We start from the raw sequence: 56,970 nt of genomic DNA on the forward strand, positions 1-56,970 counted from the left end.
TACCGCACCGGCGTGAAGGTCGCCGTCGTCGATGCCACCGGCAAGGTGGTCGACACCACCGCGATCTATCCGCACGAGCCGCAGCGGCAGTGGAACGAGTCGCTGGCGACGCTCGGCCGGCTCGCGCTGAAGCATCGCGTCGAGCTGATCGCGATTGGCAACGGCACCGCCTCGCGCGAGACCGACAAGCTCGCGACCGAGCTGGTGAAGGGGCTGCCTGAGCTGAAGATGAACAAGATCGTGGTGTCGGAAGCCGGCGCCTCGGTCTATTCGGCCTCGGCCTTTGCCTCGGAGGAGTTGCCCGGCCTCGATGTCACGCTGCGCGGCGCGGTCTCGATCGCGCGTCGCCTGCAGGATCCGCTCGCCGAGCTCGTCAAGATCGAGCCCAAGGCGATCGGCGTCGGCCAGTATCAGCACGACCTCGGCCAGGCCAAGCTCGCCAAATCGCTCGATGCCGTGGTCGAGGATTGCGTGAATGCCGTCGGCGTCGACGTCAACACCGCCTCCGCGCCGCTGCTGGCACGCGTGTCGGGCGTCGGCTCCGGCCTTGCCCAGAGCATCGTGGCGCATCGCGACGCCAACGGCCCGTTCAAGTCGCGCAAGGCGCTCAAGGACGTGCCACGGCTCGGGCCGAAGGCGTTCGAGCAGTGCGCGGGCTTCTTGCGCATCCTCGGCGGCGAGGACCCGCTCGATGCCTCCGGCGTGCATCCCGAAGCCTATCCCGTGGTGCGCCGGATTCTCGAAGCGACCAAGAGCGACATCAAGGCATTGATCGGCAACAGCGACGTCGTTCGCACGCTGAAGCCGAAGGATTTCGTCGACGAGACGTTTGGATTGCCGACCGTGACCGACATCCTGCGCGAATTGGAAAAGCCCGGCCGCGACCCGCGACCGGCGTTCAAGGCTGCCGTGTTCAAGGAGGGCGTCGAGGAGATCAAGGACCTGAAGAAGGGCATGATCCTCGAGGGTACCGTGACCAACGTCGCTGCCTTCGGTGCCTTCGTCGACATCGGCGTGCACCAGGACGGCCTCGTGCACATCTCGGCGATGTCCAGGAACTACATCAAGGATCCGCGCGAGGTGGTGAAGCCCGGCGACATCGTCAAGGTTAAGGTGCTGGATTTCGAGGTCGCCCGCAAGCGCATCTCGCTGACGCTGCGCCTCGACGACGAGGTCGGCGCCAAGAAGGACGCCCCCGGCATGCAGCGCGACAACGGCTCGCGCAACGCGAGCCGTATGACCTCGTCGGCGCCGCGCAAGCAGGAGTCCTCCGGCGGCGGCGCGCTCGCGGAGGCGCTGCGCAGGGCTGCGGAGAAGAGCGGCGGTAAGCGGGCGTGACTTCTGCCTCTCCCCGCTCTTTGCGGAGAGAGGTCGGCTACTCGCCGTACGGCAAACTCTCGCCACATCGTCATTGCGAGCGCAGCGAAGCCATCCAGAACCCTTTCGCGGCGGGACTCTGGATTTTGCTTCGTTGCAAGGGCTCCTCGCAATGACGGGGAGAGAGCCTGCCCTCCCTAACACCGGCGTCAGAAACTGGCGCATTTGTAAGTTGATAGGGACAGCCCATTCGCATCTCCTGATCCCCTTCGTGCAGCGGGACTAGCGCTGCACTGCAAGGAGGATATTCCGATGAAGAACAGGCTTCTCACAGGGCTCGTCGCGGCGACAGTTGCTGCGACGCTGGCGGCTGCGGCGCCCGCTCTCGCGCGCGGTGGTTTTGGCGGCGGCGGCCATGGTGGCTTTGGCGGCGGGCATTTCGGTGGTGGCGGCATGCACGTCGGCGGAATGGGCGGGGGCATGCGGGTGGGCGGCATGGGCGGCGCTCATTTCGGTGGCGCCCGCTTCGCCGGTTCCCCGATGGCCGCTCACGCGGCGATCGGGCCGCGCTTTGCCGGTGCGCCGTTCGCGACCCGCGCCGCCTTCGGACCGCGGTTTGCCGGCACGGCATTCCACAGGCCCTTCATTGGCCGACATGCCTTCTTCTTCCGGCATCATCGCTTCCACCGCTTCGCCTTCTTCGGCGCGCCTTTCATCTATGCCAGTTACTATGACGGCTGCTGGCGCAGGAGCTGGACGCCCTACGGATGGCAATGGGTCAATGTGTGCGGGTACGATTGGTACTAGCATCGCCGGACCGCACCATTGTCGCGATCGCCACCGGGCAGTTCCGCTCAGCCCCGGAACGGGATAGTCTGGTGGCGACCGTCGCGCGGAGTCTTGCATGACCGGAGGTCACCGCCGCATCCTGGTCGTCGAGGACGATCCGGAAACCGCAGGCCAGCTCGTCGAGGAACTGACGACCTCGGGCTATGACGTCGATCTCGCCGCCACCGGGCGCGAAGCGCTGAGCCATGGTTCGGCGCGCGACTATGCCGTGATCACAATCGACCGCATGCTACCCGATATCGACGGGATCAGCGTGATGCGCCAGCTGCGCGATGACGGCGTCGCCTCACCCTTTCTGATCATCTCCGCACTCGGCGAAGTCGACGACCGCGTGCGCGGCCTGCGCGCCGGCGGCGACGATTATCTCGTCAAGCCATTTTCCTTCACCGAATTGCTGGCGCGGCTGGAGGCGCTCGGCCGCCGCAGCGAGACCATCGCCAAGGAAACGCTGCTGCGCGTCGGCGATCTCGCCATCGACCTGATCGCGCGTAGCGCGAGCCGCCGCGGCCGCAAGATTCCGCTGCTGCCGCGTGAATTCCAGCTGCTCGAATATCTCGTCCGCAACGAGGGCCGCGTCGTCTCCCGCGCGATGCTCCTGCAGCATGTCTGGGACCTGCATTTCGATCCCTCCACCAACATCATCGACGTCTATGTCGGGCGCGTCCGCCGCAAGGTCGACGACGCCCAGGCTTATCCGCTGATCCACACCATCCGCGGCATCGGATACTGTCTCCGTGCTCCTGGCTAAGACCCTCCGCTCCTCGACCTTCCGCCTGGCGCTGATCGCGATCGCGACATTCGGGCTGATCGTGGCGGCGATCATGGCCTATGTCTATTTCGGCACGCTCGCCTATGTCGAGCGCCGGGTCGGCACTGTCGTCGATCATGACGGTTTCACCGGCATGATCGAGCTCGCGATGGCTGCCGTCGCTGCGCTGCTGCTGGTGCTCGCCGGGCTCGCAGCCGTGCTGGTGACGCGACGCACGGTCGGACGGATCGAACAGATCAACGCCACCAGCCGCGCCATCATGCTCTCCGGCCTCGACCAGCGTATTCCCCTGCGGGGCAGCAATGACGAGTGGGATCGCGTCGCCGAAAATCTCAACCAGATGCTCGACCGCATCGAGACGCTGATGGGCGAGGTCAAGCAGGTCAGCGACAATGTCGCGCATGATCTGCGCACGCCGTTGACACGCATGCGCGGCCGGCTGGAGAAGGCCTTCCACGCGCCGCGCAACAGCGAAGCCGACGCGGCGCTGATCGGCGACACCATCGCCGATCTCGATGCCGTGCTCGGCATGTTCGCCTCCATCACGCGGATCTCCGAGATCGAGACGCGGGCCCGCACCGGTGCCTTCCGCGCGCTTGATCTCGCCGAGATCGCCGGCGAGGTCGTCGAGCTCTACGATGCCGCCGCCGAGCAGGTCGCCACGCGCCTCAGCCTCGATGGTGACCGCGCGGTGGCGATCACCGGCGACCGCGATCTGCTGTTCGACGCCATCGCCAATCTCGTCGACAACGCGATCAAGCACGGCCGCAAGGGCGGGCAGGTGACCGTGAGCTGCCGCAGAGCCGATGGCGGTGCGTTGATATCCATTGCCGACGACGGTCCCGGCATTCCCGCCGAGCAGCGCGATCACGTCTTCAAGCGCTTCTATCGACTCGAGCAGAGCCGCTACACGCCGGGCAATGGTCTCGGCCTCAGCCTCGTCGCCGCGGTCGCGCGCCTTCATGGCGCCGAGGTTGCGCTGCAAGACAATGCGCCGGGCCTGAAGGTCGAGCTCCGCTTCCGGGCGACGTCGGCGCCGTGACGCCCGGCGGTGTCAAAGCTCGATCACGCCACGCCGCGCCGCATGCGCGACCGCATCGGTGCGTCCGGTGGCATCCAGCTTGTCGAGCAGCGAGCCGACGTGGAATTTCACGGTGTGCACGGAGATGCCGAGCTGTCGGGCGATCATCTTGTTGGAGGCGCCTTCGGCCATCAGCGCCAGCACGTCGAGCTCGCGCTGGGTCAGCGCGATGTCTTCGGGCCTGATGCGCGGATCGCGGGCGACAACCGTCACTGAGGCCGCTTCGCCGGGCGCGGCGAGGCGTAACCCTGTGACGTTGCCCAGCAGCTTCGCCAGGCGATCGGCGAGAGCGGGATCGTCGATCTCCAGCGACAGCACGATCTCGGGCGCGTTGTCCTCGCTCACGCCTCAGGCCTCTCGCCGACCGTGACCTTGAAGCTGACCGGCTCGCCGCCGCGGCGGGCGGCGACTTCGACCACCGCGCCGACGCTCGAAGGTCCGAGCGTCCGCGACAAGGCGCGCACGCCGGACAGCTTCTGGTCGTTGACCGCGACGATCACGTCGCCCTGGCGGATGCCGGCCGCGGCCGAGGGGCCGGCCTTGTCGACACTCATCACCATCGCCCCGACGCCATCGTCGAGCCGCACCGGCTGGAGCCCGAGGCCGAGATATCCGCGTGCGATGCGGCCACGTGCCTCAAGCTGCGGCGCGACACGTTCGATCGTCGCCGTCGGAATGACGAGGACGCGCCGCGGCCCGAGCACCGCCATGCCGAAGGCATCGCCCGATGCGTCGAGCGCGAGACCGCCCTGCTGGCTATCGCGCAGGCGAACGTCGAGCTCGATCCGGGCGTCGATGTCGCCTCCGCGCAAGGAGCGCCAGCCCTTGCCGGACGCCGATACCATTCCAAGCGCGGCGCTCGGCGTCTCGCGATGGGTGGCGACCACGATCGACAGCCCGCCGAGGGGCGGGACCGTGGAGGCGAGTTTGACCGGTGCGACAGAGGCCTCAGTGCGCAGCAGCGCGATGTCGGTCGTGTGGTCGCGGCCGGCGATCGTGGCCGCGACCCGGCTGCCGTCAGCGAGGCCGATCTCGACCTCGCCCTCGTCGGCCAGCGCCTCATCGGCAGTGACGATCAGACCGGGCTTCCAGGCAAAGCCGGTTGCGCGGGCGCGATGCGAATGCACGGAGACGACGGAGGGCGCGGTGCGCGCGACCACGTCCGCGAGCGCGGACGACAGCAAGGTCAGAGGAGTTGAATCGGTCATGGCAGGCTCCTGTAGCTGCCCTCAATCTGGGATGCCGCGCACGATTGCGAAACTGGCCGGGTGGCCAGGACCAGAGCAGGGACAGGGCAGTCCGCTGCAGGACCACGGCCGACGAACATGTGATTGGGAGCGCCTCACGGGAACGTGTAGCAATCCCGAAAGTGCGCCCTTTGGCCCCAAGGATTTCAGCGAGCCCTGACTGATGACCATCGATCTCACCCGCCGCACCCTGCTTCAACTGGCCGGCGCCACCTCGCTTGCGATGGCCGCCGCAGCGGCGGCGCGCGCCGAGGGCACACCGCAGGGCGGCGGCCCGACCTATGCCAGCCGCACGCCGATGCGGGTCGGCATGGTGACGCTCCGGGTGAAGAATCTCGAGAAGATCGCGGACTACTACCGCGACGTGATCGGTCTCACCGTGATGGAGCGTTCGGCAACCGGCGCGAAGCTCGGCACGGCTGGCATCAAGCTGCTCGCGCTGGAAGCTCGTCCCGATGCGGCGATCGAGCCGCGCAACGCCGCCGGCCTCTATCACACCGCTTTCCTGATGCCGACCCGCAAGGATCTGGCGCGCTGGCTGGTTCACGCGGCCTCGCATCGCGTGCCGCTGTCGGGCTTTGCCGATCACCTCGTCTCTGAATCCATCTATCTCGACGATCCCGAGGGCAACGGCATCGAGGTCTATGCCGACCGCGACCCTTCGCAATGGCAATGGAGCGAGGGGAGCGTGAAGATGGCGACCGACGAGCTCAACATCCCCGACCTGCTGTCGCTGACCAATACGCGCGTTGCCGACTATGCCAAAGCGCCGGACGGAATGCGCGTCGGCCACATGCATCTTCGCGTCGGCGATCTCGCGCAGGCCGAGAGCTTCTATCATGGCACGGTTGGTCTCGACCCGACCCGCCGCCGCGACGGCGCGGCGTTCCTGTCGTCGGGCCGCTACCACCATCACCTTGGCATGAACGTCTGGCAGAGCCAGGGCGCCGGCCAACGCGATGAGCAGACGACGGGACTTGCCTGGTTTTCTCTGATGATGGCGAAGCCGGAGCTGCTCGCCGCCCAGGAGGAGCGCCTGCGCAAGAACGGTGTGAAGGTCACGGCGCTTGCCGACGGCCTGGAAGCGATCGATCCCTGGGGCACGCGGGTACGCTTGCTCAAGGTTTGATCGCTGGAGCTGGCGTTGGTAATACCGTCGGGTGCCAGCTGCTCTCCGGGAGCCCGACATGTCCGAATTCCACGGCGTCTTTCCCTACCTCGTATCTCCCGTTGATGCCGACGGCACGGTGCGGACGAACGTCCTTGCGAAGCTATGTGAGGACCTGATCGCTGCCGGCGTCCACGGGCTGACGCCGCTGGGCTCGACCGGCGAATTCGCCTATCTCAATGCAGCGCAACGCACCTCTGTCGTACGGACCACGATCGAGGCGGCGAGGGGCCGCGTGCCGGTCGTAGCCGGCGTTGTCTCCACTTCGACGGCGGATGCGGTGGCGCAGGCGAGAGCCTATCAGGCCCTCGGCGCCGACGGCATCCTGGCGATCCTGGAGGCTTATTTCCCGCTCTCGGATGTCCAGGTGGAGTCCTACTTCCGCGCCATGGCCGATGCCGTGGACATTCCCGTCGTCATCTACACCAATCCGCAATTCCAGCGCTCCGATCTCACCCTCGACGTCATAGCGCGCCTCGCCGAGCATCCGCGCATCGGCTACATCAAGGACGCCTCGACCAACACCGGCCGGCTGCTCTCGATCATGAACCGCTGCGGGGACGCCTTGCGCGTGTTCTCCGCCTCCGCCCACATTCCGGCGGCGGTGATGCTGATCGGCGGCCGCGGCTGGATGGCGGGACCTGCCTGCATCATCCCGCGCCAGAGCGTGATGCTCTACGACCTCTGCAGGGCCGGCCGCTGGGACGAGGCCATGTCGCTCCAGCGCCGGCTGTGGCGCATCAACGAAGCCTTCGCCCGCTTCAACCTCGCCGCCTGCATCAAGGCCGGCCTTTCGATCCAGGGCTACGACGTCGGCGACCCCGTCCCGCCGCAGGCCGCGCTGACAGTCGAGCAGCGCAGGATCGTCGAAGCCGCGCTGAGGGAGTTGGCATAGCCGATTGTCACGCGGCAATATGTCCTCGGACGCCTGCCAAGAGCCAAGCCGTTCCCCATCTGCCTGACCGGGAAACTTCCATCCGCTTGGGACGTTGCTGCGTGAGCGAGGTCCGCCAGCTTATGTATCTGCATTCCGAGCATGGTCTTCAGCACACGCAGTGATCACCCATGAATCGTCGCTACGGAATTGCCGCGGCAGTTTTGGCCGCTCTGCTCGTCGTGGTCACCGCCGCGAAGATCCAGCATGTGCCGTGGACCACGCCTGCCGCGCGAGCCATCGAGCAGCGCGGGCCGTTGTCCGAGGCCGAAAAGGCCACCATCGACATCTTCGAACGCGTGTCTCCCTCGGTCGTCCAGGTGGCGGCGAAATCGGCGGCCAATCCGCTGATCGGCGAGGAAGCCCAGGGCGGCGCTTCCGGCACGGGATTCGTCTGGGACCGTGAGGGCCATCTCGTGACGAACAATCATGTCGTGGCCAATGGCGAGGAAATCGCCGTGCGTTTTGCGTCGGGAGAGGTGGCCCAGGTCGATCTGGTCGGCACGGCACCCAATTACGATCTTGCGGTGCTGCGGATCCGCAGTGTGCGCGAACTGCCTCCGCCGGTGGCGCTCGGCAGCTCGAGCGACCTGAAGGTCGGGCAATCCGCCTTTGCGATCGGTAACCCCTTCGGGCTGGATCAATCGATGACCAGCGGCATCATCAGCGCGCTCAAGCGCAGGCTCCCGACTCATGGCGGCCGGGAGATTGCCAATGTCATCCAGACGGACGCCGCGATCAATCCGGGCAATTCAGGCGGACCGCTGCTGGATTCTGCCGGCCGGCTGATCGGCGTCACGACCGCGATCATATCGCCGTCGGGTTCCAACGCCGGCATCGGCTTCGCGGTGCCGGTCGATATCGTGAACCGGATCGTGCCCGAGCTCATCCGCAACGGCCGGGTGCCGACACCCGGTATCGGCATCGTGGCCGCCAGCGAGGATGTGTCGACGCGGCTTGGTGTCGAAGGGGTGATCGTGGTCCGGACCGCTCCCGGCAGTCCTGCCGAGCGCGCGGGAATTCGTGGTGTCAACTTTTCGACCGGAGCGGTCGGAGACATCATCACCGCGGCCGACGGCAAGCCGGTGCGACGCCTCTCCGACCTGACCGATGCGCTTGAGCTGTCCGGGGCCGGAAAGACCGTTCGGCTCACGGTCAAGCGCGGCTCGGATACCCGTGATGTGAACGTAAGCATCATCGATATCGACAGGTCTTAGCGGGCCAATCCGCGCCTGCAAGGGGCTCTGACGCGCATTGCAGATGCGCCGGGGCTCGGTTGTCTGACCCGCAAAATCGGTTAAAACCGCCGCGGTCGTTTTCCGGATTTCGAGGACATAACGGAATGAACATTCTTCCCGGCAATTTGCGTTTCGGAGCGGGGCAACCCGTCAAGCGTTTGGAAGACCTCAGGCTGCTCACCGGGAAGGGACAGTTCATCGACGACAAGCCGGAAGACGGCGCGCTGTGGTTGCACGTGCTGCGTTCGCCGCATGCCCACGCCAAGATCGTCTCGATCGACACCAGCGCCGCGGCCGCAATGCCCGGCGTCACCGCGATCTACACCGGCGCGGACCTCGTCAAGGACGACATCGGCAGCATCCCGACGTTGAACATCTTCAAGCGCCCCGATGGCAAGCCGATGACAGTGCCGCCGCGCCGGCTGCTCGCCCACGAGGTCGTGCGCCATGCCGGCGAGGCCGTGGCCGCGGTGGTGGCTTCATCGCGCGTGGAGGCGCAGAGCGCCGCCGAGGCGATCGTGGTCGAATACGACGTGCAGCCCGCGGTGGTCGATCCCGTCGAAGCCGTGAAGCCCGGCGCGCCCGTGGTGTGGCCGGAGGCACCCGACAACATCGTCGGCGCGATGAGCTATGGCGACGCCGCCAGGGTCGACGAGGCCTTTGCCAAGGCCGCGCACACGGTCGAGCTCGACATCGTCAGCCAGCGCCTCGTTCCTTCCGCGATGGAGCCGCGCTCGACCATTGCCGAGATCGACAGGAAGTCCGGCCGTCTCCTCCTGCACGTGCAGTCGCAGACCCCGGCCTCGACCCGCGACGTGCTGGCGGAAGCCGTGCTCAAGCGTCCCAAGGACAGCGTGCGCGTGCTGGTCGGCGACATCGGCGGCGGCTTTGGCCAGAAGACCAACCTCTATCCGGAAGACGGCATCGTCGCCTATGCCGCGACCAAGTTGAACAAGAAGATCCGCTGGCGCGGCGATCGCACCGACGAGTTTGTCGGCGGCACCCATGGCCGCGATCTCACCTCGACGGCCTCGTTCGCGCTGGACGAGAAAGGCAAAGTGCTGGCCTATCGTGTCAAGTCGATCGGCTGTACCGGCGCCTATTCCTCGGGCGCGGCCAACATCATTCCGCTGGTGCTCGGGCCCTTCGTGCAGACCGGCGTCTACGATCTGCCGCTGGTGCATTTCGAAGTGAAGACGGTGATGACCCACACCGCGCCGGTCGGTGCCTATCGCGGCGCCGGCCGACCCGAAGCCGTCTTCATCGTCGAGCGCCTGTTTGACGCGGCCGCACGAAAAATCGGCATGGATCCGCGCGCGATCCGGAAAGCGAACTACATCAAGCCGGCGCAGCTGCCCTACACCAATGCCGCCGGCCAGGTCTACGATTCCGGCGCCTTCGCCCACATGCTCGACCGTGCCGTCAAGCTCGCCGACTGGGACGGCTTTGCCGCGCGCAAGAAGGCGGCGAAGAAGAAGGGCCTGCTCTACGGCCGCGGGCTCACCTCCTACATCGAGTGGACCGGCGGCCGCGCCCACACCGAGAAGGTCAGCCTGCACGCGACCTCTCAGGGGCGCGTCGTGCTGCATTCCGGCACCATGGCGATGGGGCAGGGGCTGCAGACCACCTACACCCAGATGATCTCCGACTCGCTCGGCATTCCCATGGACAAGATCGACGTCGTCCAGGGTGACACCGATCTCGCCATGGGCTTCGGCAGTGTCGGCTCGCGCTCGCTGTTCGTCGGCGGCACGGCGGTCGCGGTCTCCTCCAACGACCTGATCCAGAAGGCGCGCGAGAAAGCGGCCAACGTGCTGGAGACCTCGGTCGAGGACATCGAATATCAGGGCGGCATGCTCACCGTGGTCGGCACCGACCGCCGCATCAGCCTGTTCGATCTCGCCGAGAAGGAGCGCGGCGCCAAGCTCAGCGTCGATTCCGAAGGCGAGGTCGATGGTCCGAGCTGGCCCAACGGCACGCATATCTGCGAGGTCGAGATCGATCCCGAGACCGGCGTCTCCAAGGTCGTGCGCTACACCACGGTCGATGACGTCGGTATCGCCGTGAACCCGATGCTGGTCACCGGCCAGATCCATGGCGGCGTCGCGCAAGGGATCGGCCAGGCGCTGTATGAAGGCGTGTCCTACGACGCCGACGGCCAGCTCCTCACCGCGAGCTACCAGGATTACTGCATCCCGCGCGCCGACGACGTTCCGCCGATCGTGGTGACGCTCGACGATTCGGCGCCCTGCCGCACCAATCCGCTCGGCGCCAAGGGCTGCGGCGAATCCGGCGCGATCGGCGGCCCTCCTTGCGTCACCAACGGCGTGATGGACGCGCTCGCCGATCTCGGCATCACCCAGCTCAACACGCCCCTGACGCCGCAGAAGATCTGGCAGGCGATCCGGGATGCGAAGGCGGCGGGGTAAGCCTTCAAGGGCACCGTCATTGCGAGCGCAGCGAAGATTCCATGGGGAGTGGATAGCGACCAGGTCTGAGGCCAGACTGAGGGTTGCTGAATCCATTCAACCTGGAGACGACGATGTTGCTCGATCATCCTTCCGACGGACTGGCCGCTATCCGCACGCAGTTTGGCGCAATTTTTGTGTCATTGGAACTGAGCCGTTCGACATGGCTGGTCACTTCGCTGTCGCCCTGCAAGGGCGAGAAGATGTCCAAACGCAGCATGAAGGCCGGCGAGCTTTCGGAACTGTTGAAGCTGTTTGCGGAGCTGAAGCGCAAGGCGCAGGCGCGAACGGGTGAGAGCTATCCGCTCATCACGATCCAGGAGGCGGGGCTGGACGGGTTCTGGCTTCACCGCGCCCTGCAGCAGGAAGGCATCGAGAGCCACGTAGTCGATCCGGCCTCGATTGCGACGCCGCGCCGGCGCCGGCGGGCCAAGACGGACCGGCTGGATGGCGAGACGCTGTTGCGGACGCTGCTGGCCTACAAGCGCGGCGAGGTACGGGTCTGCGCCATGGTCGTTGCGCCCTCTCCGGCAGAGGAGGACCGCCGTAGGCTGTGCCGCGAGCGAGAGACCTTGATCGCGGAGCGGATCGAGCATGTGAACCGGATCAAGGGTCTTCTGTTCGCGCAAGGGATCTTCGACTACGCGCCGCTGCGGCGAGACCGGCGGAAGCGGCTGGAGGCCTTGCGGACGGGCGACGGGCGCGCCTTGCTGGCGCATCTGAAGGCGCAGATCAGCCGCGAACTCGACCGGCTCGAACTGCTGCTCGACCAGATCACGGCGGTGGAGCGCGAGCAGGATGCGTTGCTGGCCGCGAGCAAGGCGGCGGGGGAGAAGACCGTATCGAACCCGGTGGCAATGCTGCTCGAACTGAAGAGCCTGGGCCCGAACTTCACGGCCGTTCTCTGGTCGGAGGCCTTTTACCGGCAGTTCGCCAACCGCCGCCAGATTGCATCCTATGCCGGCCTTGCAGCCACGCCATGGCGCAGTGGCGGCATCGAGCGCGAGCAAGGCGTGTCGAAGGCTGGCAATCCGCGCCTGAGAACCACGATGATCCAGCTCGCCTGGCTCTGGGTACGCCACCAGCCTCAATCGGCTTTGACCCAGTGGTTCAAGGTGCACAGCCAACGCGGCCGCAAGCGCGCGATCGTGGCGCTCGCGCGCAAGCTGCTCGTGGCCCTCTGGAAGTACGTGACCGCGGGCGTGGTGATCGAGGGAGCCGAGATAAAGGCCGCCGCCTGACACCACGCTCCTCAGCCTCAAAGCCAATCCGCCGAGATTGATCAGCCTCGGCCGATCCGGGTGGACGAACCGATGGATTGCATGGCTTCAAACGCCGTAACGAAGAATGGTCTCGTCCTCTCGAGCCTGCCCGCCGCAAGCGGAATGTTGGTGCAGCCGCCGCCGCGCAGCGACCGAATGTGAGTTTGATCTGGCAAGCAAACCAGATTGCAAAAACCGGCTCGACCCTTGGATCGCCTGACGAAAAGGAGTTATCCGCCCGCTGCCCCGACTGCCAAAGCCTGATGGCGTGCTCGCTCGAGTCAAGGCCAAGTCGCTTCGCGACGGCCCTACGGGCCGACCTTGACTCGATCTGCGCGCGCCATCCTACGTGCTCCACGGTCGGGACGAAGAGCTGGCCTGCAATCGAACAAAGAGCTGAACAAACCGCCTTGACACACCAAATCCCCATGTGAGCAATCCAGGATCTTTCCGCAGCGGCAGTTCTGGATTGCTTCGAAGGGCTCCTCGCAATGACGGTGGAGAGGGCCGCAGCCATCAAATCCCGAGCATCATCTTCGCAATAATATCGCGCTGGATTTCCGAGGTGCCGCCGAAGATCGTGTAGGCGCGGCCGTTGAGATATTCAGGCATCACCGTCAGCATTTCCTCAGGTGTCGCCGGCTCGTGGTTGAGCTTGTAGAGCGGGCGCATCGGCTCGACTGCGAGCGCATCGTGGCCGATCACGTCGGCGCCCAGCCGCGTCACGGCCTGGCGGATCTCGCTGTTGCGCAGCTTCAGGATCGACGACACCGCGCCGGGATTTTGCCCGGTCTGCAGCGCCGAGAGCACGCGCAACTCGGTCATTTCCAGCGCGTCGATATCGACCTCCACCTCGGAGATCCGCGTCGCGATGTCGGGACTGTCGATTGCGCGGCCCGTGAGGTCGGAGCAGGCGAGATCCGCGATCGCCTTCAGGCCCTCGCGCAGCTTGGCGGAGGCGATGCCGGCGCCGCGCTCGAACTCAAGCAGATATTTGCCGTAGGTCCAGCCCTTGCCTTCCTCGCCGACGCGATTGGCGACGGGCACGCGGACGTCGTCGAAGAACACCTGGTTGACCTCGTGGTCGCCGCCGATGGTGAGGATGGGGCGCGTCGTGATGCCCGGCGTCTTCATGTCGATCAGGATGAAGCTGATGCCGTCCTGCTGCCGCGGCCCGTCGCTGGTGCGCACCAGTGCGAACATGCGGTTGGCGTGATGGGCATGCGTGGTCCAGATCTTGGTGCCGTTGATGATGTAGTCGTCGCCGTCGCGGACCGCGCGCGTCTTCAGCGAGGACAGATCGGAGCCGGAGCCCGGCTCGGAATAACCCTGGCACCAATAATCCTCGCCGGAGAGAATCCGCGGCAGGTATAAGTTCTTCTGCTCGGGGCTGCCGAAGCCGATGATGACGGGCCCGACCATCTTCACGCCCATCACGTTGACGTTCGGCACGCCGGCCCACGCGCATTCGGTCTCGAAGATCCAGCGCTGTGCCGGCGTCCAATTGGGACCGCCATATTCGACCGGCCAGCCCGGCGCGCCCCAGCCCTGCCGGTGCAGCGCGCGCTGCCAGGCCATGCCGATATCAGGATCGGAGAACACCGACGGCGTCAGCGCGGTCGCGCGCTTCATCTCCTCGGTGAGATTCTTTGCAATGAAGCCGCGCACCTCGTCCTGGAAGGCACGCTCCTCGACATTGAACGACAGGTCCATGAGGCTCTCCCGGTGTCAGGCCCTGCGGCCAAGTTCGGCGTGGCGGGCATAATGATGCGCGCTGCCGCCGAACAGCGTGTCGAATGCGACCAGCCGCTTGAAATAGGCGCCGACCTCGAGCTCCTCGGTGACGCCCATGCCACCGTGAAGCTGGATCGACTGCTCACCGACGAAGCGCGCGCATTTGCCGATCTTGGCTTTCGCGCCCGACGCCGCCCGGGCACGCTCGATCGGCGCAGCATCCACCTTCAACGCGGCCCGCAGCGCCATCGAGCGTGCCTCGTCCACCTGCATCGCCATGTCGGCGAGACGGTGGCGGATCACCTGGTTGGCCGAGAGCGGCCGGCCGAATTGCTTTCGAATCTTGGTGTATTCGAGCGTGGTGTCGAGCAGCGTCTGCATGATGCCGACAGCTTCGGCACCCAGCGCGGCCATGGCACGATCGACTGCCCATTCGATCGCCGGCAGCGCATCGCTGCCGTCGCCGAGCAGGGCATCCTCCGGCAGATGCGCGTCGAACAGCTCGATGTTGCAGGCACGTCCGCCGCCAAGACGCGGATAATCGTTGATGACGAGGCCCGGCGTCGTCGCCTGCACGAGGAACAGGCCGATCCGCCCCGACGGCCCCCGGTGATCGTGGATATGGGCGGAGACGATGATCTCGTCGGCGGCATGTCCGTCGAGCACGGCGATCTTGCTGCCGGCGAGGCGCCAGCCTTGCGACGTCTTGGTGGCGCTGGTCGTGACCTTGGCAAGATCGAACCGGGCCGCGCGCTCGGAATGCGCCAAGGCGAGCTTCAATGATCCGTCCGCTATCTTGGGCAGGCTCGCCTGCTTTTGCTTCGTGGTGCCGCATCTGGCGATCAGCGCGGCCCCGAGCACCACGGTCGCTACATAGGGCTCCGACACGAGCCCGCGGCCAAAGGCTTCCATCAGAATACCGATCTCGACCGCGCCGCCGCCGAGACCGCCGAATTCTTCGGGAAGGGGCAACGCCAGCCAGCCGAGGTCGGCGAACTGTTTCCACACCAAAGGGCTGAAGCCGAGCGGATCATTCGCGATTCTGCGGCGGTGATCGGCATCGTAGCTTTCGGCCACGAACCGCTCCACGCTCCCGCGCAGCAATTTCTGCTCGTCGCTGAGATTCAGGTCCATTGCGTCTACTCCGCGGCCGTCGGCGGCTTGCGCACGGAGGGATGCAGGCCGGAGGGATCGACGATCATGCCGAACTCCTGGAGATTATGCGCGTGACAGAGCTGATGCAGCGCGAAGGCCTGGTCGATCGCGGCGGGCTGGCCCATCACGTCGACCGAGCGGTTGACCGCCTCCTTGGTCAGTTTCAGCGCGAAGGAGGGCTTTGTCGCGATCCGGCGCGCCAGCTCCAGCACCCGCGATGACAGCTCGGCGCGCGGCACGACCTGGTTGACCATACCGAGCTGATGCGCGTCCTGCGCGCTCCAGCTGTCGGCGGTGAACAGGAACTCCTTGGCCTTGCGCGGCCCGAGCTCCCAGGGATGCACGAACCACTCGACGCCGCAGACGCCCATGGTGACGACGGGATCGCAGAACTGCGCATCGTCGCTGGCGACGATGAGGTCGCAGGCCCAGGCCAGCATGAGACCGCCGGCGATGCACTTGCCGTGCACCTCGGCAATGGTCGGCTTGGCGAGGTTGCGCCAGCGCCGCGTGATCTGGAGATATATTTCCTGCTCGCGCGCGAAGCGGCCATGCGCGTTGGGTTCGGCGAAGCCGCCCCAATTTCCGATCGGCGGGAAATCGACGCCTGCGGCGTTCTTGCCGCCCGGACGCAGGTCATGGCCGGACGAGAAGTGCGGACCCGCACCGGCGAGGATGATCACCTTGACCGCGTCGTCCTGCACCGCTGCATCGAAAGCGGCGTTGAGGTCGTAGGTCATCTGCAGGTTCTGGGCGTTGCGCGCCTCGGGCCGGTTCATCACGACACGGACGATGGCCGGCTCCGGCCGCTCCACGAGAATGGTCTCGAACGAGGACATCGCGCTCCTCCTGGCGTTTCCGCTTTTGTTTTGCCGGAGTTGACTATGACCGCCTGCGATAGGCAAGGGGCTTGCGTCAGTCGGCTGGGGTGCCCCATTCGCCGCAGTCATTCCGGGATGGTCCGGAGGACCAGACCCGGAATCTCGAGATTCCGGGTTCGCTTCGCGCCCCGGAATGACGCGGGAAGCTGGCATCGTGTGATCGCTATCTGATATTGAATCACAGGATTCCACCGGGAGAAATTTGATGCGCAAGATCCTGACCGTGCTGGCGGCGCTGGCCTCGCTCAGCCTGACCAATTGCGGCTACAACGCGATCCAGACCGAGGACGAGCAGATCAAAGCCAACTGGTCCGAGGTCGTGAACCAGTATCAGCGCCGCGCCGATCTCGTGCCCAATCTCGTCAACTCGGTGAAGGGCTTTGCGCAGCAGGAGAAGGACGTGCTGCTCGGTGTCACCAATGCCCGGGCCAAGGTCGGCAGCATCCAGGCAACGCCGGAGGTGCTGAATGATCCCGCCGCCTTCCAGAAATTCCAGGCCGCCCAGGGCGAGCTCTCCAGCGCGCTGTCGCGTCTCCTGGTCGTCACCGAGAACTATCCGCAGCTGAAGTCCGATGCCTTGTTCAGGGACCTGATGTCCCAGTTGGAGGGCACAGAGAACCGCATCACGGTGGCGCGCAACCGCTACATCAAGGCAGTGCAGGAGTATAACGTCACCATCCGCTCCTTCCCGACCAACCTCACCGCGCTGGCGTTCGGTTACAAGGAGAAGCCGAACTTCTCGGTCGAGAACGAGAAGGCGATCTCGACCGCGCCGAAGGTGGATTTCAATCCGTCACCAGCGCCGTCGAAGTAGCTGCGTTCGGCTTCCGATGCGGGCCCCACACTCCACTGTCATTCCCCGCGAAAGCGGGGAATCCAGTACGCCGCGGCTTCACGGCTCGAGCAGCGCGGCCTCTGGAATACTGGATCGCCCGCCTGCGCGGGCGATGACAGCGCGAATGTGGCGGGCGTATTCGTTGGTCGCCGCACTGGTCCTCGCCATCGCACTGCTTCTCACCCTCGCATTCCCCACCCGCGCCGACGTCGCCGTCCCCCAACTCACCGGCCGCGTCGTCGATCAGACCGGCACGCTCTCCAGCAGCGACATCGCCTCGTTGTCGCAAAAATTGCGCGAGTTCGAGAACCGCAAGGGCAGCCAGATCGCCGTCCTGATCGTGCCGACGACGGAGCCGGAAACGATCGAGCAATTCTCGATCCGCGTCGCGGAGGTCTGGAAGATCGGGCGCAAGAAGGTCGATGACGGCGCGATCCTCGTCGTCGCCAAGAACGACCGGCATTTGCGCATCGAGGTCGGCTACGGCCTCGAAGGCGCGCTCACCGATGTCACCTCGCGGCGCATCATCGACGAGGACATCACGCCGAAATTTCGCAGCGGCGATTTTTCAGGTGGCATCTCGGCGGGCGTCGATCGCATGATCCGCGTGATCGACGGCGAGCCGCTGCCGACGCCCTCGCGCAGCGTGAATTTCGGCAGCTGGAACGACATCGAGCCGCTGTTTTACTTCGTATTGTTCGGCCCCCTCGTCGTGGGCGGATTTCTGCGCGCCATGTTCGGGCGTCTGTTGGGTTCGGTGGTGGCCGGAGTCATCGTCGGCGTCCTCGCCTGGTTCGTGCTGGAGTCTGCCGTGATTGGCCTCGGCGCCGGTGTGCTCGGCGCCATCCTGACCTTCATCGCGGATCTGTTGGGGGTGGGATCGGCGACAGGCCGCTCGCGCGGCGGCTCCTGGTCGAGCGGCTCCTCGTCCGGCGGCTGGAGCAGCGGATCATCGTCGAGCGACGGTGGCGGTTTCAGCGGCGGAGGCGGCAGCTTCGGCGGCGGCGGCGCCTCGGGGAGCTGGTAGCAGTCATGAGCATCAAGCGCATTGCCCGACATCTCGTGCAGCATCATTGGCGGGCGAAGCAGATTTTTCCGCGAACCGTGCTCGAACGCATCGAGCAGGCGATCGAGCGCGGCGAAGCCTCCCATTCCGGCCAGATCCGCTTCGTGGTCGAAGGCGCGCTCGACGGCGGCCCCCTGTTCCGCAACCAGCCGGCGCGCGAGCGTGCGCTCGACGTGTTCTCGCACTTGCGCATCTGGGACACCGCGCACAACAACGGCGTCCTCATCTATCTCCTGCTCGCCGACCGCGACGTCGAGATCATCGCCGACCGCGGCATCGACGCGAAGGTTGGCGCCGAGGGCTGGGAGACCATCTGCCAGGCGATGGAGGCCGATTTCAGATCGGGCCAGTTCGAACGCGGTGTGATCGCCGGCATCGAGGCGGTGTCGCGCGAACTGGCGCGCCATTTCCCGCCGGGCGGCCCGCATCCGAACGAGCTGCCGGATGCGCCGGTGGTGATGTGAATGCCGGCTGACGCCCCACACGCAATGACGATGTGGACGCAGCGGACGCGTTAACTCTCTCGCCGTCGCACTGAAGCGCCCGCTTCTTCAGCGCGCCGCGAACGCGACGGCCCGGCCGTTGCGCCGCCATTCATCTTGCCCCGATTACAAACTGTTTCACGCCCGCCACACCGGTTCCATTTTCCCGGCCTAATTCGGCCCCGGATGAGTTCCTAAAATTTCGGTAAGCGGATCCGAAGGTAAGGATTTCGCAAGCAATGAAAGTTACCAAAAGGTCAACCGAGACTGGAGTATTTGAGCCGTGAGCGAACCATTGCCCGAGCAGGCTGCCCAGGATTCCGGTGCTGTCGACGCCGCAGCGCCGCAGGCCGTCGAGGCTGCCGCCGGTATCGAGGCCCCCTCGATTGCCCCCGACCACGAGGCGCCGCCCAAGCCGGATCCGGTCAAGGCGGAAGCCCCGAAGGTGGAGCCGCCGCGGATCGAGGTGCCGAAGTTCGAAGCTAAGACCGAAGCCAATCCCGAGCCGAAGCTCGGCAAGCTCATCGTCATGTCGCCTGCCGACCGCACCTGGGAGCGCGAGGAGTTCGCTCCGCATGTGAAGGCGGACGAGCCGCGCGAAACCGGTAGCAAGCGCCGCCTCTCGGCCATGGCTGCCGCGGTGGCGATTGCCGCCGGCGTCGGCGCGATCAGCGGTGCGCTCGCGACCGCCGGCATGATGCATTTCGCATCCCCGGCCCAGGCGCCAGTACAGGTCGCCGATACCAGCGCGCTGGATGCGTCCGTCGCCCGGATCGATGCCGATCTCGTCGCACTGAAGGCCAATGTCGAGCAGAGCTCGAAGACCGGAGTCAGCCAGTTGAGCCGGACCAACGAGCGCCTCGACAAGCTCGAAAAGGCGCAGGCCGAGCCGCTGGCCAAGATCGCCAAGCTGTCTGAGACCGTCGACAAGCTCCGCGCGACTCCGCCCGCCGCACCTGCGCAAGCCACGGCCGCACCGGCCAAGGAGACCACCGGCTCGATCGCGCCGACCCAGCTCGCGACTGCTGCGGCCGCACCGGCTCCCGCTCCCGCCGCGCCCAAGACCGAGATTGGACGTCTCCCGACGGTCGAGGGCTGGCGGCTGCGCAACGCCGGCAACGGCGGTGCGCTGATCGAGGGCCGCTACGGCATCTACGAGGTCTATCCCGGCGACCCCATACCCGGGGTCGGCCGCGTCGATGCAATTCGCCGCCAGGACGGCCGCTGGGTGGTCGTCACCAGCAGGGGCCTGATCGTCGCGCGCTGAACATTCGATATTCGACCGTCGCAGAGGCGCTTCACCACCCTGTGAGGCGCCTTTTTTGCTTGAATAGGCGTCCCTGCGCGGTGTTACCTGAGGCATGAGCCGCGCGCTGCGAATTCTCGTTGCTGCCGTCGCATTGCTGGGCGGTGTCGTTTCGCTCTTCGCAGCGGAGAACACTGCGCTGACGCGCGGCATCGCGATCACCGATCCCGATCTCCTGCGCAAGCTCGACCAGAACAATACGCTGACGATCCCACGTCTGCTATCGCCGGAGCGGAACGCGGACGTCCCGCTCACGACTGAGCTGATGTTCGTGTCTCTGCCGCAGCTGAAGGAGATCGTGCCGGCTATCGATGCGGAGTTCGAGCGCTACATCGCGCGGTACAAGGCGACATATCCGGGCGAGACCATCGGCGTCGGCGAGGGTTTTGATGCGCAACTGTTCGACCTCGCCAATCTGAGATCGCACGACACGCGCTTCGTGCTGGCCGGGATCGTCAATCGCATGGACCGTGCCTATGTCTCTGAAGGGTCCTGCGGCGAGATCCGGCTGATCTATCGTCTTACGCGTTTCGACAGCGGGCCGGATGGCGGCAAGACCGCAACGCGCCTGCCGATGACGTTCAACCTCGTGATGAAGGCGCGCGATGTGCGCCAGACGGACGGGAACGGCAAGTCGATCAGCTGCGCCGATGTCGCGCGGCGCTGGCTCGACAATGCCGACTGGCAAGATTTGATCGGCAGCCGCCTCCCGCCTCACGACGCCATGCTCGACCGCATCGAGACCAACATTCAGGTCTCGGTCGCACCGAAATCGACGCTGCACGATTTCCGCTCCGACTATCTGCTCAAGGTGTTCAAGTACGACGCTGCCGGCAAGACCTTCGAGGAATCGACACTGGAGAACCAGATCGACCGCGACCGGATTCTTGCTGACGACGTGCTGCGGCGCGACTTCAAGACCTGGCTGCTCGCGCCCGATCATCTTCGCGAGTTCGATCGTGGCACCGTGCTGATCCCGGAGAAATTCCTGGCCAAGGCTGCGGTGGTACCGACCCCCGCCGGCCTCGATGCCTCGGCCTTGCAGCCGGAGTTCGGCATGATGCAAGGAGAGGGCAAAGGCGATGGCGTCTTCACCGACAATGACGTGGTCAGCGCGCTGAAGCAGGCGGCGGCACGCGGCGTCGACATGCAGAATGTCCGCTCGGTCGCAGGCTTCCAGCGCCGTCTCAACGACGTCACCTGCGCCGGCTGCCATCAGACCCGCGGCATCGGCGGATTCCATTTTCCGGGCGTCGATTGGCTTGCTGACAAGCCATCGAATTCCACCATCGTGCCGGCCTCGCCGCATTTCTTCGGCGATCAGCTCCGCCGCCGCGACATCCTGACCGCGTTCGCGGCCGGAAAACACCCCGATTTCTCACGCGGATTTGCCAGCCGGCCGCAGACCCGCGGCGGAAGCGAGCTCGCCGGCACCGAATATCAGGACGGCTGGGGCGCGCATTGTTCCCTGCAAGACGCGGGATCGGGAACGCGGGATGAGAGTTTTACGTCATGGAGCTGTGCTAACGGTCTCACCTGTCAGGCTGCCGCGGCCTCGCGCCGCATCGGCATGTGCTTCATCAAGACGCGTTAGCGCGTGATCCGACCCGGAGGCCAGCGCAAAGTGTGTAGCGGTTTTCCGAAAAGATCACGCGCAAGATAGAACTAGAAGCGATTCGGATGGTTCATGGCGGATACGAGGCAAGCCAACAAGGAGCGCAATCGCGAGATTGCGCGGAATGAAGAAGCCAAGCAGATCACCGGCAGCATCCGCGTCAGCACCTGGGCGGTTGCGGTGGCCGTCATCGTCGGCGGGATCCTGTTCACGCTCGGCTGGCTGTCGCTGAGGTAGCTTTTCTTCGCCTCTGCCCGCATGCGGGGAGAGGGAAAAGAAGAAGCCTCACTTCGCGTAATTCGTCATCCGTTTGCCCGGCAATAGCTCATAGGCCGGCTTCCAGCCTGGCAGCGCGGCCATGCGGCCGAGCCAGGCATGAACGGCCGGATGGCTCTGCGCGAAATCAAAGCCGTGCTCGTCGCTCGGATAGTGCAGATAGGCCATCATCGAGATGTCGGCGACCGTCGGCTTCGCACCGATCGCGAATTCATTGTGCTGGAGGTGCCCGTCGAGGATGCCGAGGAAATCCTCGAGTCGCCGGCGAAAATGCTTCAGCACCTGAGAATCGCTCTTTTCGGTGAAGGCGCGCATGAAGCGATAGGTCGCCATGTAGCCGGTGAGCTTGTGGTTGTCCCAGAACAGCCAGCGCAGCAGCTCGAACTTCTCGTCCTCCGTCTCGGCGGCGAAGCGGCCGTATTGCTCGGCCAGTCTCAGCAGCAGCGGCGCGGTCTGCGTCATCTTCGCGCCGTCGATCTCGAGCACGGGAATCTCGCCCATCTCGTTCACGTTCCGGCGCCACTCCGCCGTGCGCGTAACGCCGCCGGCGAAATCGGTCCAGACCGGCTCGAACGTCTCGCCGCAAAGCGTGAGCATCAGCGCCAGCTTGTAGCTGTTGCCGGATTCAGGGAAGTAGTGCAGGCGGTAGCTGGGCATGGGACCTCGCGGCATCGGTGTGTTGCCGATTGTTATAGCGAGATAGTCCCTCACCGTCATTGCGAGCACAGCGAAGCAAATCCAGCAATGCGTCCGCGGAGACACTCTGGATTTGCTTCGCTGCGCTCGCAATGACGGGGTTGGAGCGACGCGCTCCTAACCAACCGCCCCCGACGACCTCAGCGTCTTGATCGTCGCCTCGTCGTATCCCGCCTCGCGCAAGATCTCGTCACTGTGCTCGCCGACGGCGGGCGGCTTGCGCGGCTGCACCTTCTTGGCGCCGTCGATCCAGATCGGGCTGTTGATGGTCAGCATGGTGTCGTTCTCGAACGGCACCAGCACCTCGTTGTCGAGCATCTGCTTGTCGTTCGGGATGTCGTCCAGAATGGCGACGACACCGAACACGAGGCCATTGCCGTCGAGAATCTTGCGCCATTCGGCGAGATCCCTGGTGGCGAAGGTCTCGTCCAGGATCTTGATCAGCTCGACCGAGCGGGCGTGGCGGTCGGCCTTGGTGGCGAAGCGGGGATCGTCGATCAGATCCTCGCGCCCGAGGCAGCGCGCCAGCGTCGGAAACTGCTTCTCCTCGTTCAGCAGCGACAGGATCAGCCAGCGGCCGTCCTTGCACTGATAGTGATTGGCGACCGCATTGAGCGCGCGCTCGCGCGGTCGTCGCTCGCCGAACTTGGAGCCGCAGAGCTTTGCCTGGGCCAGCACGCTTGCCGCCCACACCCCGTTCGCCATCAGGTTGGAGGCGACGTGTGAACCCTTGCCGGTCTTCTCGCGCTGATAGAGCGCAGTGACGATGGCCCCGTAGAACGCCATGGCGCAGGGATGATCGCCCATGCCGGCGACCGAGCGCGCCGGCGTGGTGTCGGTGTCGGCGCGGACGAGGTCCATCAGGCCGGAGCGCGCCCAATAGGCGTTGCTGTCGAAGCCGGGCTTGTTGGCTTCCTCGCCCTTCTCGCCATAGCCGGTGAAGGAGGCATAGATCAGCCGATCGTTGAGATGGGCGAGATGGTCGTAGGTGATGCCGAGCTTGGCGCGCACCGGCGGCGGCATGTTGGTGATGAAGACGTCGGCTTCCGCCACCAGCTTGTAGAGCACGGCCTGCGCCTGGGGTTTTGCGAGGTCGAGCGCGATGCTCTTCTTGTTGCGAGCCTCCAAGAGCCAGGCGAAATTGTGCTCGCCGGTCGGATAACCCGGCAGGTTGGGCAGATTGCGGTAGGGGTCGCCGGTGCCGGGCGGCTCGATCTTGATGACATCGGCGCCGAAATCCGACAGCACGGTCGCGGCCGCGGGCGCTGCGATGAAGCTCGCGCAGTCCAGAACCTTCAGCCCCGCAAAAATGCCCTTGTCCATCGCGGCGTTGCTCCCTCGCTCCTGTTGTTTCCCGCGCGCTGGAATTGGCGCAGGCCAGTGATGGGAGCATTAGACCGATGTTTCGACGGGATGCAACGGCGCCGGGCGCAGGGCCTCACTCCTCCCCCGCAAGCAGTGCCGCATTGCCGCCCGCTGCAGCCGTGTTGATCGTCACCGTCTGCTCGGTGGCGAAGCGCGCGAGGTAGTGCGGGCCGCCGGCCTTGGGGCCGGTTCCGGACAGTCCGTTGCCGCCGAACGGCTGCACGCCGACCACGGCGCCGATCATGTTGCGGTTGACGTAGATGTTGCCGACGTGGACGCGGTCGATGATGGCCTCGACCGTATCGTCGATGCGGGAGTGCACGCCGAGGGTGAGCCCGTAGCCGGTGCGCTCGATGGCCTGCAACACGCGCGCGAGGTTCTCGGCGCGATAGCGCACGACATGCAGGATCGGCCCGAAGACCTCCTCGGTGAGCTGACCGGCCTCCTTGAGCTCGAAGATGTGCGGCGCGACGAAGCAGCCCTCCGGCGCCTGGCCTGCAAAGTGCAGCCGCGCCTCGCGCTTCATCCGCGCGATATGCGCATCGAGGCGCTGCTTTGCCTCCGTGTCGATCACCGGCCCGACATGCGTCGCGACGTCAGAGGGATCGCCGATCTTGAGCTCGCGCGCGGCGCCCGCGATCATCTCGATCATGCGGTCGGCGACATCCTCCTGCACGAACAAGAGCCGCAGCGCCGAGCAGCGCTGGCCGGCGGAGCGGAACGCGGAGGTGACGACATCGTCGGCGACCTGCTCGGGCAGTGCGGTCGCGTCCGCGATCATGGCGTTGATGCCGCCGGTCTCTGCGATCAGCGGCACGATCGGCCCGTCCTTGCCCGCGAGCGTCCGATTGATGCTGCGGGCGACCTCGGTCGAACCGGTGAAGACGACGCCGGCGATGTCCTGGTGTGCGGTCAGCACCGCCCCGATACGGCCGTCGCCGGTGACGAGATGCAGCGCGCTCCTGGGGATGCCGGCCTCGTGCAGCAGCGCGACGGCCTCATGTGCGATGCGCGGGGTCTGCTCGGCGGGTTTTGCGACCACGCTGTTGCCGGCCATCAGCGCCGCCGTGACCTGGCCGAGGAAGATCGCCAGTGGAAAGTTCCACGGCGAGATCGCCACGAACACGCCGCGGCCGCGCAGGCTAAGCGCGTTGCTCTCGCCGGTCGGGCCCGGCATGGCGGCATCGTTCCCGAACAGCTTGCGGCCCTGCGCGGCGTAGTAGCGGCAGAAGTCCGCGGCCTCGCGCAGCTCCGACAGCGCGTCGTCCAGCGTCTTGCCGCCCTCGCTTTGCAACAGCGTGATGAAACGGGCACCCCGGCACTCCAACAGATGCGCGGCCTGCTCCAGCGCTGCCGCGCGTGCGCCCGCCGGCGCCCGGCTCCAACTGGCGAAGCCCGCGCGCGCAGCGGCTACCGCCGCGTTGGCCTGATCCGGCGTCGCGTTGGTGACGGACTTGAGATCGGCTGCTTCCGCCTTGACGTCGGCCAGCAGCCGGTCGAGCGCGGCACGCTCACCGAATTCGATGCCGCGCGAATTGCGCCGCTCCGGCGCGAACAGATCTGCCGGCAACGGAATCCTGGGATGAGCGGCCTGTTGCGGTCGGCCGACGGCATCCGCCGGGCGCTGCAGCAGCGCCGAAACCGGCACGCGATAATCGGCGGCCTGCGCCACGAACGAGGAGTTGGCGCCGTTCTCCAGCAGCCGTCGCACCAGATAGGCGAGCAGGTCGCGATGGCTGCCCACGGGCGCATAGGTGCGGTAGGCGATGTCTGGGTGATCCTCGGCAAGCTGCTCGTAGAGCGCTTCGCCCATGCCGTGCAGGCGCTGGAATTCGAATCCGCCGCTGTCAGCGGCAAGCTCCAGCACGGTCGCGACCGTCAGCGCATTGTGGGTGGCGAATTGCGGGAAGATGCGCGGCCGCAGGCTCAAGAGTTTCGAGGCGCAGGCGACGTAGTTGAGATCCGTCATCGCCTTGCGCGTGAACACGGGATAGCCGTCGAGGCCGCGCTCCTGCGCGCGCTTGATCTCGGTATCCCAATAGGCGCCCTTGACCAGCCGGACCATCAGCTTGCGGTCATGCGCACGCGCCAGCGCATCGACATAGTCGATCATCGCGCTGGCGCGCTTCTGATAGGCTTGGATCGCCAGGCCAAATCCGTCCCAGCCGGCAAGTGAGGCATCGGCGAGCGTCGCTGCGATCACGTCGAGCGACAGCTCCAGCCGGTCGGCCTCCTCAGCGTCGACGGTGAAGTTGAGGTCGTGGGCTTTGGCGCGCTGCGCGAGGTCCAGCAGTTGCGGCACCAGTTCGGCCATTACGCGCGCGCGGCTGATCGCCTCGAAGCGCGGATGCAGCGCCGAAAGTTTTACCGAGATCCCGGGTCGGTCGGGCAGGGGATGGTTGCCAGCCGCTTTGCCGATCGTCTCGATGGCACTGGCATAGGCGTCGAAATAGCGCCTGGCGTCCGCCGCCGTGCGCGCGCCTTCGCCAAGCATGTCGAAGGAATAGCGCGGCTTCTGGCCCGAGCGCGGCCGGGCCCGCTCCAGCGCCTGCTCGATGGTTTCGCCCAGCACGAAATGATTGCCCATCAGCCGCATCGCCTGGCGCGTGGCGGTGCGCACCGCCGGTGCGCCCAGACGCTTCACCAGCCGGCCTATGGTGCCGTCGGGCGTCTCGCCGGGCTGGATCACCCGCGCCGACAGGCCGAGCGCCCAGGCCGAGGCGTTGACCAGGAACGCGGTGGACTTGGTCTCGTGGTGGATGAAGTCGCCCTCGCCGAGCTTGTCCTCGATGAACTGGTCGGCGGTCCGGGCATCGGGCACGCGCAGCAGCGCTTCCGCCAGCACCATCAGCGCGAGCCCCTCCTTGGTCGAGAGCGCGAACTCCCGCAGCATATCCTCGATCCCGCCGAGGCGGTCGTCGCGCTTGCGGATCGCCTCGATCAACCGCGTCGCGGCGCGGTCGATCCGCGCATCCTGCGGAGGGCTCAGATGGGCCGATGGCAACAGGCGCGCAGCAATGTCGGCGTCGTCAGGGGCGTAGGGAGCAGTGAAGGGCGGCGGGATGTTCGGCATGGCGTGTCCTGTGGCTGAAATTCAGGATAAAGCCCGCATGACCGTAGTTCGATAGACAATTTAGCCGATTTGCCTTAGAAAATGAAGATCATTCACCATTAAGCCTCGTAAGATATGGAACTTGATCGCATCGACCGGAGAATCCTCTCGATTTTGCAAGAGGACGGGCGCATCGCCAATGTCGAGCTCGCCGAGCGCATTGGCCTCTCGCCGACCTCGATCGGCGAGCGGCTGAAGCGCTTGCAGCGCGAGGGGTTCGTCGAGGGCTATGGCGCGCGGCTCAATCCGCACCGGCTCGGCCTCGGCTTGCTCGTGTTCGTCGAGGTGCTGCTCGACAAGACCACACCCGACAATTTCGAGCGCTTTGCGCGCGCGGTGAAGCTCGCGCCCGAGGTGCTGGAGTGTCACATGGTTGCCGGCGGCTTCGACTATCTTGTGAAGGCGCGGCTTGCGGACATGACCGCCTATCGACGCTTTCTCGGCGAGACCCTGCTGTCGATGCCGGGCGTGCGCGAGACGCGGACCTATGCGGTGATGGAGGAGATCAAGCGCGACGCACCATTGCCGGTGGGTTAGCGCAGTGCTGTCGCGATTGTCATTGCTGTAGTCGGAAAGGCGGTCTTTGCAGGAAAAATAGTTATCCTCGTGCAATCGCAACGCCTGTCGTCGAATGCACCGGCCGTCTTCTTAAATTTTTTGGCCCGCTCCCGGACAGATCCGGGAGGCAGCAAAGGCTGCGCGGGCTTATACTTTGAGGTTCTCCGCGGAGGTCTTGCCCCGGTTTGCGATCTCTTCGTATTCCACCGTCTGTCCCTCGTTGAGGGTGGACAGACCGGCTTTCTGCACCGCCGAGATATGCACGAACACATCCTTGCCACCCGACGCAGGCTGGATAAATCCATAACCCTTCGTCGGGTTGAACCACTTGACCGTACCTTTAGCCATCACGACTTCTCCGCGGGTCTTCCTCCGAGATCTCGAACCGCCAGTCCCCGCCAACCAGCCGGTTCGGTCATAGCAGGATACGCGGAATGTGGCAGGCTTGGTAGCTCAAACCACATCGGCATTTCGCCGAATTCCGCTCAACTTCGCGGCGTTTTTGCCGGTTTTGCCCGTTTCGCGGTCAAATGGCCCAGACGCGTCTCACCAACCGTCAATACGTCGCTGCCAGATAATCGACGATCTTGCCGACATCGGCATCGTCGATCGGTGCGCCATAGACCTTGATCATCTTGGTCACCTCGGCCTGCCAGAAGCCCTTCTTGTCCTTCATCGGCGGCTGCGTGGCGATGTAGTCGGACGAGTGGCAGGCGCTGCAATTGCCCTGCACGACCTCGAGATTGGGCCCCGGCTTGAACGCCGCGATCTCGTCGGGGGTCTTGTAATTGACCGGCGCGGCAAACGTTGAACCCACTGCCGCGGCGAGGGTGAGCGCGATGGCGAGGAGAACGGTGCGCTGCATGATCAGTCTCCTTCAGGCCACCGTCACGCGGACGGTTTCGACGACATTGCGCAAATAACCCGCCGGGTTCCAGCGCGGCGTATCCGGCTGTGTCTCGCCGCCATTGCCGGTGGCGCGGACCTTGAGCTCATGGCTGCCTGCCGCGAGCTTCACCGGCAGCTTCCATTCGCGGAAGGCGTACTTGCCGAGGTCCCTGCCGAGCTTTGCGCTCACCCAAGTCTGCCCGCCGTCGGTGGAGACCTGGACCTCCTTGATGCCCTTGCCGCCGTCGAAGGCGATGCCGCGCAGGGTGGTCGCTCCCGCCTTCAGCTTGGCGCCATCGGGGACGCTGGTGATGAAGGAGCGGATGGTGAAGCGGTTGATCGGGATCGTTGCCTTCGGCGCGGTGCCCGGCTCGACCGCGTTGTTGGGCGTGTCAGGGATGCGATAGGCCGACTTCATCCAGAAGCCGTCATAGACGTTGTCGATGACGGTGATCTCGTTGAGGTGCTTGACCCAGTAGGTGCCGTAATAACCGGGCACGATCAGGCGCAGCGGGAAGCCGTTGAGGAACGGCAGGTCCTCGCCGTTCATGCCATAGGCCAGCATCACCTCGCCGTCGGTGGCGTGATCGATGTCGAGGGCCTTGATGAAGTCCGGCGTCTTGTCGTTGACCGGCCCGTCCATGCCGTTGAACGTCACCTGCTTGGCGCCGGTCTGAACGCCCGCCAACTCCAGCACCGCCTTCAGCGGCACGCCGCGCCAGCGCGCACAGCCCATCGCGCCATTGGCGAGCTGGCCGCCGGCGACGCGCGGCTCGAAGAAGCCGCGGCTGTTGCCCGAGCACTGGTTGACGGCGACGATCTCCGTCGCCTTCATCTTCCTGATGTCTTTCAGCGACAATTTCAGCGGCTTGTCGACCTTGCCCTTGACCTCGAGCGTGAACTTGTCGGGGTCGAGATTGTAGGGCAGGTCGGAGAGGTGATAGCGCACGAAGAACGCGTTGTTCGGCGTGATCGGGCCGTCATTGAACACCGCAAACGGCGTCTCGAGCTGTGGCGGCCGGCTGGTGAGGCCGATCATTGGCCGCTTCTGCGGATATTTCACCAGCGGCCGTTCGCCATTGGCGAAGGGCAGGGTGACGGTGTCGAGTGCCAGCGCCTTGGTGGAATTCAGTGTGGCCGCAAGCGCGGCAAGCCCCGCTCCTTTGAGCAGGTCGCGTCGATCGAACATTCTGGTCTCCTCCCGGAGCTTTTCGTTGGACCAGCGGTCATCACCGTAAGACCCGTGCTCATCTGTCGCAACGATTTGGATGATGTCAATTCGTGCTTTCGCAGCAAGCCCATGCCGCTGCGTTGCAGCAGGCCGGTGTTACGCGGCGCGAGGAGAGAGTGGCGAGTCGTGGCGGTAGCGGCGGTGCGCTCGCCCTCTTCTGCTTGCGGGAGAGGTCGGCGCAAAGCGCCGGGTGAGGGCTCTTTCCTCTAGGGGATTGTCCCGTCGCGGAGAGACCCTCTCCCCAACCTTCCCCCGCAAGCGGGGGACAGAGCGCACCTGTCGCTTGGCTCGCGCCTCACGCCGCAACGCGCTCGCGTCCATCGACCAGCGCCCCCAGCTCCCTCACATCAGCGATCACGCGGACGGCCATCGGCTCGTCGCGGCCGCGGATTGCGACCTCCTGCTGCGGCAGGGCGTCCCCTGCAAGGTCCGCGGTGCGGCGGACCTCCTCCGAGACGATGGCCTCGCAGGCCAGCGTCTTGGTCATGTCCTGCAGGCGGGCGGCGACGTTGACGGCATCGCCGAGCGCGGTGAAGACGATGTGATCGCGATAGCCGATGTCGCCGATGATGACCTCGCCGCCATGGATGCCGATGCCGAAGCGGATCGGCTGGCGCAGATCGTGGCTCAAGAGCGCGTTGAGCTCGTCGATATGCATCGCGATGCTGCTGGCAGCCTTCAGCGCCTGCCGGCAGGCGGTCGGCGGATCGGCCGACAGCCCGAAAAGCGCCAGCATGCCGTCGCCGACGAACTGGTTCGGCTGCCCGCCGCTCTCTATCACGGCCTGCGAGACCGCGCCGAGGAAGCGGTTGACGATGAAGACCGTGTCGAACGGCAGCCGCTTCTCGGCGAGCTGCGTCGAGCCGCGCATGTCCACGAACAGGCTGACGAGATAGCGTTCCTGGCCGATGCGCGCCGGCGTCGAGGCCTGTCCATCCGCCGCATGCGTGTGGGGCGTGAAGAGCTGGAAGAAAGAGAGGTCGCAGTCCGGACGCAGCTGGCACGCAAGTCGGATCGACGGATCGGCGGTGCCGACGCGAGCGAGCACGAAGGCCTCGCGCTGCGATGGCTGGGGCAGGGCGCCATGGTCGCCGATGATGCGGATGCGGCAGGTCGAGCAACGGGCGCGGCCGCCGCAGACGCTGGCATGTGGCACGTTGTGGCGCAGACTCGCCTCCAGCACGGAGAGACCCTTTGGCACGCGCACCGTCTTGCCATTGCCGTAGGACAGGACAATCGTGCCACCGCGCCGTTCGCGCCAGGCGCGCACGCCGCGCGCCGCCAGCGCCAGTCCCAGCAACCCGAAATATCCGACGGTGAGGCCGCCGGTGATGCGGTCGAGCGTGTCGGCCTCCGCGACGCTGCCGACCTGGCGACGTGCGAGGTTGTGCGTGCGCCATTCGCCGTCGTCGGCCTCGAGTTCGACGCTACGGCCGCCCTGGTAGATGCCGAGCAACGACAACGTCGGGATCAGCACGGCGGCCGCGAGCAGATAGGGCGCCGCGCGCGTGAAGAACGGCTTGAGGCGAAGCCAGAAATAGATGCCGATGCAGCCGTGCACCCAGGCGATGAGAAGCAGGATCGTCATCTGCCAGAGCCGGCCCGGCGCCGCGACGAAGAACAGGTAGAGCTCCTGCGGATAGAGCTTCTGGTGTCCGTACAGCGTCTGGCCGAGGCGCACGCCGATCACATGCGCCATCACGAGAGCCGGAATGCTCAGTCCCAGCACGAGCTGCAGCGGCTCGATCGTCCGCCAGCGGAACTGCCGGCGCTGATACAGCGCGTAAATCCCGAGCCCCATATGGGTCAGCGCGGCCGTGTAGAACACGATCGCGACCGGCAGGAACTGCCAGAACAGGGTGTGGTAGTAGACCCCGATCTCCATGGCATCGACCGAGATGTTGCCGAGCGCATGGTTGAGGAAATGGCTGACCACATAACAGAACAGGATGATGCCGCAGATGAGCCGCACCTGCCGCGCGCTGGTCGCGCGGACGAGTTCGGGCATATGGACGGGAGCGGTGGCCATGATTCGGTTGTATCAGTTCATCGAGAAGAACAGCCAGCGTAGCGTTTAATTCCCCCCGCGGACAGCTCGCCCGATCACATGCGCGGCAAGCCGCCACCGTCGTCCCGGACAAGAGGGCCCCAGGCGCGTGCCGACCCAGGACCCATAACCACAGGATCGGCTTGCGCGCGAGCTGGCAACCGCGAGCCTTCGCCAAACTCCTCGCTGTGGTTATGGGGCCCGGATAAGCGCTCGCTCCGCGCGCTTGTCCGGGACGACAGCGCGAATGGGCTCCCCGCATTGACTCCCCCTCCCAGGTTGGCGAAAAGCGCGGCCGTGACGACAGCCTCTGACATCATCAAGCCCCTCCGCGGCGGCGCGCGCCGACCTCTAGTCATGGCGGCAGTGATCATCGCCGCGATGACCGTGCTCCGCATCGTCTATGCCTGCGCGATCGAGCTGCGCACCGATGAAGCCTATTACTGGACCTGGTCAAAGGAGGCTGCGCTCAGCTTCCTCGATCATCCCCCGGGAATCGCCTGGCTGATCCGTTTCGGAACCGCGATCTTTGGCGACACCACTCTCGGCGTTCGCTTCGGCGGCATCGTCGCGATGCTGGTGATGCAGCTGCTGCTCGGCGACCTCGTCCGCCGCCTCACGCATGATACGCGTGCGATTGTGGTCGCCGTGCTGATGCCGGAGGCTGCGCTCTATTACGGCCTGTTGATGGCCAAGGTCGCGCCCGATGTTGCGATGATTCCGTGTGCAATGGCGATGGTTTGGTCGCTGGTGCGGCTGGCGCAGAGCGGCGATGGCCGCTGGTGGCTCGCGGCCGGCCTGTTCGCGGGCCTCTCGGTGCTGTCGAAATTCACCGCGATCATGTTCGCACCCGCAGTGGCTGCCTTCCTGCTGGTGCCGGACTGGCGCTGGCGTTGGTTGCGCAGTCCCTACCCTTACCTCGCCATGCTGGTCGCGATCGCCGCGTTCTCGCCGGTGCTGATCTGGAACGCACAGCACGACTGGGCCTCGTTCCGTTTCCAGGGCGTGCGCGCCACCGCCAGTTACGGCATCTCGCTGCGCACGATCGGCGACTACATCGGCCTGCAATTCGGCCTGGTCGGCTTTGTCATGCTGCCGGTGGTGCTGACGGGCCTGGTGTTGACGGCGCGGCGCGGCTATCGCATGCACGAGCCGGTCGCGATCCTCTTGTCCACCGCGGTGCTGGTGCCGTTTCTCTATTTCCTCGTGAAATCGCTGACACTTCGCGTCGGCGACACCTGGCCGATGTTCATGTGGCCGGTGGGCTTTGCGGCCGCCGCGGTGAACCTCGCCACGATGACGAAAGAGGGCTGGTCGGCCCGAATGCTCAAATCGACACTGGTCTGGGTCAACACGGCGATCGTCTCGGGCATCGCTTTCGTCGTTCTCGTGTTTCTCTATTACGTCGTCGCGCCCTGGAATCTGCTCGGCAAGATTGATCCGATCGGCGCCGAGGCCGGCTACGAGCAGGTCGCCGCGCGCGCGCAGGCTGCACTCGACGAGACCGGCGCCACCTGGATCGCGACCACCGACTATCGCACCTATGCCATGATGCGCTGGTTGTTCCGGGGCCGTGTGCCCGTGATCGAGCTCAACGAGCGCGGCCGCTTCCAGGATTTCCGCGATCCCGGCATGGACAAGATCAGGGGACATGCGGGGATCTATGTCGGGCGCGAACCGGACGATCGTTCGTCGCTGTGGGAGCGTATCCCGGCGAAACGCGAGCAACTTGGCGAGGTCGAGCGCCGTTGGCGCGGCCTCGTGATGGACACTTATGTGCTGGAGAAGCTGACCGGCTGGACCCCGGAGCTCTCGCCGCCGAAGGACTCGCCGCTATTCCAGTGGAAGGTGCTGGCGGGAGAAACCGAAAAGCGGGAGCGCGCCTAAAGCGCGATGAGATTTGGATGAATCGTCATCGCGCTTTAGCTTGTTGTTTACGCATGATCTTTCCGGAAAACCGCTTCGCACTTTTCCGGATCATGCTTTAGCGCGGCATGCTCCGAACTTCCTTCTCCTCTTGCAAGGGGAGAGGGTGCAGCCAGCACGTGCCGCGAAGAAACTACTCTTCCCCGTCCTTCTTCCGCAAGAGATCCGTTGCCAGATCCGACAGTTTCGGCGGCGGCAAGGCCGCGAACGGCAGCGGCCGCGTCACGTCGATCGCGGCCAATCCCAGCCGCGCCGTCAGCAGCCCGTTCAGCACGCCTTCACCCAGTCGCTGCGACAGCTTCGCCGCGATGCCGTGGCCGAGCATCTGCTGCACCAGGCTGTCGCTCGCGGCCATGCCGCCGGTGATGGCGAGATGGGCGATGACGTGGCGGAGCAGGCGGATCATGCCGAGTGCGCCGGGACGACCGCCATAGAGATAGGCGAGTTGGCGGATCAGGCGCAGCGCGGCGACGAACACGAACAGCACGTCGATCGCGGCGCGGGGCGAGACCGCCGTGACGATCGAGACCTTTTGTGCCGCTGACGAGACCAGCCGCCGCGCCTCGGCATCCAGCGATGACATCAACTCGCGCTCCGCGAGGCGGATCATGTCGGCGCCGTCGATGATCTCGCCGGCATGGCTTTCCAGCGTGGCGCGGGCGCGCGCCAGCTGCGGGTTCTGGTGCGCGATCTTGAGCAGGTCCTGCACGATGACGCGGCTCTCTTTCCGGTCGTCGCTGGCCAGCACCGCGGCGGCGCGCTGATGCAGCTTCTCGATGGTCGCGAGGCGGGCCAGCCCGAACGCCTCGCGCCCGATCACTACGGCGAGCGCCAGCGCAGTGACGAAGGCGAAGGCAAGGCCGATGAAGCCGAGGCTTTCGCTGCGCGCAAACAGATCCTCGATCAGACGGATCACGCCAAGCCCGGTGCCGAGCAACGTCAGCCCTGCGAGGCCGGACCAGAACAGCGTGCCCCAGGGAACGCCGCGCCGCGCCGGCAGCGCAGCTTCAACCGGCACCGGCAGCGCCATGAGATCTGGTTCCGGCGTGATCTGGATCGTGTCGCGACCGATCCGTCCCGCTTCATCGGCCTCGGTGACGAGGACGCCGGGATCGTCGAGCCGGAACGTCGCCGGCCGCCGCGGCTGGGATCGGTCGTTCATGCGAGCTTGTCTCCGATCAGGAACTGCAAGGCACGGTCGAGGCGGATGTGTGGCAACACGGGCTCGTCGTTGCCCGCGCGTTCGAGCTTCGGCGGGCGGAAGCGCAGGAAACGGAAATCGCTCCTCTCGGCGGCCTCTGTCGCGAGCCCGCGGAACGCATCGGTGCCGCGGAACAGCGGCTCGGGATCGTCGGGCAGATCACCCGGAAAGGTCGCAACCTCCGTGTTGCCGTCGAAGAACTCGCCGCCGGCACTTTCGCCCGCGGCCGGCGTTCCCAGGATCGACGGCAGTTTATCCCGGCCACGCGCCACCTGCGCCTCGCGCGTGGCACGCACGGCGGCGAGCGCCACCACGTCGATCGCCGCGCCGGTGTTTTCCGCCCGCGCAACGGCACGGGTGACCGCGCGGCGCAGCACGGCCTCGAGCCGGTCGTGACTGGAATGATGCAGATGATCAGCCTTGGTCGCCGCGAACAGGATGCGGTCGATGCGCGGCCGGAACAGGCTGGAGAGCAAGGTGCTGCGGCCGATGTTGAAGCAGTCGAGAATGCCGGCGAGCGCGGCCTCGAGGTCGTGCAGCGCCTCGGGGCCGGAGTTGAAGGCGGCGAGCGCGTCGGCCAGCACGATCTGGCGATCGAGCCGCGCGAAATGATCGCGGAAGAACGGCCGCACCACGACGTCCTTGTAGGCTTCGAAGCGCCGCACCATCATCGCCCATAGCGATCCCTCAGGCGCCTGCCCGCCGGCGGGCGCATCGAGCGGCGCAAAGGTCAGCGCGGGTGAGCCTGCGAGATTGCCGGGCATCAGGAAGCGGCCGGGCGGCAACAGGCTCATCGCAAACCGCTCGTCGCGGCAGGCGCGCAGATAATCGGTGAAGAGCTTTGCGGCCGTCAGCGTCGCCTGCTCGTCCTCGCGCGCTTGGGGCTTGAGCGTTGCGAGATGGGTGTGCCATTCGGTCGCGAGATGCGCGCGCGGCGCTTCGCGCGACAGCGCCAGGCTTTCGGCGGACCATTGCTCGTAGCTCTTCTGGAGCAGCGGCAGGTCCAGCAGCCATTCGCCGGGATAGTCGACGATGTCGAGCGTCAGCGTGCGATCGGCGCCGGTCGGGCGCTGGTAGTTGATAACGAGCCTGAGCTCGCTGATGTCCACGGTCGAGTTCGGCCAGCGCCGTTCCTCGACCAGCGCGCGCAGATGGTTCTCATAGGCAAAGCGCGGCACGGCATCATCAGGCTGCGGCGCCAGATGCGCCCGCGCGATCCGACCCGAGTCATAGGCTTCGAACACCGGAAACCGGCCGCCGCGCGTCAGCCCATGGATCAGCGCGGTGATGAATACGGTCTTACCGGCGCGCGACAGGCCGGTGACACCAAGCCGCACCGTCGGATTGAAGAAGTGCTCGCCATAGTCGATCAGCGCCCGCGCCGACAGCCGCGCCTCCTCGACCATATCCTGGAAACTGAATGCCATATGAACGTGAGGGGATCTCGGGCGAGGGATACGCAGAACGGATTAGTCACAAAAGTGGCAATTGCCTGAGGAAAATCAAGCTTTCATACTTCCACCGCCTTTGTCGGCAAATCAGCCGTTTGAACGATACGCCGATCCCGAAAGACCCATGCAAGAGGGCATTGCCACGCTTTGCGGATTGCCATGACCGTCTTCCAAATGAAACAGTTCGCGTCCGATTCTGTCCACGCTGCAGCCGACGCGATCGGCTGGAACTACGACCGCGCCGAGCTGATCGCCGACGGCATCATCCATGCGATCGGCGTGCTCTCCGGCATCATCGCCGCGACCGTCCTGGTGGTGCTGGCGGCGGTCTATTCCGATGTCACCGACATCGTCGGCGTGTCGATCTATGTCGCTGGTCTGCTCTCGATGCTGGTGCTGTCGGCGACCTATAATCTCTGGCCGGTGTCGCCGGCCAAGTGGCTGCTGCGGCGGTTCGACCATTCCGCGATCTACCTGCTGATCGCGGCGACCTACACGCCATTCATCCTGGAGCTCAAGGACAGCGCGTTCGCGCTGGTGCTGCTCGCCGGCGTCTGGTGCGCGGCGATATCAGGGATCGTGCTGAAGCTGCGCTATCCCGGCCGGTTCGACCGAGTCGCGGTCGGCATCTACCTCGCGATGGGCTGGAGCGGCATCATGCTCTACGACGCCGTGGTCAGGGCTCTCCCTGCGCTGGCGCTCGGCTTCATCTTTGCGGGCGGCCTGCTCTACAGCTTTGGCGTGATCTTCCACGCCTGGCGCCGGCTGCGCTTCCAGAATGCGATCTGGCACGGCTTTGTCTTGGCCGGCGCGGCATGCCATTATACCGCGGTGCTCGACCTCGTGTTGAGCTGACGAGGACCCGCGACGCGGAATGAGCGGCGCGATACAAAGCGGTACAAGACAAGAGGAGACGTCGCATGCAGGTGACCGGCAAGGTCGTGGTCGTCACGGGCGGCGCAAATGGCATCGGCAAGGCGCTGTGCGAGGCCTTTCACAATGCGGGCGCGGCCAAGGTCGTCGTCGCAGACATGGACGCCGCCAATGCGAGGGCGGTCGCGGCCATGGTCGATGGCGCCGCCTTCAAATGCGACGTCGCGCAGGAAAAGGACATCGCCCACGTCATCGAGGAGACCGAGCGGCAGTTCGGCCCGATCGAACTGTTCTGCTCCAACGCCGGCATCGGCGGCGGCTTCGATCCGATGTCGGAAAATGCCGGGGGCGCCTCGGATGAACCCTGGCAGCGCAGCTGGGCGATCCACGTCATGGCGCATGTCTATGCGGCGCGGCATCTCGTCCCCCGTATGAGGGCCCGCGGCGGCGGCTATTTCCTCAATACCATCTCGGCCGCGGGCCTCTTGTCGCAGGTCGGCAGCCCGGCTTACTCGACGACCAAGCATGCCGCGGTCGGCTTTGCCGAGAATCTCGCGATCTCGCACAAGGCCCACAACATCAAGGTCTCGATCCTCTGCCCGCAGGGCGTCGACACCAACATGCTGCGCTCCATCCCCAAGGGCCCGCAATCCGGCGACGGCGATCTCACGCCCGAGCAAGTGGCGAAAGACGTGCTCGCCGGGCTCGAGCAGGAGACATTCCTGATCCTGCCGCACCCTCAGGTGCTCGGCTACATGCGCAAGAAGACCGAGAACTACGACCGCTGGATCGGCGGCATGGCCAAGATCCAGGCCAAGATGCGAGAGGAATTCGGCAAGTGACCGCCACACCTGACGTTGTCATGCTCCGCGACCCGGCTACGCCAAGGCTTCGCCGGCGTTGAGGCCCAGGGGCGCCGAAGCTTTAGCGAAGGCGGCAAGGGGGCCATCCAGTACGCCGCGACCTATCGATTGAAACGTTGACGCCTCGGAGTACGAGATCGCCCGGAAGCCGGGCGATGGCACGGAGAGTGTGGCTAGCCCACGACCTCATCCTCCATCCGGCTCGCCCGCAGCGCCCGCGCATAGAGCATCATGCCTTCGCGCACGGTGCGCTGCTCGGCTGGCGTCAGCGCCGCCAGTGCGCCGCGCACCTGCTGACGGCCGAAGGCGTGCAGCGCCTCCAGCGTGCGACGGCCCTTCGCCGTCAGCGATAGCAGCTTGCTGCGGGCATCAAGCTCATTTGTGGTCTCCCGCAGCTCGCCGCAATCGATCAGCTTGCGCACCAGGCGGCTGACGCTGGATTTCTCCAGGCGCAGGCAGTCGCCGAGTTCGCCCGAAGTCATCGGGCCGCGGATGCCGAGCTCCAGGATGGTGTGGACCGCCGAGGGCGGATAGTCCGATGCCGCCACCGTCGCGTCCATGAAACCGAGCTCGCGCACCATCAGGCGCGAGGCGGTGCGGATGTCGTCGATCAGCGAAAGCTCGGCCATCCCTTGACTCCCGGCATATAGTTGTATCATACAACTATATGCGCGCAACGCCGCGCGCAAGCGTTTTGGAGTGGACGATGAGCGGAACGTTGCCAACCGGGATGCGGATGACAGGCAAGGTCTGCCTGGTCACGGGCGGCGGCAGCGGCATCGGCCGCGCCACGGCGCTCAGGATGGCGGCCGAGGGAGCCGAAGCGATTTTCGTCGCCGGCCGGCGCGAAGCCGAGATCGACGCCACCGCCTCAGCATGCCGCGAGCGCGGCGTGGAGGCCGTCCCGGTCAAGACCGATATCACGCAGGAGGATGACGTCGCACGGCTGGTGCGCGCGGCCGTCGAGCGCTGCGGCCGGCTCGACGTCGCCTTCAACAATGCCGGGTTCCAGGAGCGCCGCGCGCCGCTGGAAGAGCAGGGGACCGATATCTACGACAGCGTGTTCGACACCAATGTCCGCGCGCTGTTCCTGTGCTTGCGGCATCAATTGCCGGCGATGCTGGCGAAAGGCCGAGGCAGCATCGTCGTCAACGCCTCGGTCAGCGGCATGCGCAATCCCAATCCCGGCTTCTCGCTCTATTCGGCCTCCAAGGCCGCTGCGATCTCGCTGACGCGTTCGGCCGCGATGGAGAACGCTCCGCGCGGCATCCGCATCAATGCGATCGCGCCCGGCCGCGTCGTCACCGACATGATGCTGCGCGCCGGCGTCGGCGATGTCGCAACGGTCGGCGCCGGCCTGCCGCTGCGGCGGATGGGCCGCCCGGAGGAAGTCGCGGAAGCCGTGGTGTGGCTGTCGTCGGATGCGTCGTCGTATGTGGTCGGCCACGTTCTGGCGGCGGACGGGGGATTTTTGGCGTCGTAGTATGTTGGTCGGTGGCACGGCAAACTCGATGTCGTCCCGGCGAACGCCAGGACCCATAACCACAGGACGTAATTTTGCGAAGACAGATAGTTGTTCTGTCCCACGGTACTGATACCTGCGCTGAATCGATAGATCACGCGGTACGGGTCCCGGCGTTCGCCGGGATGACAACTCAGTGCTTTTGCCCGTACAGCACCGGCACCGCGGAATCCACGACGACCTCGACAAGGCTCGTGCCCTCGAACGCCATGCCGCGCTTCAGCGCCTCGCCGAGCTCTGCAGCCTTCGTCACCCGCACCGCATCGCAGCCCATGCCTTCGGCAAGCCGCACGAAATCGATTCCCGGCAGTTCCAGCCCTGGCACGCCCCGCACCTGCATCACCTGGCTGAACGAGCGCATCGCGCCGTAGCCGGAATTGTTGATGACGACGACGGTCAGCGGCAGTTTTCGTTGCACGGCGGTCCACAGCGCCTGGATGGAATACATCGCCGAGCCGTCGCCGATCAGGCAGACGGTGCGCTGCTTCGGCTTGCCCAGCGCCATGCCGACGGCAGCGGGCAGGCTATAGCCGAGCCCGCCGCTCGACATGGTGTAGAAACTGTCCTGGCCGCGCATCGGCAGGAATTTTTGCATTGCCGGCCGGTGCGAGGGCACTTCCTCGACGAGTGATGCGTCTTTCGGCATCGCCAACGACAGCGAGTGCAAGAGGAATTCGACCGGCAGCGGATCGGCAGCCTGCGGCGCCGGCGGCAGCGTGCGGCCTTTTGGCGCCGCGCGTTTGCTCTCCGGCAGTAGGTCGAGCAGCATCGAAAGTGCCGGCTTCATCGTGGCGATGATGCTGGTGCCGACCGGTGTCACCGCGGCGGCATCCGCGTCATCCGTGATCTGGAAGATGGTCGCACCGCCGTCGAAGATCGCGGCATGGCCCTCGACATGGAAGGTGAACACCGGCGCGCCGATCACGACGACGAGGTCGTGCTCGCGCAGCGCGTCGGACAGCTGCGCCGGCGAAGCGTGCAGGAAGCCCGCAAATTGCGGATGCCGCTCCGGGAACGAACAGCGCGCCGAGAACGGGCTGACCCAGACGCTGGCCTTGGCCTTCTCGGCCACACGCACCATCAGATCGACCGCACCGGCGCGGTCGATGCCGGGGCCGACGACGAGGGCAGGGTGCTTTGCGGAGCCGAGCGCTGTGACCAGCGCCCTCATCGCGTCAGGCTCTGGTCCGATCTCCCGGCTCACCTTGCGCGCCTCGATCGGGGTTGTGGCGTGCGCCCAGTCGTCGATCGGGATCGACACGAAGGTTGGCCCGCACGGCGGCTGCATCGCGGTGTAATAGGCCCGCGCGATCGCGGCCGGCACGTCCTCGGGCCGCGCCGGCTCGACGCTGTATTTGACGTAAGGGCGCGGAAACTCCGACGCGCGCTCGGCATAGAGGAACGCCTGCAGCGGCAGGATCGAGCGAGCCTGCTGGCCTGCGGTTATGACGAGCGGCGTCTGGTTGCGGTGCGCGGTGTAGATGTTGCCGAGCGCGTTGCCGACGCCTGCCGCCGAATGCAGGTTGACGAATCCGGCATTGCGCGTCGCCTGCGCGTAGCCATCGGCCATGCCGACCGCGGAGGCTTCCTGAAGCGCCAGCACGTAGTCGATGTCATCGGGCCAGTCGCTGAGGAACGGCAGCTCGGTTGAACCGGGGTTGCCGAACACCCTGTCGATGCCGAACGAGCGCAACAGGTCGAGCGTCGCCTGCTTCACGGTGACGGACTTGCTGCCGGTCTTGCCGTTCTTGGCCATGGTTTCCGTCCCTATTGTTTATGGAAGGTAGCAGCCTCACCCGTCATTGCGAGGAGCTCGCGACAAGATTGCGTTGCAATTTTGCGCTGATGCGACGAAGCAATCCAGACTGTCACCGCGGAAAGATTCTGGATTGCTTCGCTGCGCTCGCAATAGAGGAGGAGGCAGCAGCGTATCACCACACCGCCGTGCCCTTCATCGTCGGCTGTCCTTCCGCGTTCGCGGTCCACAGTTCCATGCCATCAGCGGTCTCGTTGGCGTTGACGGAGAACTCGGTGCCCTCGAACAGCGGCTGGAGCCCGCGATAGGTGAACTTCTTCGGCGCCCTGCCGCTGCGCAGCTTGGCGGCCATCTCGATGATCAGTGCCGCCTGCAGCGGGCCGTGGAAGATCAGGCCCGGATAGCCCTCGACCCTGGTGACGTAATCGCGGTCGTAATGGATGCGGTGGCCGTTGAAGGTCAGCGCGGAATAACGAAACAGCAGCACGGGATCGGAGACGTGGGTCTCGCGATGCTGTGCCCTGGGCGGCGGAGGCGGCGCCTTGGCCGTCGCGGGCGCGCTGCTCGTCATCTCGCGATAAACGATGTCCTGCCGCTCGCGGATGGCGATGCCGCGTGGGCTGGAGATGCTGTGCTCGACCGAGACGAAGCAAAGCGTGCCGGTCGAGCCCGTCTTCACCTGCACGTCGGCGATGCGCGAGGTCCGCGTCGATTCATCGCCGACCCGCAGCGGCTGCAAGAACTCGATCTCGCCGCCGGCCCACATCCGGCGCGGCAGCGGCACCGGCGGCAGGAAGCCGCCGCGGGTCGGGTGGCCGTCGGGACCGAGCATCGACATCGGAAACACCGGCTGCGCCATGCACCAGTGCACCGTGAAGGGTGCGGCATCGCCCGTCTTGGGCTCGCCGACGTCCTGGAACAGCGTCGCGCGCAGGCCCTTGACGAGCTGCGCGGTGACGATGTCGGTGGCCTCGGTGCTGCGCCCGATCCACTGCCGCAAATGATCGATGTCGAGCTTTTCGGTCATGACGCCTCGCTCTGTTACTTCTTGGCTGGTTTCTCGCCGATCGCGGGCACGGCGCCATAGCTGCGTGTCTCGCCGACGATGATCGGCGCCGGCGCAGGATAGCTGACACGGCCGTTCGGCGTATCGATCTCGATGCGGCGCAGATGCGGATGGTTGGTGAGGTCGGCCATGGTGTTGACCTCGGCGAAGGCAATGTCGGCGTCCGACAGCCGCTTCAAGAGCTCGTCGCGCGTCATCCTGCCGAAGATGTCGGCGACGGTCTTGTCGGTGAAGTCGCGGTTGCGCACGCGCTCGACCATGTTGGCGACGCGGGAATCGGCGGGCAAATCGGGCTGATCCAGCACCTTTGTGCATAGCGTCTTCCACTCGCGCTCGCTCTGGATCGAGATCAGAATGTCCTTGCCGTCCTTCGAGGTGAACACGCCGTAGGGAGCGATCGAGGGATGGCGCAGCCCCATGCGCTTGGGCGGATTGCCGGCCTCCGCATTGAGCAGCGGCACGGTGCACCAATCCGCCATCACGTCGAACATGGAGATGCGGATGTCGCAGCCCTTGCCGGTGCGGCCGCGCGCGATCAGCGCTTCCAGGATCGCCGCATGGGCCGTCGCGCCGGTTGCGACGTCGACGATCGACATGCCGACGCGCGAGGCTCCGTCGGGATTGCCGGTAATCGAGGCAAGGCCGCTCTCGGCCTGGATCAACAGATCATAGGCCTTGCGGTGCGCGTAGGGGCCCTCGTCGCCATAGCCGGTGATGGTGCACGAGATCAGCTTGGGATAATCCTTCAGCAGCCGCTCGCGCGAGAAGCCGAGCTTGTCCATCGAGCCGGGCTTGAGGTTCTGGATCAGCACGTCGGCGCTCGCGATCAGCGTCTCCAGCTCGGCGCGGCCTTCCTTCGTGGTGAGGTCGACCACGACCGACTGCTTGCCCCGGTTGAGCCAGACGAAATAGCTGCTCTGCCCCCTGGCCGCCGCATCATAGCCGCGGGCGAAATCGCCTTCGGGCCGCTCGATCTTGATCACCTCCGCCCCGGCATCGGCCAGGCGCGAGGAGCAGAACGGTGCCGCCACGGCCTGCTCGACCGCAATCACCCTGATCCCGTCAAGTGCTCCCATGATGTTGCCTCAGTACGAGCGGGGCATGCCGAGCACATGCTCGGCGACGTAGGACAGCACGAGATTGGTCGAGATCGGCGCCACCTGGTAGAGCCGCGTCTCGCGGAATTTGCGCTCGACGTCGTATTCCTCGGCAAAGCCGAAGCCGCCATGGGTCTGGATGCAGGCATTCGCCGCCTCCCAGGACGCGTCCGCCGCCAGCATTTTGGCCATGTTGGCCTCCGCGCCGCAGTCGAGCCCGGCCTCGTATTTGCGCGTGGCTTCCTTCACCATCAGCTCGGCCGCGCGCATCGAGGCGTAGGCCTTGGCGATCGGGAACTGGATGCCCTGATTTTGCCCGATCGGCCGGCCGAAAACGCTGCGCTCCTTGGCGTAGTTCGTCGCCTTGGCGATGAACCATTTGGCGTCGCCTACGCATTCGGCGGCGATCAGGATGCGCTCGGCATTCATGCCGGAGAGGATGTAGCGAAAGCCCTTGCCTTCCTCGCCGATCAAATTCTCCGCCGGCACCTTCATGTCGGTGAAGAACACCTCCGTGGTGGCGTGGTTCATCATGGTGCGGATCGGGCGGATCTCGAGGCCATTGTTCTTCGCCTCGCGCATGTCGACGATGAACACGGATAGGCCGTGCGTGCGCTTCTTGACCTGTTCCTTCGGCGTGGTGCGCGCCAGCAGGATCATCAGATCGGAATGCTCGGCGCGGCTGGTCCAGATCTTCTGGCCGTTGACGATGTAGCTGTCGTTGCCGTCCTTGCGCGCGAAGGTCTTGAGCGAGGAGGTGTCGGTGCCGCTGGTCGGCTCGGTGACGCCGAAGGCTTGCAGCCGCAATTCGCCGCTTGCGACCTTCGGCAGGTACTTTGCCTTCTGCTCGGCACTGCCGTGCCGCAGCACGGTGCCCATCGTGTACATCTGGGCATGACAGCCGCCGCCATTGCAGCCGGCGCGCTGGATCTCTTCCAGGATCGCGGCCGCAGCCGAAAGCTTCAGCCCCGCGCCGCCATACTCTTCCGGAATCAGCACCGAGAGATAGCCGGCCTCGGTCAGCGCATCCACGAACGCCTTGGGATAGGCCATCTCGCGATCGAGCTTGCGCCAATATTCGCCGGGAAACTGCGCGCAGAGCTTTGCGACGGCCTCGCGAATATCGGCGTAATCTTCGGTGTGGTGTTCTTGACTCATGGCGTTTCCAATTCTTAGCGGCAGTTAAGATAACGCCGGCCAATCCCCTGGCGTTGTGAAAACAACGCCCGCCCCCTATGCTCATTTGTTATAGCGTATGGAGTAGCCTTCCAGGATTGGCAAGCATGGATTTCCGGCAGCTCAGGACCTTCAGTTGCGTGGCGGAGCTCGGCAGCCTGTCCAAGGCCTCCGACACGCTGCGCGTGGCGCAGCCGGCACTCAGCCGGCAGATCAAGCTGCTGGAACACGAGCTGCGCACCGAATTGTTCACCCGCAACGGCCGCGGCATGGTGCTGACCGAGGCCGGGCGGCTGCTGCTGGCACGCACCTCCGGCATCGTGCGGCAGATCGACCAGATCCGCGACGACATCCAGTCGTCCAAAGGGCCGCCGTCCGGGCAAGTCGTGCTCGGACTCGTTCCAACCGTGAGCTGCGTGCTGTCGGCGCGCTTTGCGCGGCGCTGCGTCGAAAAGTTTCCCGGCATCTCGCTGCGCATCGTCGAGAGCTACAGCGGCCATCTCGTCGAATGGCTGCATCGCGGCGAAATGGATCTCGCCATCCTCTACGGCCGCTCGGCTGATCTGCATCTCACCGTGCAGAGCTTGGGCCGCGACAACATCGTCGCCGTCGGCCCGCGCGGCTGCGGCCTTGCGCGCAAGAAGAGCGTCGACATCGGCTGGCTTTTGCGGCAGCGGCTGGTGTTGCCCAGTCATTCCCACGGCCTCCGCGCCCTGATCGAGCACGCCGCCGCCCAGCGCAAGATCAAGCTCAACGTCCAGCTCGAGGCGGACTCCTTCCGCGTACTGACGAGCCTCGTCGAAGAGGGGCTCGGCTTTGCGCTGCTGCCGCCCTCCTCCGTCCACGGCGAGGTCGCGGAGGGGCGGCTGGAAACCGCGCCCGTCTCCAAGCCGATGACGCGCGAGCTCATTTTCGCATCTCCAATCGACCGCCCGGCCTCGACGGCGTCCCTCGCCATCACCGCGCTCCTGCGCGAGGAGGTCGCCGCCTGCCGCAAGGACGGCGTGTGGGACATCAAGTTGAGTTAGATGCCGTGTCGTAGAACAGTTGGGCGTCGCCTTGCCTTCGCATCTGGCGCGAGCTGACATGCCGGAATTTTATAGCTGGGACGCCAGTTCCTGGAGCATTCGGAGCGCGCTCGCCATCTCACCCTCGGCGTCATTGCCCGCGAAGGCGGGCAATCCTGTATTCCAGAGGCCGCGCGGCCAGAATCGAGAAGCCGCGGCGTACTGGATGCCCCGCCGTCGCGGGGCATGACAGCGGAGGTTGAGGAGGCTGGTTTGCCCCAAGGCAGTCCGATGAGGAGCCTACCCCGGAATCCTCACCGGCAGCGCCTCATATCCCTTGATGAAGCTGGAATAGATTCGCTTGGGCTCGCCGACCACCTCGATGCGGTCGAACCGCTTCAGCATCTCCTCCCAGACGATGCGGAGCTGCAGTTCGGCGAGCCGCATGCCGACGCAGCGGTGGATGCCGAAGCCGAAGGAGAGGTGGGTGCGCGGGCGCGGGCGGTCGATGATGAACTCGTTCGGCTTCTCGAACATCTCGTCATCGCGGTTGCCGGAGACGTACCACATCACGACGCGGTCGCCCTTCTTGATCTGCTTGCCGCCGATCTCGGTATCCTGCAACGCCGTGCGCCGCATATGAGCCAGCGGCGTCTGCCAGCGGATCACCTCCGGCACCATGGAATCGATCAGCGCCGGGTTGGCCCGCAGCTTGTCATACTGCTCTGGGTTCTCGTTCAGCGCCAGCACCGAGCCGGTCATGGTGTTGCGCGTAGTGTCATTGCCGCCGACGATGAGCAGGATGATGTTGCCCATGAGATTGTCGGGATCCATGTAGCGCGTCGCCGGGTTGTGCGCCATCAGCGACAGTAGATCGTTGCGCGGCTCGGAGTTGACGCGCTCGTTCCACAGCTTCGACATGTAGGCGTAGCACTCGTCCATCTCGCGGCGGCGTTCCTCGGCCGAGGCGACGATGCCGCTCTTGGGCAGCGCAGTGGAGACGTCGGACCAGCGCGTCAGCTTGCGCCGCTCCTCCCAGGGGAAGTCGAACAGGGTGGCCAGCATCTGCGTCGTCAGCTCGATCGAGACGCGCTCGACGAAATTGAAGGTCTCGTTGCGCGGCAGATTGTCCAGCACGGTCTGCGAGCGCTGGCGGATCAGTTTTGCCAGCTCGTCCAGATGCTGAGGGGTGAACATCGGCGACACCGTCCTGCGCTGCGCCGAATGCCGGGGCTGGTCCATCGCGATGAAGCTCGGCCAGTCGTAGCCTTCCGGCACGTCGCGGATCGAGATGCCGCCGAGCGTCGAGTCCGAGGAGAAGATGCCGTGATTGGTGTCGACATGCATGATGTCGTTGTATTTGACCACCGACCAGTACGGCTCGATCGGCGCGTTGGTGCAGTAATGCACCGGCTCTTCCTTGCGCAGCCGCTCGAACCAGGGCCACAGCGTGTCGTCCTGGAACAGCCTGGGCGCACCGGGGTGGAATTGCGACAATGGCGTCGCATAGGCCTCTTCGCGCGCCCTGCGCAGGCGTTCGGCTTTGTCCACTTTAACCGGCGCTTGGATGTTCATGGTCGTGGCTCCATCGAAGATGCACTCCGGGTGAGGGGGACTCTCTGCGAGTCCGCCTCTCAGCGTATTCGCGGAGAAGAGCCCCTCATCCCGACCCTTCCCCCGTAAGAACGGGGAGAGGGAGTTTTCAGTTCTCTCACGCCGCAATCTTCACCGGCAACGCCTCCAGCCCCTTCACGAAGCTCGAATAGACCCGCCTGGGCTCGCCGACCACATCAATATGGTCGAAACGCTTGAGGATCTCCTCCCAAACAATCTTGAGCTGGAGTTCAGCAAGCCTGAGGCCCACGCAGCGGTGGACGCCGAAGCCGAAGGAGAGATGCGTGCGCGGGCGGGCACGGTCGATGATGAAATCGTAAGGCTTTTCGATCGCCTCTTCGTCGCGGTTGCCCGAGACGTACCACATCACGACCTTGTCACCTTTCTTGATCTGCTTGCCGCGGAACTCGAAGTCGGAGAGCGCCGTGCGCCGCATATGCGCCAGCGGCGTCTGCCAGCGGATCACCTCGGGCACGAAGCTGTCGAGCAGATCAGGATTGTCGCACAGCTTGCGGTATTGCTCCGGATGCTGGCTCAGCGCGAGAATCGAACCCGACATGGTGTTGCGGGTGGTGTCATTGCCGCCGACGATCAAGAGGATGAGATTGCCGAGGAAGTTCTTCGCGTCCATGTCACGCGTGGCGGCGCCATGCGCCATCATCGAGAGCAGATCGCTCTTCGGCGGCTGCGCGATGCGCTCCTTCCACAAACGCGAGAAATACTGCGCGCACTCGGTCAGCTCGGCCTGCCGCTCGTCCTCGGTCGCGACGAGACCCTCGGGCCCGGGAATGGTGGTGGCGATGTCCGACCAGCGCGTCAGCTTGCGGCGGTCCTCCCAGGGGAAGTCGAACAGCACCGCGAGCATCTGCGTGGTGAGCTCGATCGAGACGCGGTCGACCCAGTCGAACACCTCGCCGCGGGGCAGGTTGTCCAGGCACTCGGCCGAGCGCTTGCGGATGTTGATGGCGAGGTTGTCCAGATGCGTCGGCGTGAACATCGGCGCCACGGTCTTGCGCTGCGCCGCATGGCGCGGCGGGTCCATCGAGATGAAGCTCTCGCGGCGCAGATCCGGATCGATGTCGCGGATGGTGATGCCGCCGAGCGCGGAGGCCGAGGAGAACACCGCATGGTTGGTCTCGATCTCCATGATGTCGTTGTAGCGCGTCACCGACCAGTACGGGCCGAACATCGAGTCCTTGCAGTAATGCACGGGATCTTCGCGGCGCAGGCGATCGAAATACGGCCAGAACGTATCCGTCCTGAACAATTCGGGGTCACCCGGATCGAATTGCTCCAGCGGCAATGTCGACGCGCGCTCGCGAAGTGCGTCGAGCTTGGACGCGCTCTCGATGGTCCCATGCATGACCGTTCTCCCTGGGTTCTCCGCACGTCATTTTTGAATTCTGCGCTGCGGTATTTGATTTGCAATTACAGCCGGTCGCCTGCGTCGGAGCAAGGGAGAGTTTTGCCACACCCAACCCTTGCGAGAGGCGACCTGGACCGCAGGGGGATTCGCCAGCGTGATCTCCCGCACGCCCTTGGCCGAGGAATCCTGCAAGAAATCGACTGGAATCGAGGCAAATCGAACCCGACGATCTTGGGGATCGACTAACCTTTGATCTATAGTTTGATCGGATCAGGCCCGCATCCCGAGGTTGCCGCCGTGAACGACATGCAATGGGTGCCCATCGGCTCCGAACCGTTGCCGCCGCCTCTGCCGCCAACGCGAGTCGATTTCACCGGCAATCGCTCTGAGTTCCGCAAATTGGTAACGAAGGGTGCCATGCTGGAGCTCATTACCTTCGGCTTCTACCGGTTTTGGCTGGTCACCGACATCCGCCGTCATCTGTGGTCGAACACTGCGATCGACGGCGACGCCGCCGAATACACCGGGCGGGCCAGGGAACTTCTGTTCGGCTTCCTTGTCGCGCTCGCGATTCTGGTGCCGATCTACGTCGTCTATTTCCTCGTCGGCATCGAGTTCGAGCGCTGGAAGGGTTTTGCCTCGACGCCGCTGTTCGTCTCGTTTTACGCGTTCGGCCAGTTCGCGATCTATCGCGCGCGGCGCTATCGGCTGACGCGCACGGTCTGGCGCGGCGTGCGTTTCTGGATGGACGGCTCCGGCTGGGCCTATTCGTCCCGCGCGATGGCCTGGGGCCTGCTGATGTTCCTCACGCTCGGTCTGGCGCTGCCTTGGCGGGAGGCGTCGCTGGAGCGCTACAAGATGCAGCACACGCATTTCGGCGATCTGCAGGGCGATTTCGACGGCGATGGCTGGGAGTTCTTCAAGCGCGGCTGGTGGCTGTGGCTTCTCACGCCGCTCGCGCTGCTCTTCTTCCCGGCTGCGCCGTTCCTCTATGCCGAGTTCAAGGCGCGCGAGTGGCGCTGGTGGCTCAACGGCATCCGCATCGGCGACGTCGGCCTGTCCTCGGATTTGCCGCACCACGCATTCTACGGCCTGTACTGGAAAGTGATCGGCTGGTGGTTGTTGCTGACGATCATATACGGCGCCTATCTCGGTGCTGCCATCGCGATCACCGTCAAGCTTGACCTCGCGCCGTCGGCGCAGGGCGCCGCGCCTGGGGTGAACATCCCGATGCTGGTGGTGACGGTTATCGGCTATTTCGCCCTTGCGCTCGGCGCCAACATCGTCATGCGCGTCTATCTCCAGCGCGATCTCTGGGCCAAGGTTCTGGAAACCGTCGAGGTGCACAATATCGGGGCTGCGGCGGATGTGCGCGGCAGCGGTCAGCTTGCAAGCGCGCTCGGCGAAGGTTTTGCCGACGGGCTTGATGTTGCGGGATTCTGAGCTGTGACGGATGTGTTTGCCGAGGCGCCGGCACAATCTAGGAAGCCGACCATCTTCTTCGACGGCGTGTCGAGCCGCAAACGGCAGGTGATGCTGACCCTGGCTGATGGGCTCGAAATCGTCGAGGAGGACGGAGCGCACGTGCGCTGGGCCTACGCCAACATTCGCCGCGCCGATAGCCCGGCTGGCGTTTTGCGGCTGGCCTCGACGTCGGCACCGCCGCTGGCGCGGCTCGAGATCCGCGACGCCGCCCTCGCCGCCGACGTGACCGCCCGCTGCATGCGTCTCGACGAACATCAGACGTCGCGCCGCGGCATTGCAAAGATCGTCGGCTGGTCGGTCGCCGCCGCCGTCTCCATCGTCTGCGTCGTGCTGTTCGGCGTGCCGCTCGCCGCCGACCGTCTCGCTCCGCTGGTGCCGAAACCCGTCGAACGGCGCATCGGCGACGCCGCCGAAGTGCAGATGAAGGCCATCTTCGGCCGCGGTGTGTGCGAAGATCCCGCGGGCAAGGCGGCCTTCACCAGGCTCGTCAACCGCCTGCGCGATGCGGCCGGCCTCGACGACGATTCCATGACGGCCGGCGTGCTGCCGACCGCGGTGCCGAACGCGTTCGCGCTGCCGGGCGGCAAGGTGTTCGTGCTGAAGGGCCTGCTCGACAAGGCCGAGAGCCCTGACGAGCTCGCCGGCATCCTCGCCCACGAGCTCGGACATCTCAAGCATCACGACAACATGCGCGGCCTGCTCTACAACGGCGGCACCTCGTTCCTGATCGGACTCTTGTTCGGCGACGTCACCGGCTCGTCGGCCGTGATCTTCGCGTCGCGCAGCCTGGTCGAGGCCTCCTATTCGCGCGAGGCCGAGGCTGCCGCGGATACGTTTGCGATCGAGATCATGCATGCGCTCGGCCGCTCGCCGAAGCCCGCGGCCGAATTGATGTTCCGCATCACCGGTAAGGAAGGCGGCTCCACGCTCACGACGATCCTCGCCAGCCACCCGCTGACCGAGGACCGCCTCAAGCGCATGAGCAGAGAGGATCGGCCCGCCAGCGGCCCGCCGCTGCTGACTGACAAGGAGTGGCGGGCGCTGAAGGGCATTTGCGGCAGCGGGAAAGTTTAGCTATCGCGTCCCGTAGGCGCGGTCGCCGGCGTCGCCGAGGCCCGGAAGGATGAAGCCGTTCTCGTCGAGACCTTCGTCCACCGCGGCTGTCCAGATCGGCACATCGGGATGCAATCCACGCAGCCGTTCCAGCCCTTCCGGCGCTGCGATCAGGCAGGCCAGGCGAATGTCCCTGGCGCCGCGCTCCTTCAGCCGGTCGATGGCGGCGACAGCCGTGTTGGCCGTGGCGACGACAGGCGTCACCACGATGGCGAGACGCTCGCCGAGATCCGACGGCGATTTGAAGAAATACTCCACCGCGGCAAAGCTGTGCGGCTCGCGATAGAGTCCGATATGAGCGACGCGCGCGGTCGGCACTAGGTCCATCATGCCGTCGACGAAGGTGGTGCCGGCGCGCAGCATCGGCACGAACACCAGCTTCTTGCCGGCGATCTTGGCCGAGTGCATCGTCGACAGCGGCGTCTCGATGACGGTGTCGGCGAGCGGCAGGTCGCGCGTCACTTCGTAGCACAAGAGCATGCCGATCTCCTTGATCAGCTCTCGAAACGACTTGGTCGAGATGGACTTGTCGCGCACCAGCGTCAGCTTGTGCTGCACCAGCGGATGATCGACGATCGTGACGCCTTCCATGATCGAGATGCCTTTCTTCCTTCTCCCCTTGTGGGATGAGGCGGCGCGCAAGCGCCGGATGAGGGGTATCTTTCCGCGAACTCCAAATGAGAGATGTGCCCCCGGAGACATACCCCTCATCCGGCTTCGCTTTCGCGAAGCCACCCTCTCCCACAGGGGGAGAAGGTTTAAAACACAGTCCCGTCGCTGATCACCTTGAGCGGCGGCGAACCATCGGGGCGGCGCGCAAATGCGATGGCGCGGCCCGCGGCCCAGCTGCCGCCTTCCAAAATACTGGCGAGTGGCAAGGTTTCAGGGGTGCGACCGAGCTTGGCGCGCACCAGTTCGGCAAGACGATCCAGCAGCGCAACCGTCAGCGCGCGCCATTCCACGACGAGCAATGAATCCACCGTATGCGCACGCTCGGCATCCGCGGCATCGCGCAGGCGTAGCACCTCGTGATCGACGAACAGGCCGCCATTGCGGTATTCGGCAAGGCCGGTCAGCCCGTCGATGTCGGTGACGGCAAATCCGGCGCGCTGCAGCGGCTCGATCAGCGAATAGCTCAGCCATTGCGACAGCTTGTGCAGCGGCACGAGCCCGGCCGTTTCGTCGTCCGCCTTGATCGCCGGATGGCGCCAGCAATCGCCGAGCGGGACGCCCGCGACCTCGAGCCGTGACGGCCAGATCAGACCGAGCTGGTTCAGCACCGCCGACAGAATGGCGGGCGCAGCGACGGCACCGCCGACGGCTTGCGCCGCGATGTGATCGAACAGGCCGCCCGGCCGCGGCGTGTCGTGCAGGCCGAACACGTCCGCGCGCTCTGCTACCAGCTTGCCCAGATGACGCAGCAGATCGGTGCGCCCCTCCAGGCCGAGCAATGGATTGGCGTCCGTCACTTGGAAAGCGGATGTGAGTGAGGTGAGGGGCAGTTTCGCGAGCACCTCCGCGTCGACCCTGAACGGCGTCCGCGCATCGCGCGAAAAGAGCCCGTCTGCAAACATGTCGAGGCTTGCGATGGCGAGCCCCTCGGAGCGGCCGATGCTTTTGCCGGTCAGCGCGTCGCGATAGCGCCACGCCGCACCCGCGCCGGCATCGAGCAGCACGCTGACGATCGCAAGATCGAATTCGGAGCGCGCCCGCGCGGCGCGATCGGGCCATGATGCTGCCCCGGCAAGCTGCGCCCAGCGATCGACGCCGCCGAGCACAAAGTGCCGCCAGCGCGCATGGAACGGAATGTCCAGCGTCGGATAGGCTGTTCGCGTCACCGCGAGCACGGCGTCCGCGACGCCATCCATGCGGTCGAGGTCGATCGTGAAATGCTGGAGTCCGCCGGCGAGGCCAAGCTCGAGCATCTGCCCCGCCCGCGCGCGCACCGCGTTTGCGGAGAGTAGCGAGCGTGCCTGCAATTCCAAAGCGTCCGCCATCACGCGATCAGTATTTTTCCAGCGAACGGCCGACCACGCCATCGATGTCCTTCTCCGGCGCGATGTCGGTCGAGTAGTAGCCAGCGGCCTTCTTCGCGGCGATCTCGACATAGGCGTCGGCCGGAATCAGCTCCGGCGGGATCGGCACGCGCTCGACGATGTCGATACCTTGCGAGGTCAGCGCGTCGTATTTCATGTCGCTCATCGACAGGAAGCGGTCGATGCGCTTCAGGCCCAGCCAGTGGATGGTGTCGGGCATCAATTGCTGGAAGCGCGCATCCTGCACGCCGGCGACGCATTCGGTGCGTTCAAAATAGGCCGCGGCGGCATCACCGTCCTCCTGGCGCTTGCGCGCGTTGTAGACCAGGAATTTGGTGACCTCGCCGAGCGCGCGGCCCTCTTTGCGGTTGTAGACGACGAGCCCGAGCCCGCCCTCCTGCGCGCCGCGCGCGGATTCCTCGATGCCGTGGATGAGGTAGGGACGGCAGGTGCAGATGTCGGAGCCGAACACGTCGGAGCCGTTGCACTCGTCATGCACGCGGCAGGTGATCTTGGTGCGATGGTCCGGCAATTTTGTCACATCGCCGAACAGGTAGACGGTGGTGCCGCCGATCGGCGGCAAAAACACTTTCAAGTCCGGACGCGTCACGAGCTCGGGGAACATGCCGGCAGTCTGCTCGAACAGCGTGCGGCGCAACTCGGTCTCGCCGGTGCCGAAGCGGGCCGCAAGGCCGGGCAGATACCAGACCGGATCGATCGCGATCTTCACCACCGACACGCTGCCATTGGCATGCACCACCTCGCCGTCGGCGCGCAGCCGTTTTGCGGTCAGCGCCTCGCGGATCTCCGGCAGGTCCAGCCGCGCCCGCGTCACCGCGATGCTGGGGCGGATGTCGACGCCTTCGGCGATCTCCTGGCGGAAGTTTTCGGCGACGAGATGCCCCCAGGGATCGAGCGCAACGATCTTGGTGGGATCGCGCCATTGCTCGAACGGCCCGATGATTGCGGCCGGAAAAGTGTTGGTCAGGTCAGGGCGCCTGATGGGATCGAGCGCGCCGGCGGAGACGGCGAGCGCGCGGTACATCGCGTAGGACCCGCCATGGCTGCCGATCACGTTGCGATCCCCGGCGCGCGACACTGTGCCTATGATTGGCCCACGGGCGCGCGCGTCCGCAGCACCCCAATGGATCGGAAAGGCGGCCTTCCTGCCGGGCTCCGGATGGGAGGTCAGGCGGATGTGGTCGGTACGGTTTGCACGGCTCATGTCCAGGCTCCCAAAAAGCCAACGGCCCGCCGCTCGGACGGGCCTGGCTCGCTTGCGCAGCATGGCGGCAACGCAAGCTCAATCCAACATATTGTAGCGGCCAGCGACGACAGACAAGTTAATCGTGCCGGGCGGGCAGGGCCGCTTGCCACCAAATTCCCGACAGCAATGGGCCTGCAGAGTCCGCCTTCAGCGCCAGGCGCTCGCGCTGGCCGGGCTCGCCGATCTGCCGGCGCGATCGCCTTAAGCAATTGAAATATTTCTATATTTCATCTTTTCAAGGGGGCTATGCATCGTTTGGCTCGGCCAGCGTCGAATCCCGGACTAAAGGTGTCATTGGCCCAATCGCAGTTCGTTCTTGTCCTGGAGACCCCAATGCCCACCGCCAGCTATATCGACCCCCGCAACGGACAGCTCTATCCGCTCGACCAGCCGCGCTGGTGCTCGGACGAGCGCACGCCACTGCTGGTGACGCCGGGGACCGGCATCTCGCGCGAGGACATCGAAGGTCGCACGCGCTCGCTCTGGCGCTACCGGGCGGCGCTGCCGGTTGCGATCAAGCAGCCGATCACGCTCGGCGAAGGCTGCACGCCGCTGGTCCAGCAGGGCTGGGGCGAGCTGCGCCCGTTCTTCAAGCTCGAATGGTTCAACCCGACCGGCAGCTTCAAGGACCGCGGCTCTGCCGTGATGCTGTCCTTCCTGCGCCAGATCGGCATCTCAGCCATTCTGGAAGATTCATCCGGCAATGGCGGCTCGTCGATGGCGGGGTTGGGCGCCGCCGGCGGCATGCGCGTGAAGATCCTGGCGCCGGCCTCGACGTCGCCGGCCAAGATCGCGCAGGTCCGCGCTTACGGCGCGACGGTGCAACTCGTCGAAGGGCCGCGCGAGGAGTCGGAAGCCGAGGCCATCCGCCAGTCGAGTCAGACGTTTTATGCCAGCCACAACTGGCAGCCGTTCTTCCTCGAAGGCACCAAGTCGCTCGCCTACGAGATCTGGGAAGATCTCGGCTTCCGCGCCCCCGACAACGTCATCGTCCCCGTCGGCGCCGGCAGCAGCCTGCTCGGCTGCGCCTTCGGCTTCCGCGAGCTCCTGAAAGCCGGGCAGATATCGAAGCTGCCGCGCCTGTTCGCGGCGCAGCCGCTCAACTGCTCGCCGATCGATGCGAGTTTTCAGGCCGGCGTCGACACGCCCGTCGCGCGCGAGGTCAGTAAAACCATCGCCGAAGGCACCGCGATCAAGAACCCCGTGCGCCTGCGCGAGATCATCGCCGCTTTGCGCGAAAGCGGCGGCGGCACGGTCGCGCTCGCCGAGGATGAAATCGTCGCCGCCCTGCGCCGTCTTGCGCGGCAGGGGTTGTTCGCCGAGCCGACCAGCGCGAGCGCGGCCGCGGCGCTGGAAAAACTGTCCGCGGCCGGATTGATCAAGGCGAACGAGACCACAGTGGCAGTCCTCACCGGCACCGGGCTGAAGGCCGCGACCACCGTCGCGGATCTCGTGCAATAGGGCGGAGAGGTGCTGGCTTTTCCTTCTCCCCCTTGTGGGAGAAGGTGGCGCGAAGCGCCGGATGAGGGGTTCCATCCGCGAATTCAGTTGAGAGTGAGTCTGCGGAGACAACCCCTCAGCCGTCTCGCCGCTACGCGGCGAGCCACCCTCTCCCACAAGAAGGCACAAGAAGGGGAGAGGGAAGAGCGCCTCACTCCTTCAGATCATTCACCTGCTTCACCCACGCGCGCACGTCGGTGAGCACGGCGGGCAGCACGGCCTTGACCTCTGCCACGGTCATGCCGGCCTTGATGCGGGGATCGTACAGCAGGTTGAGGAGGTACTGGTCGTAGACGTCGAAATAGCCCATCGAGACGTTGTCGTTGAACATGGTCCAGGGCACGCTCGCCGTGTCGTTGATGGGCCCGAGCGATTGCAGGAGCTCCTCATAGGCGCAGTCGAGGAAGACGAAATCGCCGTTGTCGACGGTGAGGATGACGTCGGAATGCTCGATCTCGAAATTGTCGTTCTTGCGGAATCCGGACAGGCATTGCGGATCGAGCGAGGAGCGGATCTCGCGCGCCTTCTCCACGCCGTAGAAGCTCGAGATGGTGCGGAACAGATCACGGTCGCGCACCAGCTTCACCCGTACATTCGCCGCTTCATTGGTGTCGATCATCGCGATGTCGAGATGCTGCACGCGCTTGCCGATATCGGCCACGACTTTTGCGAGCTGAGCCTTGCGGTCGGCGCGGTCGCTCTCGGCGTAGACGCGCACCGGACCGTCGAACTTGCGGATGCGGTCGACGCGGCCGGCCAGGTGGTATTCGGCGCCGAACGCGGTCTTGAAAAAACCCTCGACGATCTCGTTGTCGGTGAAGCTCTTCTTCTCGGCGCGCTGGCGTGAAGCGATCGCGGGCAGTTCGCCCGCGGCCATGGTAGCGGTGTCAAGCACGCAGGTGAACGTTGCGAGCGCCAGCAGGGCGACGCGAAGGCCGGGCGAGGGCGGGTCCAATGCGCTCATCGTTGTGCAACGCTGCCGTATTCGCGACGCGCACACAAGACCGCAAATACACGCGCCCGCAATCGCGGCCGCCAGAGTGGTGGGCACACGGCGGATCCGCGTTCGCG

General features: G+C 65.4%; 49 protein-coding genes (1 of these 49 only partly in view). 24 read left to right on the plus strand and 25 right to left on the minus strand.

Annotated features, from left to right (window positions below):
- The 4 genes from P6U27_RS06270 to P6U27_RS06285 all read left to right on the plus strand — a co-directional run.
- Window positions 1-1,338, plus strand: partial view of a Tex family protein gene (locus tag P6U27_RS06270; protein WP_407193738.1) — the 3' portion only. It extends 999 nt beyond the left edge of the window; 1,338 of the gene's 2,337 nt are visible here — the last part of the coding sequence; its start codon lies off the left edge, out of view; the stop codon is at window positions 1,336-1,338.
- A 291-nt stretch (window positions 1,339-1,629) separates the two neighbouring features.
- Window positions 1,630-2,124 (plus strand): hypothetical protein, encoded by a 495-nt coding sequence (locus P6U27_RS06275; protein ID WP_209296304.1) that lies wholly within the window; start codon window positions 1,630-1,632, stop codon window positions 2,122-2,124.
- Window positions 2,125-2,221: 97 nt separating this feature from the next.
- Window positions 2,222-2,914, plus strand: coding sequence for a response regulator transcription factor (locus tag P6U27_RS06280; RefSeq protein ID WP_122401117.1), 693 nt, complete (start codon window positions 2,222-2,224; stop codon window positions 2,912-2,914).
- The gene (locus P6U27_RS06285) at window positions 2,901-3,977 is read left to right on the plus strand and encodes a HAMP domain-containing sensor histidine kinase (RefSeq protein WP_129142424.1); all 1,077 of its coding nucleotides are present in this window, start codon (window positions 2,901-2,903) and stop codon (window positions 3,975-3,977) included. The genes P6U27_RS06280 and P6U27_RS06285 overlap by 14 nt, the downstream gene beginning before the upstream one ends.
- A gap of 12 nt (window positions 3,978-3,989) precedes the next feature.
- Here the strand turns inward: P6U27_RS06285 and P6U27_RS06290 are convergent, their stop codons facing one another.
- Both P6U27_RS06290 and P6U27_RS06295 read right to left on the minus strand, forming a co-directional pair.
- Window positions 3,990-4,361 carry a response regulator transcription factor gene (locus tag P6U27_RS06290; protein ID WP_209296305.1) on the minus strand — a complete coding sequence of 124 codons (372 nt, stop codon included), beginning with the start codon at window positions 4,359-4,361 and terminating at the stop codon, window positions 3,990-3,992.
- Window positions 4,358-5,224, minus strand: coding sequence for a S1C family serine protease (locus tag P6U27_RS06295; RefSeq protein WP_209296306.1), 867 nt, complete (start codon window positions 5,222-5,224; stop codon window positions 4,358-4,360). The genes P6U27_RS06290 and P6U27_RS06295 overlap by 4 nt, the downstream gene beginning before the upstream one ends.
- Window positions 5,225-5,426: 202 nt before the next feature.
- On the opposite strand from P6U27_RS06295, the gene P6U27_RS06300 reads away from it, so the two are divergent.
- The 5 genes from P6U27_RS06300 to P6U27_RS06320 all read left to right on the plus strand — a co-directional run bounded on the left by P6U27_RS06300 (window position 5,427) and on the right by P6U27_RS06320 (window position 12,312).
- Window positions 5,427-6,392, plus strand: coding sequence for a VOC family protein (locus P6U27_RS06300; RefSeq protein WP_122401121.1), 966 nt, complete (start codon window positions 5,427-5,429; stop codon window positions 6,390-6,392).
- A gap of 58 nt (window positions 6,393-6,450) precedes the next feature.
- On the plus strand, window positions 6,451-7,326 hold the full coding sequence (locus P6U27_RS06305; protein ID WP_122401122.1) for a dihydrodipicolinate synthase family protein: 876 nt from the start codon (window positions 6,451-6,453) through the stop codon (window positions 7,324-7,326).
- Between the two features lie 170 nt (window positions 7,327-7,496).
- Window positions 7,497-8,582, plus strand: coding sequence for a S1C family serine protease (locus P6U27_RS06310; protein ID WP_407193739.1), 1,086 nt, complete (start codon window positions 7,497-7,499; stop codon window positions 8,580-8,582).
- A gap of 125 nt (window positions 8,583-8,707) precedes the next feature.
- Window positions 8,708-11,032 (plus strand): xanthine dehydrogenase family protein molybdopterin-binding subunit, encoded by a 2,325-nt coding sequence (locus P6U27_RS06315; protein ID WP_122401124.1) that lies wholly within the window; start codon window positions 8,708-8,710, stop codon window positions 11,030-11,032.
- 113 nt (window positions 11,033-11,145) lie between these two features.
- Entirely contained in the window at window positions 11,146-12,312 is a 1,167-nt protein-coding gene (locus P6U27_RS06320; RefSeq protein ID WP_122406387.1) for an IS110 family transposase, read from the plus strand.
- A 537-nt stretch (window positions 12,313-12,849) separates the two neighbouring features.
- Here the strand turns inward: P6U27_RS06320 and P6U27_RS06325 are convergent.
- The 3 genes from P6U27_RS06325 to P6U27_RS06335 are packed head-to-tail and all read right to left on the minus strand — an operon-like array spanning window position 12,850 to window position 16,061.
- Window positions 12,850-14,046, minus strand: coding sequence for an acyl-CoA dehydrogenase family protein (locus tag P6U27_RS06325; RefSeq protein ID WP_407193740.1), 1,197 nt, complete (start codon window positions 14,044-14,046; stop codon window positions 12,850-12,852).
- A 15-nt stretch (window positions 14,047-14,061) separates the two neighbouring features.
- Complete coding sequence (locus P6U27_RS06330) at window positions 14,062-15,201, minus strand: acyl-CoA dehydrogenase family protein (RefSeq protein WP_122401126.1); 1,140 nt, start codon at window positions 15,199-15,201, stop codon at window positions 14,062-14,064.
- A gap of 5 nt (window positions 15,202-15,206) precedes the next feature.
- Complete coding sequence (locus tag P6U27_RS06335) at window positions 15,207-16,061, minus strand: enoyl-CoA hydratase (RefSeq protein ID WP_162500135.1); 855 nt, start codon at window positions 16,059-16,061, stop codon at window positions 15,207-15,209.
- A 247-nt stretch (window positions 16,062-16,308) separates the two neighbouring features.
- On the opposite strand from P6U27_RS06335, the gene P6U27_RS06340 reads away from it, so the two are divergent.
- The 6 genes from P6U27_RS06340 to P6U27_RS06365 all read left to right on the plus strand — a co-directional run bounded on the left by P6U27_RS06340 (window position 16,309) and on the right by P6U27_RS06365 (window position 21,644).
- Entirely contained in the window at window positions 16,309-16,917 is a 609-nt protein-coding gene (locus P6U27_RS06340) for a LemA family protein (protein WP_122401128.1), read from the plus strand.
- A 133-nt stretch (window positions 16,918-17,050) separates the two neighbouring features.
- Entirely contained in the window at window positions 17,051-17,965 is a 915-nt protein-coding gene (locus P6U27_RS06345; protein ID WP_122401129.1) for a YgcG family protein, read from the plus strand.
- Window positions 17,966-17,970: 5 nt separating this feature from the next.
- Window positions 17,971-18,468, plus strand: a complete 498-nt coding sequence (locus tag P6U27_RS06350) for a TPM domain-containing protein (protein WP_407193741.1) — start codon at window positions 17,971-17,973, stop codon at window positions 18,466-18,468.
- 313 nt (window positions 18,469-18,781) lie between these two features.
- Window positions 18,782-19,753, plus strand: a complete 972-nt coding sequence (locus tag P6U27_RS06355) for a hypothetical protein (RefSeq protein ID WP_162500548.1) — start codon at window positions 18,782-18,784, stop codon at window positions 19,751-19,753.
- A 94-nt stretch (window positions 19,754-19,847) separates the two neighbouring features.
- A complete protein-coding gene (locus P6U27_RS06360) occupies window positions 19,848-21,386 on the plus strand; it encodes a hypothetical protein (protein ID WP_122401132.1) in 1,539 nt (512 codons plus the stop codon).
- Window positions 21,387-21,479: 93 nt separating this feature from the next.
- Entirely contained in the window at window positions 21,480-21,644 is a 165-nt protein-coding gene (locus P6U27_RS06365; RefSeq protein WP_174221549.1) for a hypothetical protein, read from the plus strand.
- A gap of 48 nt (window positions 21,645-21,692) precedes the next feature.
- Here P6U27_RS06365 and P6U27_RS06370 read toward each other — a convergent pair whose 3' ends face one another.
- From P6U27_RS06370 to putA, 3 genes are all read right to left on the minus strand, one after another.
- Window positions 21,693-22,340: a glutathione S-transferase family protein gene (locus P6U27_RS06370; RefSeq protein ID WP_122401133.1), complete on the minus strand. Its 648-nt coding sequence runs from the start codon at window positions 22,338-22,340 to the stop codon at window positions 21,693-21,695.
- A 156-nt stretch (window positions 22,341-22,496) separates the two neighbouring features.
- On the minus strand, window positions 22,497-23,702 hold the full coding sequence (locus P6U27_RS06375; RefSeq protein ID WP_122401134.1) for a CaiB/BaiF CoA-transferase family protein: 1,206 nt from the start codon (window positions 23,700-23,702) through the stop codon (window positions 22,497-22,499).
- Between the two features lie 115 nt (window positions 23,703-23,817).
- Window positions 23,818-26,817 (minus strand): bifunctional proline dehydrogenase/L-glutamate gamma-semialdehyde dehydrogenase PutA, encoded by a 3,000-nt coding sequence (putA, locus tag P6U27_RS06380; protein WP_122401135.1) that lies wholly within the window; start codon window positions 26,815-26,817, stop codon window positions 23,818-23,820.
- A gap of 114 nt (window positions 26,818-26,931) precedes the next feature.
- Here putA and P6U27_RS06385 point away from each other — a divergent pair, with 114 nt between their 5' ends.
- Window positions 26,932-27,393: an Lrp/AsnC ligand binding domain-containing protein gene (locus tag P6U27_RS06385; RefSeq protein WP_122401136.1), complete on the plus strand. Its 462-nt coding sequence runs from the start codon at window positions 26,932-26,934 to the stop codon at window positions 27,391-27,393.
- 168 nt (window positions 27,394-27,561) lie between these two features.
- On the opposite strand, the gene P6U27_RS06390 is transcribed toward P6U27_RS06385, so the two are convergent.
- The 4 genes from P6U27_RS06390 to P6U27_RS06405 form a co-directional block, all read right to left on the minus strand.
- Window positions 27,562-27,762, minus strand: coding sequence for a cold-shock protein (locus tag P6U27_RS06390; RefSeq protein WP_008563500.1), 201 nt, complete (start codon window positions 27,760-27,762; stop codon window positions 27,562-27,564).
- 208 nt (window positions 27,763-27,970) lie between these two features.
- Window positions 27,971-28,279, minus strand: a complete 309-nt coding sequence (locus P6U27_RS06395; protein WP_162500136.1) for a cytochrome c — start codon at window positions 28,277-28,279, stop codon at window positions 27,971-27,973.
- 12 nt (window positions 28,280-28,291) lie between these two features.
- Complete coding sequence (locus tag P6U27_RS06400; RefSeq protein WP_122401138.1) at window positions 28,292-29,491, minus strand: molybdopterin-dependent oxidoreductase; 1,200 nt, start codon at window positions 29,489-29,491, stop codon at window positions 28,292-28,294.
- A gap of 337 nt (window positions 29,492-29,828) precedes the next feature.
- Window positions 29,829-31,562: an adenylate/guanylate cyclase domain-containing protein gene (locus tag P6U27_RS06405; protein ID WP_122401139.1), complete on the minus strand. Its 1,734-nt coding sequence runs from the start codon at window positions 31,560-31,562 to the stop codon at window positions 29,829-29,831.
- 375 nt (window positions 31,563-31,937) lie between these two features.
- Here P6U27_RS06405 and P6U27_RS06410 point away from each other — a divergent pair, with 375 nt between their 5' ends.
- Entirely contained in the window at window positions 31,938-33,467 is a 1,530-nt protein-coding gene (locus P6U27_RS06410) for a glycosyltransferase family 39 protein (RefSeq protein ID WP_407193742.1), read from the plus strand.
- Window positions 33,468-33,639: 172 nt separating this feature from the next.
- Here P6U27_RS06410 and P6U27_RS06415 read toward each other — a convergent pair whose 3' ends face one another.
- Both P6U27_RS06415 and P6U27_RS06420 read right to left on the minus strand, forming a co-directional pair.
- A complete protein-coding gene (locus P6U27_RS06415; RefSeq protein ID WP_122401141.1) occupies window positions 33,640-34,668 on the minus strand; it encodes a YcjF family protein in 1,029 nt (342 codons plus the stop codon).
- Window positions 34,665-36,134, minus strand: coding sequence for a YcjX family protein (locus P6U27_RS06420; RefSeq protein ID WP_122401142.1), 1,470 nt, complete (start codon window positions 36,132-36,134; stop codon window positions 34,665-34,667). The genes P6U27_RS06415 and P6U27_RS06420 overlap by 4 nt, the downstream gene beginning before the upstream one ends.
- Window positions 36,135-36,317: 183 nt before the next feature.
- Here P6U27_RS06420 and P6U27_RS06425 point away from each other — a divergent pair, with 183 nt between their 5' ends.
- Window positions 36,318-37,013 (plus strand): hemolysin III family protein, encoded by a 696-nt coding sequence (locus P6U27_RS06425; RefSeq protein ID WP_122401143.1) that lies wholly within the window; start codon window positions 36,318-36,320, stop codon window positions 37,011-37,013.
- A 65-nt stretch (window positions 37,014-37,078) separates the two neighbouring features.
- Window positions 37,079-37,873: an SDR family oxidoreductase gene (locus P6U27_RS06430; RefSeq protein WP_122401144.1), complete on the plus strand. Its 795-nt coding sequence runs from the start codon at window positions 37,079-37,081 to the stop codon at window positions 37,871-37,873.
- 194 nt (window positions 37,874-38,067) lie between these two features.
- Here P6U27_RS06430 and P6U27_RS06435 read toward each other — a convergent pair whose 3' ends face one another.
- Window positions 38,068-38,523: a MarR family winged helix-turn-helix transcriptional regulator gene (locus P6U27_RS06435; protein WP_122401145.1), complete on the minus strand. Its 456-nt coding sequence runs from the start codon at window positions 38,521-38,523 to the stop codon at window positions 38,068-38,070.
- A 77-nt stretch (window positions 38,524-38,600) separates the two neighbouring features.
- Here P6U27_RS06435 and P6U27_RS06440 point away from each other — a divergent pair, with 77 nt between their 5' ends.
- Window positions 38,601-39,377 carry an SDR family NAD(P)-dependent oxidoreductase gene (locus P6U27_RS06440; protein WP_122401146.1) on the plus strand — a complete coding sequence of 259 codons (777 nt, stop codon included), beginning with the start codon at window positions 38,601-38,603 and terminating at the stop codon, window positions 39,375-39,377.
- A 172-nt stretch (window positions 39,378-39,549) separates the two neighbouring features.
- On the opposite strand, the gene mdlC is transcribed toward P6U27_RS06440, so the two are convergent.
- From mdlC to P6U27_RS06460, 4 genes are all read right to left on the minus strand, one after another.
- A complete protein-coding gene (gene mdlC / locus P6U27_RS06445; protein WP_122401147.1) occupies window positions 39,550-41,172 on the minus strand; it encodes a benzoylformate decarboxylase in 1,623 nt (540 codons plus the stop codon).
- A 175-nt stretch (window positions 41,173-41,347) separates the two neighbouring features.
- The gene (locus tag P6U27_RS06450; protein WP_122401148.1) at window positions 41,348-42,199 is read right to left on the minus strand and encodes a MaoC family dehydratase N-terminal domain-containing protein; all 852 of its coding nucleotides are present in this window, start codon (window positions 42,197-42,199) and stop codon (window positions 41,348-41,350) included.
- Between the two features lie 14 nt (window positions 42,200-42,213).
- The gene (locus P6U27_RS06455; RefSeq protein WP_407193743.1) at window positions 42,214-43,314 is read right to left on the minus strand and encodes a CaiB/BaiF CoA transferase family protein; all 1,101 of its coding nucleotides are present in this window, start codon (window positions 43,312-43,314) and stop codon (window positions 42,214-42,216) included.
- A 9-nt stretch (window positions 43,315-43,323) separates the two neighbouring features.
- Window positions 43,324-44,493 carry an acyl-CoA dehydrogenase family protein gene (locus P6U27_RS06460; protein ID WP_407193744.1) on the minus strand — a complete coding sequence of 390 codons (1,170 nt, stop codon included), beginning with the start codon at window positions 44,491-44,493 and terminating at the stop codon, window positions 43,324-43,326.
- Between the two features lie 125 nt (window positions 44,494-44,618).
- Between P6U27_RS06460 and P6U27_RS06465 the strand changes: the two genes are divergently transcribed.
- Window positions 44,619-45,539, plus strand: a complete 921-nt coding sequence (locus P6U27_RS06465) for a LysR substrate-binding domain-containing protein (protein WP_122401151.1) — start codon at window positions 44,619-44,621, stop codon at window positions 45,537-45,539.
- Window positions 45,540-45,818: 279 nt separating this feature from the next.
- Here P6U27_RS06465 and P6U27_RS06470 read toward each other — a convergent pair whose 3' ends face one another.
- Together P6U27_RS06470 and P6U27_RS06475 are read right to left on the minus strand one after the other, a co-directional pair.
- Window positions 45,819-47,093: a cytochrome P450 gene (locus P6U27_RS06470; RefSeq protein ID WP_122401153.1), complete on the minus strand. Its 1,275-nt coding sequence runs from the start codon at window positions 47,091-47,093 to the stop codon at window positions 45,819-45,821.
- Between the two features lie 136 nt (window positions 47,094-47,229).
- Window positions 47,230-48,495, minus strand: a complete 1,266-nt coding sequence (locus tag P6U27_RS06475; protein WP_407193745.1) for a cytochrome P450 — start codon at window positions 48,493-48,495, stop codon at window positions 47,230-47,232.
- 309 nt (window positions 48,496-48,804) lie between these two features.
- Here P6U27_RS06475 and P6U27_RS06480 point away from each other — a divergent pair, with 309 nt between their 5' ends.
- Together P6U27_RS06480 and P6U27_RS06485 are read left to right on the plus strand one after the other, a co-directional pair.
- The gene (locus tag P6U27_RS06480) at window positions 48,805-49,941 is read left to right on the plus strand and encodes a YjgN family protein (RefSeq protein WP_174221627.1); all 1,137 of its coding nucleotides are present in this window, start codon (window positions 48,805-48,807) and stop codon (window positions 49,939-49,941) included.
- A 3-nt stretch (window positions 49,942-49,944) separates the two neighbouring features.
- The gene (locus P6U27_RS06485; protein WP_122401155.1) at window positions 49,945-51,057 is read left to right on the plus strand and encodes a M48 family metallopeptidase; all 1,113 of its coding nucleotides are present in this window, start codon (window positions 49,945-49,947) and stop codon (window positions 51,055-51,057) included.
- Here P6U27_RS06485 and upp read toward each other — a convergent pair whose 3' ends face one another.
- The 3 genes from upp to P6U27_RS06500 all read right to left on the minus strand — a co-directional run bounded on the left by upp (window position 51,058) and on the right by P6U27_RS06500 (window position 54,357).
- Window positions 51,058-51,687 carry a uracil phosphoribosyltransferase gene (gene upp / locus P6U27_RS06490; RefSeq protein WP_122401156.1) on the minus strand — a complete coding sequence of 210 codons (630 nt, stop codon included), beginning with the start codon at window positions 51,685-51,687 and terminating at the stop codon, window positions 51,058-51,060.
- A gap of 167 nt (window positions 51,688-51,854) precedes the next feature.
- Window positions 51,855-53,093, minus strand: a complete 1,239-nt coding sequence (locus P6U27_RS06495; protein ID WP_129142414.1) for a URC4/urg3 family protein — start codon at window positions 53,091-53,093, stop codon at window positions 51,855-51,857.
- A gap of 7 nt (window positions 53,094-53,100) precedes the next feature.
- Window positions 53,101-54,357 carry a GTP cyclohydrolase II gene (locus P6U27_RS06500; protein ID WP_122401158.1) on the minus strand — a complete coding sequence of 419 codons (1,257 nt, stop codon included), beginning with the start codon at window positions 54,355-54,357 and terminating at the stop codon, window positions 53,101-53,103.
- A gap of 375 nt (window positions 54,358-54,732) precedes the next feature.
- On the opposite strand from P6U27_RS06500, the gene P6U27_RS06505 reads away from it, so the two are divergent.
- Complete coding sequence (locus P6U27_RS06505; protein WP_122401159.1) at window positions 54,733-55,860, plus strand: threonine synthase; 1,128 nt, start codon at window positions 54,733-54,735, stop codon at window positions 55,858-55,860.
- Between the two features lie 190 nt (window positions 55,861-56,050).
- Here P6U27_RS06505 and P6U27_RS06510 read toward each other — a convergent pair whose 3' ends face one another.
- Window positions 56,051-56,863 carry a DUF2927 domain-containing protein gene (locus P6U27_RS06510; protein ID WP_162500138.1) on the minus strand — a complete coding sequence of 271 codons (813 nt, stop codon included), beginning with the start codon at window positions 56,861-56,863 and terminating at the stop codon, window positions 56,051-56,053.
- Window positions 56,864-56,970: the final 107 nt, after the last annotated feature.

Source organism: Bradyrhizobium sp. STM 3566 (assembly GCF_045571445.1).
GTDB lineage: Bacteria > Pseudomonadota > Alphaproteobacteria > Rhizobiales > Xanthobacteraceae > Bradyrhizobium > Bradyrhizobium vignae.

Bases quoted from the DNA above. Each gene is read 5' to 3' on its own strand.
- P6U27_RS06275 (WP_209296304.1), top strand. From the start codon at position 1,630: ATGAAGAACAGGCTTCTCACAGGGCTCGTCGCGGCGACAGTTGCTGCG.
- P6U27_RS06280 (WP_122401117.1), top strand. From the start codon at position 2,222: ATGACCGGAGGTCACCGCCGCATCCTGGTCGTCGAGGACGATCCGGAA.
- P6U27_RS06295 (WP_209296306.1), bottom strand. From the start codon at position 5,224: ATGACCGATTCAACTCCTCTGACCTTGCTGTCGTCCGCGCTCGCGGAC.
- P6U27_RS06300 (WP_122401121.1), top strand. From the start codon at position 5,427: ATGACCATCGATCTCACCCGCCGCACCCTGCTTCAACTGGCCGGCGCC.
- P6U27_RS06305 (WP_122401122.1), top strand. From the start codon at position 6,451: ATGTCCGAATTCCACGGCGTCTTTCCCTACCTCGTATCTCCCGTTGAT.
- P6U27_RS06310 (WP_407193739.1), top strand. From the start codon at position 7,497: ATGAATCGTCGCTACGGAATTGCCGCGGCAGTTTTGGCCGCTCTGCTC.
- P6U27_RS06315 (WP_122401124.1), top strand. From the start codon at position 8,708: ATGAACATTCTTCCCGGCAATTTGCGTTTCGGAGCGGGGCAACCCGTC.
- P6U27_RS06320 (WP_122406387.1), top strand. From the start codon at position 11,146: ATGTTGCTCGATCATCCTTCCGACGGACTGGCCGCTATCCGCACGCAG.
- P6U27_RS06325 (WP_407193740.1), bottom strand. From the start codon at position 14,046: ATGGACCTGTCGTTCAATGTCGAGGAGCGTGCCTTCCAGGACGAGGTG.
- P6U27_RS06330 (WP_122401126.1), bottom strand. From the start codon at position 15,201: ATGGACCTGAATCTCAGCGACGAGCAGAAATTGCTGCGCGGGAGCGTG.
- P6U27_RS06335 (WP_162500135.1), bottom strand. From the start codon at position 16,061: ATGTCCTCGTTCGAGACCATTCTCGTGGAGCGGCCGGAGCCGGCCATC.
- P6U27_RS06340 (WP_122401128.1), top strand. From the start codon at position 16,309: ATGCGCAAGATCCTGACCGTGCTGGCGGCGCTGGCCTCGCTCAGCCTG.
- P6U27_RS06345 (WP_122401129.1), top strand. From the start codon at position 17,051: ATGACAGCGCGAATGTGGCGGGCGTATTCGTTGGTCGCCGCACTGGTC.
- P6U27_RS06350 (WP_407193741.1), top strand. From the start codon at position 17,971: ATGAGCATCAAGCGCATTGCCCGACATCTCGTGCAGCATCATTGGCGG.
- P6U27_RS06360 (WP_122401132.1), top strand. From the start codon at position 19,848: ATGAGCCGCGCGCTGCGAATTCTCGTTGCTGCCGTCGCATTGCTGGGC.
- P6U27_RS06365 (WP_174221549.1), top strand. From the start codon at position 21,480: ATGGCGGATACGAGGCAAGCCAACAAGGAGCGCAATCGCGAGATTGCG.
- P6U27_RS06370 (WP_122401133.1), bottom strand. From the start codon at position 22,340: ATGCCCAGCTACCGCCTGCACTACTTCCCTGAATCCGGCAACAGCTAC.
- P6U27_RS06375 (WP_122401134.1), bottom strand. From the start codon at position 23,702: ATGGACAAGGGCATTTTTGCGGGGCTGAAGGTTCTGGACTGCGCGAGC.
- putA (WP_122401135.1), bottom strand. From the start codon at position 26,817: ATGCCGAACATCCCGCCGCCCTTCACTGCTCCCTACGCCCCTGACGAC.
- P6U27_RS06385 (WP_122401136.1), top strand. From the start codon at position 26,932: ATGGAACTTGATCGCATCGACCGGAGAATCCTCTCGATTTTGCAAGAG.
- P6U27_RS06390 (WP_008563500.1), bottom strand. From the start codon at position 27,762: ATGGCTAAAGGTACGGTCAAGTGGTTCAACCCGACGAAGGGTTATGGA.
- P6U27_RS06395 (WP_162500136.1), bottom strand. From the start codon at position 28,279: ATGCAGCGCACCGTTCTCCTCGCCATCGCGCTCACCCTCGCCGCGGCA.
- P6U27_RS06400 (WP_122401138.1), bottom strand. From the start codon at position 29,491: ATGTTCGATCGACGCGACCTGCTCAAAGGAGCGGGGCTTGCCGCGCTT.
- P6U27_RS06405 (WP_122401139.1), bottom strand. From the start codon at position 31,562: ATGGCCACCGCTCCCGTCCATATGCCCGAACTCGTCCGCGCGACCAGC.
- P6U27_RS06410 (WP_407193742.1), top strand. From the start codon at position 31,938: ATGGCGGCAGTGATCATCGCCGCGATGACCGTGCTCCGCATCGTCTAT.
- P6U27_RS06415 (WP_122401141.1), bottom strand. From the start codon at position 34,668: ATGAACGACCGATCCCAGCCGCGGCGGCCGGCGACGTTCCGGCTCGAC.
- P6U27_RS06420 (WP_122401142.1), bottom strand. From the start codon at position 36,134: ATGGCATTCAGTTTCCAGGATATGGTCGAGGAGGCGCGGCTGTCGGCG.
- P6U27_RS06425 (WP_122401143.1), top strand. From the start codon at position 36,318: ATGACCGTCTTCCAAATGAAACAGTTCGCGTCCGATTCTGTCCACGCT.
- P6U27_RS06430 (WP_122401144.1), top strand. From the start codon at position 37,079: ATGCAGGTGACCGGCAAGGTCGTGGTCGTCACGGGCGGCGCAAATGGC.
- P6U27_RS06435 (WP_122401145.1), bottom strand. From the start codon at position 38,523: ATGGCCGAGCTTTCGCTGATCGACGACATCCGCACCGCCTCGCGCCTG.
- P6U27_RS06440 (WP_122401146.1), top strand. From the start codon at position 38,601: ATGAGCGGAACGTTGCCAACCGGGATGCGGATGACAGGCAAGGTCTGC.
- mdlC (WP_122401147.1), bottom strand. From the start codon at position 41,172: ATGGCCAAGAACGGCAAGACCGGCAGCAAGTCCGTCACCGTGAAGCAG.
- P6U27_RS06450 (WP_122401148.1), bottom strand. From the start codon at position 42,199: ATGACCGAAAAGCTCGACATCGATCATTTGCGGCAGTGGATCGGGCGC.
- P6U27_RS06455 (WP_407193743.1), bottom strand. From the start codon at position 43,314: ATGGGAGCACTTGACGGGATCAGGGTGATTGCGGTCGAGCAGGCCGTG.
- P6U27_RS06460 (WP_407193744.1), bottom strand. From the start codon at position 44,493: ATGAGTCAAGAACACCACACCGAAGATTACGCCGATATTCGCGAGGCC.
- P6U27_RS06465 (WP_122401151.1), top strand. From the start codon at position 44,619: ATGGATTTCCGGCAGCTCAGGACCTTCAGTTGCGTGGCGGAGCTCGGC.
- P6U27_RS06470 (WP_122401153.1), bottom strand. From the start codon at position 47,093: ATGAACATCCAAGCGCCGGTTAAAGTGGACAAAGCCGAACGCCTGCGC.
- P6U27_RS06475 (WP_407193745.1), bottom strand. From the start codon at position 48,495: ATGCATGGGACCATCGAGAGCGCGTCCAAGCTCGACGCACTTCGCGAG.
- P6U27_RS06480 (WP_174221627.1), top strand. From the start codon at position 48,805: ATGCAATGGGTGCCCATCGGCTCCGAACCGTTGCCGCCGCCTCTGCCG.
- upp (WP_122401156.1), bottom strand. From the start codon at position 51,687: ATGGAAGGCGTCACGATCGTCGATCATCCGCTGGTGCAGCACAAGCTG.
- P6U27_RS06495 (WP_129142414.1), bottom strand. From the start codon at position 53,093: ATGGCGGACGCTTTGGAATTGCAGGCACGCTCGCTACTCTCCGCAAAC.
- P6U27_RS06500 (WP_122401158.1), bottom strand. From the start codon at position 54,357: ATGAGCCGTGCAAACCGTACCGACCACATCCGCCTGACCTCCCATCCG.
- P6U27_RS06505 (WP_122401159.1), top strand. From the start codon at position 54,733: ATGCCCACCGCCAGCTATATCGACCCCCGCAACGGACAGCTCTATCCG.
- P6U27_RS06510 (WP_162500138.1), bottom strand. From the start codon at position 56,863: ATGAGCGCATTGGACCCGCCCTCGCCCGGCCTTCGCGTCGCCCTGCTG.